This is a genomic window from Pseudomonas sp. L13 (assembly GCF_009935965.1).
Taxonomy (GTDB): Bacteria; Pseudomonadota; Gammaproteobacteria; order Pseudomonadales; family Pseudomonadaceae; genus Aquipseudomonas; species Aquipseudomonas lactis.
Window position 1 is genome coordinate 1 of sequence record NZ_QODJ01000031.1, and the last position, 57,671, is coordinate 57,671.

A 57,671-nucleotide genomic window follows, 5' to 3' on the forward strand; every position below is an offset into this window, starting at 1 on the left:
AGTAGGTCATCGTCAAGATTAAATTCCGAAACCCCAATTGCGAAAGCAGTTGGGGTTTTGTTTTGGGCGCTCGAAAATTCCAGCGCTTCTGGCAACATTAAATAAGCTGCCGTTGAGGGAATTCGATACAAAGTGTTTCTGCATTTTTGCTATGGTGCAGCACATTTTCACAAGGATTGATCTTTATCCGCAGGATGCGGCGTCGACCTTTTCCAACGAGATGCTGTAGAAATGCCTGAACCGATACCTATCAAAGATCACGAAAAAGAAAACCGCCTGGTCAACAAGCGCTTGCTCGCCTGCGCGTTGCTGGTGATTGGGATCACATGTGCGCTGGTAGGGCGCATGTATTTCCTGCAGGTGGTGCAGTACGACTACCACTCCACAATTTCGGAAAACAACCGGGTCCACGTACTACCCATCACACCGACTCGCGGCTTGATCTATGACCGTAATGGAGTAGTCCTGGCCGACAACCGCCCTAGTTATAACCTGACCATCACCCGTGAGCGCACCGCCGACCTCAAGGCTGAGCTGGACGAGATCGTCAATCTATTGCACCTGCCTGCCGAAGACCGGGCGGTGTTTGATAAGGCGCTCAAGCAGGCCCGTCACCCGTTTGTTCCCGTCACGTTGTTTTATGAGTTGACCGAAGAGCAGATCGCCGTTTTGGCCGTCAACGAGTTCCGCCTACCTGGGGTGGATGTCGAGCCACAATTCGTTCGCCATTACCCCCTGGGCGCGCACTTTGCCCACTCCATTGGCTACGTCGGTCGTATCAACGAAAAAGAATCCAAGACCCTTGATTCGGTGGAGTACCGCGGTACCCAATCCATCGGCAAAACCGGAATCGAGCGCTTTTACGAGTCAGAACTGCATGGCCATGTCGGTTATGAAGAGGTGGAGACCAACGCACAGGGCCGTGTGCTGCGCGTGCTCAAGCACACCGATCCGGTCCCTGGCAAAAACATCGTCCTGAGCCTCGACGTCAAGCTACAGGAAGCCGCCGAAGAGGCCTTGGGTGACCGCCGTGGTTCGGTAGTCGCCCTGGACCCGCAAACCGGTGAAGTACTGGCCATGGTCAGTAAACCGAGTTTCGATCCGAACCTGTTCGTCACCGGCATCAGCTTCAAGGAGTACGCCGCGCTGCACGACTCCATTGACCGGCCGCTGTTCAACCGCGTGCTACGCGGGCTCTATGCGCCAGGTTCAACCATCAAGCCGGAAGTGGCCATTGCCGGTCTCGACAGTGGTGTCGTTACCCCACAAACCCGAGTGTTCGACCCGGGTTACTATCAGTTGCCAGACTTTGACCACAAATACCGCAACTGGAACCACAGCGGTGACGGCTGGGTGGACATGGACGCGGCCATCATGCGTTCCAACGACACTTACTTCTACGACCTGGCCCATAAGCTCGGGATCGACCGCCTGCACGACTATCTGGCCGAGTTCGGCCTGGGCCAGAAAGTGTCCCTGGATATGTTCGAAGAATCTGCCGGCCTGATGCCATCCCAAGCCTGGAAGCGTGCGACCCGTCGCCAGCCGTGGTTCCCAGGCGAAACCGTGATCCTCGGCATTGGCCAGGGCTATATGCAGGTGACGCCACTGCAATTGGCCCAGGCCACTGCATTGATCGCCAACAAAGGTGTATGGAACCGGCCGCACCTGGCCAAGACCATCAACGGTGTGGCGCCTGTAGATGAACACCCAATGCCCAACGTGGTGCTCAAGGACCCGCGTGACTGGGAGCAGGTCAACCACGGCATGCAATTGGTGATGCACGATCCCCGCGGTATCGCCCGAGCGGCAGCACAAGGCGCCCAATACCGTATCGCCGGCAAGAGTGGTACCGCCCAGGTGGTGGCGATCAAGCAGGGTGAGCGCTACAACCGCAACAAGACGTTGGAGCGGCATCGCGATAACGCCTTGTTCGTCGGCTTTGCGCCGGCCGAACATCCGAAAATCGTGATTTCAGTCATGATCGAAAACGGTGAGGCCGGCGGCCGTGTAGCCGGGCCTGTGGTGCGACAAATCATGGATGCCTGGCTGCTCGACCAGGAAGGCCACCTCAAGCCGCAATATGCAGCGCCGGCCAAGGCTCCGGGCGATCCACGGGTTTGACTCAAACCTTCCACTCGTCCCAGCGCGCTACGCCGTCATAGGCCAGCCAGGGCACTTCATGGGCCGTCCAGATATGCGAGGTGGGCCTGACGCCCGGATCATCATCCAGCGTCGCTACCCGCACAATCACATGGGGCTGATGCCCACGTTCAGCGATCAGATGCGCGCCGCAGCGCGAGCAGAAATGCCTGAATTTGCCCGGCGAAGATTCAAAGGACGACAGCAGTTCCTCACCCTGCGTCCAGCGAAAATGCTCGCGCATCACCCCGACCGTGGCAACAAACGCGGCCGCGTGCGCCTTGCGGCAGCTTTCGCAGTGGCAGTGGCTGATGGGCATGTCCAGGCTGTCCACTTGGTAGCGCACACCTTTGCACAAGCAACTTCCATTCAGTGGGTCAGTCATAACCTATGGCCAGGCAAGGAGGGGGTCATCATCATCGCGCACAACGCAAGGTTGCGCATTGGTTGATGTCGCCTACTGTTCAATGAAGGAGGTGACTTATGCACGTATTAGATTGCATCGAACGCAAAGTCCTGCTCAACGCATCACGTAAACAGGTCTGGGAGGCACTCACGCAGGCGGAGCAATTTGGTCAGTGGTTCGGTATCGCGCTTAAAGGTAAAACCTTTGTGGCCGGAGAAACCATTGAAGCGCCAATTACCTACAAAGGTTACGAACATGTCGTGTGGAAGGCCAGGATCGAACGCATCCTGCCCCAAACGCTGTTTTCTTTCTGGTGGCATCCTTTCGCAGTGGAAGAGGGCGTCGACTACGACAAGGAAATACCGACGCTGGTGGAGTTCACGATTGAAGATCGCGCTCCAGGCATCCTCTTGCAGGTGGTCGAGTCCGGTTTTGACCAGGTTCCCGAAGCGCGGCGTCAGAAAGCTTTCAAAATGAACTCCCGTGGCTGGGACGAACAAATGGGCAATATCGAAAACTACCTGAGCCGAGCCTGACCCGAACGGGCATCATGGTGGATGCCCGGCTTCACGCCAGCGTGCATTCGATTGCTTTAGAAACTCATCTGCCACTGGCCGACCACCGCATGATTGCGGCTATTGCTACCCAGCTCGCCGTTGTAACCGACACTCAGGTTCTGCTGCGCAGACAAACCCACCGCCAACCCCACTTCAACCATCAAGCTGTCGCGGTCCAGTGCGTTGCCTTCAATATTGAAGGCATCGCCGCCAATCAAAAAAGCCTGCCGAGTCTTGCTGTCGACATTGCCATAGAGGTGCCGCCAGCCGAAGCTGGCCTGCGGGGTCAGGCTGATGCCATTGTCCAGTTGGCTCAGATGAGCCAGGCGTACCCCGAAGGCACTGCTGACATTGTCCTGGATTTGTGCATCCACCTTGAGTGAAGCATCACCGCCTTTCTCGCGGTAGTTGTCGCGGTGATAGCGCTGATAGCCGAGGTTGGCGAAGGGCTCGATATTCAATCGGCCGTTACCCAGCATGTAACCCAGTTCGGCAAAAGCTTGCTGGCTATCGGCGTCGTAATCACCCTTGGGTCGCTCGCTGAAACCTGCAAACTCTACTGTGCGCTTGTTGTTACCCCTGTGTTGGCTGTACGCAGCCCCCAGGCGCAACGCCAATGGGCCATCCTGGCGTACGGCATATGCCCCCGCGTGCCAGCTGCGTAATGAATTATCGACGTTGTGGCTGTCCATATCGGTCTTCGAATAGCCGCCCAGTACACCCAGGCGCCAGAGCGGCGACAAGGACCAGTCAACCCCCAGCAGGCTGCCTTGTGTGCGCTGCTGTGAAGACTCATTACCGTGCTGGCCATCAAGCTTGCCGTAGCTGCCGAGACCTTGCAGCCACAGACGGCCTCGTGCGTTTGGATCATTCAAGTTGCGCGCACTGCTGGGGATGCCAGTTACGGCCAGCTCAGGTGTTTGCGCCGACTCAAGCCCGACCAGCAAGCTTGAACTGCTGCTCATCTGGCGCATGGCCGACAGCATGGACGTGCCTACTTGGCTGCTGGCCGCCAGTGTGGCACTGGCGAGGTTGGCGTTGCTGCTGCCTGCCAGGGCCTCGAGCGCGGCGCTGGCCGTGGTTTCCGAGGTGGCCAGCAGCGCGTCATAGAGCGGGTTGGGGTTTGGCATCATGGAGGGCGGGGGGAAACTGCCATCCCAGTTGCTCCAGTGGCTCCACGTGATGGACTCGATGCTGTTGACTGCGCGGGCGGCGTTACGGGTACGGGCGTAATCGATGAACTCGACATCGTTGCGTGTGTAGCGCGAAATCCTTTTCTTGAATCGCGCTATCTTCCTATATAGCCATTTGATATTGCCAGCGCATTCTTATCCTAAAAAGCGATGACATCCTTTTTAGGATATTGCGCGCTAGGTGTGCGTTTACCCGCCGCCTTGGCCCGGATGCCGAGTAGAATCACGCCCTGAATGCGATTCTTGAGGTGCGGTACGGTGGATTTACAGCAGGGTTTTGTCCTGACCCGGCATTGGCGCGATACCCCGGCGGGCACGGAGGTCAGCTTCTGGCTGGCCACCGACCAAGGGCCACGGTGCATTCGCCTACCCGTGCAAACCTCGGTGGTGTTCATCCCGGAGGCTCATCGCAAGCCGCTCGATTGGTTGCTCAAGGGCGAGCGCGATCTCGAGTTGCGCCCGTTGCAGCTGTGCGACTTTCATCACCGCCCGGTCCTGGGCCTCTATGCGCGCCAGCACCGACAGTTGATGGACATCGAAAAGCGCCTGCGCGCTGCCGGGGTCGATGTCTACGAAGGTGACGTGCGCCCGCCCGAGCGCTACATGATGGAGCGTTTTATCACCGCCCCGGTGTGGTTCGGCGGCACTGCGGATGCAAGCGGCACCTTGCTCGACGCGCAGATGAAGCCCGCCCCCGACTACCGCCCGCCCTTGAAGCTGGTGTCCCTGGACATCGAGACCACCGCCCAGGGCGATCTCTACTCCATCGCCCTCGAAGGCTGCGGCGAACGCCAGGTGTACATGCTCGGCCCGCCGAACAAAACCGACGCGGTGGATTTCAAGCTCGACTATTGCGACACCCGCGCGCAACTGCTCGAACGCCTCAACCAATGGCTGGCCACGTTTGATCCCGACGCGATCATCGGCTGGAATGTGGTGCAGTTCGACCTGCGCGTCCTCCACGAACACGCCCAACGCCTGAACGTGCCGCTGTTGCTGGGACGTGGCGGTGAAGCCATGGCCTGGCGTGAGCACGGCAGCCGCAATCACTACTTCGCTGCGGCGGCGGGGCGGTTGATCATCGACGGTATCGAAGCGCTGCGTTCGGCCACCTGGAGTTTTGAATCCTTCAGCCTGGAAAACGTCGCGCAAACCCTGCTTGGCGAAGGCAAGGACATCTCCACACCGTACCAGCGCATGGACGAAATCAACCGCATGTTCGCCGAGGACAAGCCAGCCCTGGCGCGCTACAACCTCAAGGACTGCGAACTGGTCACACGGATTTTCGAGAAGACCGAGCTGCTCAAGTTCCTGCTCGAACGCGCCAGCGTCACCGGGTTGCCGGCCGACCGCAACGGCGGCTCCGTGGCTGCCTTCACCCACCTGTACATGCCGTTGATGCACCGCCAGGGGTTTGTTGCGCCGAACCTGGGCGACAAACCGCCCCAAGCCAGCCCCGGCGGATTTGTCATGGACTCGCGCCCGGGGCTTTATGAATCGGTGCTGGTGCTGGACTACAAAAGTCTTTACCCGTCGATCATCCGCAGTTTCCTCATCGACCCGGTGGGCTTGATCGAAGGCCTCAAGCATCCCGACGACAGCGACTCGGTGGAAGGCTTTCGCGGGGCGCGCTTCTCCCGCACCCGGCACTGCCTGCCTTCCATCGTCACCCGCGTGTCCGAAGGCCGCGAAGAGGCCAAGCGCGAGCGCAATGCGCCGCTCTCCCAGGCACTGAAGATCATCATGAACGCCTTTTACGGTGTGCTCGGCTCCAGCGGCTGTCGGTTCTTCGACACGCGGCTGGCGTCCTCAATCACCCTGCGGGGGCACCAGATCATGCGCCAGACCCGCGCGCTGGTAGAGGCCCAAGGGTACGAGGTGATTTACGGCGACACCGATTCCACCTTCGTCTGGCTGGGCAGCGCGCAGTCTGCGCAGGATGCCAATCGCATCGGCCTGGCGCTGGTGAAGCACGTCAACGACTGGTGGTGCGCGCACCTGAGCAACGAGTTCGGCCTGCAAAGCGCTCTGGAGCTGCAATACGAAACCCACTTCAGTCGCTTCCTGATGCCGACCATTCGTGGCGCCGAGGAGGGCAGCAAAAAGCGCTATGCCGGCCTGGTCGTGCGCGAAGATGGCAGTGAAGACATGGTCTACAAGGGCCTGGAAACCGTGCGCAGCGACTGGTCACCCCTGGCCCGGCAATTCCAGCAGGAACTCTACCAACGCATCTTCCATCGCCAACCCCATCAGGACTACATACGCGACTACGTGCGGCGTACCTTGAGCGGCGAATTCGATGAGTTGCTGATCTACCGCAAACGCCTGCGCCGGCCCTTGCACGACTACGAACGCAACGTCCCGCCCCACGTACGCGCCGCGCGCCTGGCAGACGAGTACAACGACCGCCTGGGCCGCCCGCGCCAGTACCAGCGCGGTGGCTGGATCAGCTACGTGATCAGCGTCAACGGCCCGGAACCGCTGGAAGTGCGGCAGGCGCCCATCGACTACGACCACTACGTCACGCGCCAATTGCAGCCCGTGGCCGATGCGATCCTGCCGTTCGTGAATGATGATTTCGGTACGTTGGTGGGCGGGCAAATGGGGCTATTCTAGCTAATCGACCACAGGCTCACCCTTGGCTCAGGAGGAAACGCCCATGTACACCCTTTATGGCACCGACGAATCCGGCTCCTGCATGATCGAAATTGCCCTGCAACGCTGCACAGTGCCGTGGCATCGCGTGGAGGCCAGTTCCTGGCAGGACGGCGAGGGCAGTGACGCCCTTGCACGTATCAATCCACTCAAGCAGATCCCCACCCTGGTCACTCCAAGTGGCCAAGTACTGTCCGAAAGCGCCGCGATCCTGATCCACCTGGGCCTGGAGTATCCCAAGGCCCAGTTGCTGGCCGGCGATCGTACACAGATCCTGCGCGGCTTGCTGTACATTGCCGCCAACTGCTATTCGGCGATCGGTATCATCGACTACCCGCAACGCTGGTTGGGCAATGCCGATGAGGCGCAGCAAGCGCAACTGGTCAGTGGCACACGACGCTACCTGCACCAGGCCTGGGTCGTGTTTGCCGATCAGTTTGCCGGCCAGCTGTTTACCCCAAGCAACGCGCCGAATGCACTGGGCATCATGGCGGCGGCGGTGTCGCGTTGGGACGACGCGCGCGAGGTGCTCGGCAATCTGGCGCCGGGCTTTGCGCAGAGCCTGGAGCGGGTAGACGCCGACCCGGTCGTGGCCCCCGTTTTTGCCCGGCATTGGCCGCAGTGGAAGGCCTCGTAACCGGAAGAAACAATGACCAGGCCAGTGTCCAAGCCCTTGCGTAGCGGGCTTCCTGACCTACGCTTCTCAAGGTGGTGTAGGAATCATCCTTGAATTTGGCTGTCGCAGACATGAAACTCAAGAACCCTGCATGAAATTCAAAGGAGGTGCGCATGCTCATCCGGTCGCTGACCCTGGCTACCTTGATGGCTTTTACGGGGCCGTTGTTGGCCGCTGATGATAATCCGCTCAAGCAGGAATTGGGCAAGACGCGCCCCCTGGTGGTCGTGGAACTTGATGCTGGAAACCCGACACTGGCAACGCTGAAGAAACAATTGGAAGAGGCTGCCACCAAGCAGTCCTTCGAAGAGCGCAGCATGGTGTTCTACACCGTCAAGTTCGGCAGTATCGGCGCCGAAGGGGAGAAGTTCGCCAAGGACCCCAAGGACAGTAAAAAGCTCACGCCGCCAGAAACCAACGCGCTGATCCGCGCCCTCAAACTCGGCGTCGGCAGCGGCACCAAGGTGATCCTGATCGGCAAGGACGGCGAGAAGAAACTCGAAAAAACCGTACCCCCGGACAGCCTCGACCTGAAGGAATTCTTCAGCGCCATCGACCAAATGCCTCAGGCGGAAAAGGAGCTGGCCGCGCCCGCGGAGCCGGAGCCTGTTCCAGCCGCGCCAGCGGCTGCGGCCAAGGGCAGCAAACCCGCCAAGCCCGGCAGCAAAGCCCCCAAGCCACTGGAGGATTGAACGGGTCCCCCTCCCACCGTTCTGGTGGGAACCGGCCTCAGGCTTTCCACGGCTTGAGCCAAAGCCCCAACCCCAGCAACATCAGCGCGCCGGCCAGGCTACTCAACCCCAACTGCCACCCATCGTTGTGCAAGGGGTGCAGGGCCAGCGCCGCCACGCCCAACAGCACCCCGCTCAAGCCCCACTGCAACGGCCAGCCCAGTTGGCCGAGCAGTTGCTGGCGGTGCATCAGCAACAGGTTGGTCACCACCACGCCACCCAACGCCGCCAAGGCGATCCCCGGCAGGCCGAAACAATAGGGCAGCACCACCAGCAAAGCGGCGTTGACCAGGCTGCCCAACAGTTCGCAATTGAGCGGCAGGCGCGTGTCGCCACTGGCATAGGCATAGCGGGCGAGCATCGCGTTCCAGGCGCCAAACACCAGTGGCGTGGCGAACCAGGCCAGCAGCGCCGGCAGTGGGCCGTCGATGCTCTGGGCGGGCATCAGCAGATGGATCAGCGTGGGGCTGGCGCCAATCAGGCCGAAGGCCGCAGGCAGGCTCAGCAGGGTCGCTGCATCCAGGCCGCGGCGCAGCAGGGCCAGGCGCTGTTGGCCTTGCTCGCCGCTCATCATGCCCAGCAGCACTTGGTTAAGGCTCATCAAGGCAATCAGTGGCAGGTTGATCAGCTTGCGCGCGAGGTTAACCCACGTCACAGCGCCGTCCCCCAGGAAGCTGGCGATCAACCGTTCCAGTAGCGCCAGGCCTTGGCTGGCCACGTTGCTGGCCAACAATGGGCCGATACGCCCCAGCAATTCGCGGCCTGCCAGCGGGTCGCCGCTGACCTGCCACGGCCGCCAGCCGAAGGACCAGACCGGCGCCAGCAACGGCAGGCACATCAACACGCTGCCCGCAAAAAAGCTCATGGCCAGCTCGGCGCTGTCGCTGGAGCTGCCACGGACAAACAGGTACAGCACCGGTGGCAGATTGAACAGTAAAGAGCCCAGGCCCGGCAGGACAAAACGTTGGCGTGCCTGCAAGGGAATGCTGAACAACCCGTGCATCACCAAGCCTGGCGCACAGGCGGCCAGCCAGCGCAGGTTGGCGGCGGCTTGGGCATGGGCCGCGGCGTCCAGGCCGGGGCCGATCAGGCGCACCCACAGCGGCGCGCCCAGCGCCAGTAGGGCAAACAGGGCCAGGCCCACGCCGAGCAGGCGAGGTGACAGGCTGGCCAGCCAGGCTTGCTGGCGCTGTGGGTCGCGTTGCTGATAGAGGGGCAGGGCAGCCGCTGCGAGCAAGCCGGCGGCCAGGGTCATGCGCAATGCTTCGGGCAAAAACACCGCCACCAGAAATCCGTCGCTGCGACTGCCCGCGCCCCAGGCCGCCACCAGCAGCCATTCGCGGGCAAAACCGGCCACCAGCCCGGCGAGCGTCGCCAGGGTCAGCCAGAGCGTGCTGCCGAACATCAGTGGAACAGGGTGAACAGGCCTTTGCCACCCACCTTGTAGTTCAGATCATGGCAACGTTCGCCCATGATTTTGGCGCCGCTGCCGCCAATGATTTTGTAGGGCGCCACGGCTTTGGCCACCACGGTATTGGCGCTGATCACCGAACCATGGCCCAGGTGCGTGCCGTAGCCGATCAACGCTCGGCTGCCGATCCACACGTAGTCGTCGATGTAGATCGGCCCGGAAATCGACCAGAACTCCGGCGCCTGCAAATCATGGCTGCCGGCGATGATCAGCACGTGGGAGGCAATCGCCACATGGTTGCCGATCACCAGTCCGGCGCGGGCGTCTACCTGGCAATGCCAACCGATGACCGAGTCGTCGCCGACCACCAGATTGTGCATGCCCAGCACTTCGGTGTTACGCCACACGCTGGAGCCCTTGCCGATCTTCGCGCCACCCAGGCGCAGCCAGGCAATGCGTACATGGTGGCTGGGGATCTTGTTGATCAAGATGTTGTAGGCCATGTCCCAGACACTGCGCCACCGGTCTTTGACGGTTGCCCAGTTTTTGCCGTAACGCGGCAGTAGCTGGGCCGCAAGGTCCTGTTTCATCCGGTGGAACAGGCGGCGCGCCACCGGGTGCTCAATCGCGGTTTCCAGGTCGATGGAGCTGATCCAGAAGCGCTTGTTGTCGCCTTCGCCTTCTTCGAATACCACGTCGTGGGCCAGGCACCAGTCCAGCGCCTCTTCCAGGTCTGGCAGGCTTACGCCCAGTTCACTGGCCAGCGTGGGGAGGCGCTCGCGCAAGTCGGTGGAGTGAATCATCCGGTGCTTCATGGTTGGTTATCCTTTGGCGCAGTAGCAGGAACAGTGGCGGTCACGGTGGGGTGCAGGCGCACCTGTTGCAGGCTCATGCCCATCAACAGCCAGAACAGCGCGATCAGTACAAAGGTGAAGCTGAAATAGTGGTCGAAAATCCCCGTCAGCAGCGCCGCCAGCACGCCGCAGATGCACCCCAGCCACAGCGCATTGTCGGCGGTGACCTTGCGCACCTGGCCCAGGGGCCGCACTTCGCGCCACCACAACAGGGTGACGGTGATAAACAGCAGCATCCCGGGTAGGCCCACCTTGTAGATAAAGTTCAGCCACAGGTTGGAGATCCCCAACAGATTGGAACCGGGCACGGGCGGGTCGATCTTGAAGCCGATCCCCAGGGGGTAGGTCGCCATGGCGGCGGGGAACCTGGCGTACTCGTCAAAGCGGATTTCGGTACTGGCGTTGGTGGTCGAGAAGATGGTCATCAAGCGGTCCTGCAACGGCGGGTAGAACATCACCAGCGCAACCGCGAACGCCGCCCCGATACCGATGATGCGCCCGCTGTTCGGCACGCGCTTGTAGGCCAGCCAGATCAACACCAGCGCCAGGGCCACGATGGCGCCACGGGAAATACTCAGCAGCAGGCCGGCACACCCCAGCACCGCCACGGCCAGGCCCAGCGCCCGACGCCAGCCGCTGCGGGTCCAGCCATAAAACAGTGCCAGCGGAATAAACAGCACCAGCACGCCACCGGTCAGGTTTGGGTGCACCCAGGGCGAGGCCATGCGCGTGTAGTTGGCGGAGAAAATATCCTTCACCGCTTCCGGGTGGGCGTATTTGAGGTCGGTGAGAATATCGATCATCGACATCGCATTGCGCGTCTTCAGGAACATGAAGATCGACAGCAACAGCATCGCCAGGTTACCCAGCAACAGGGCGACCACCACCTTGTCGCGGTCGGCGTCGGTGCGCAGCAGCAGCGGCACGATAAACAACATCGACAGGTTCATCAGCCAGCGCACCCAGTTCACCGGCCCGTTGCCTTCGGCATGGATGATCAGCATGCCCCAGATAAACGGAATGGTGCTGAACAGCATCAGCCACATCAGCGCCCGCTCGGTCGGCCGCCACAGCATGAAGCCACGCGTCTTGCCGATGAACGATTGCCAGAACACCCCGACCCAGGTCAGCCCCAGCACCGCCTCGCTGACGGTGGTGCGGATGCCCAGTTGCAAGGTGGTGTAGGGAATACTGGTGGCCAGTACCGCGAAAATCAGCAAGCCCCACAGGGGAAAGCGGATCAGGGTCAAGGCCACGGCCACACCGGCCACCACCAGCATGACCTTGATCGGCGACAGGGCCAACAGCAACCCGCCGAACACCAGGCCCAGCAGCAGACTGACGAATTTTCCTGGCAGCATTAGCGGTCCAATTCCTTGAGCAAAGTGTCCAGGCGCGCGCGATAAGCCGGTTCGGCAAATTGCCGGGCCCAGGCGCGGTGTGTTTCGCCGTCTGGCGTGGCCTCGGCGCCGGCCAGTTGTTGCATGACCTTGTGCAGTTGCTCGGCATCATGGGGGGCGAAGCGCGGGGCGTTGGGCGGCGCGATTTCATCCAGGGCGCTGCCGCGTGCCACCGCTACCGGCGTGCCGACACTCAAGGCTTCCACCACCGGCAAGCCAAAGCCCTCAGCATAGGATGGCTGCCACAGGCACGCGGCATGCCGGTAGAGCGCTTGCAGTTGGCCGTCCGATAAACCACTGCACCAATGCAGGCCCGGCAGGTCGCCGAGTGATGCCGGTACATCACTGGCGTGGCCCACCAGTACCATGTCCGGCACATCAGGGTTCAGCGCACGGCAGGCCTGCCATTGGCGCAAGAAGAACGCCATGTTCTTGCGCGGCTCCCGCGTGCCCACCACCAGCCAGTAACGCGCCGGCAGGTTGGCGGGCAGCGGCTCTGGCGCTGCATTCAGTTCGGGCACAAGATTGTTCAGTACGCGGAACTTGGCCCGTGCCCAGGGGAACAGGCGCGCGGCTTCATTGCAGGAAAACTGCGAAGGGCACCACACCCGATCAGCCTGCCATACCGACCAGGCAATCGAAGCCCCGTCGATCAGACGATAGGCCAGGGCCTTGAGCTTGGAGCGATGAAAGTTGCGGTGGGTGAGCTGAAACAGGTCATGCAGCACCAGCACATAGCGGGTGCCGGCGGGTTTGCGACACAGCGGCAAGCCCATATTGGCCGTGGCGATGTACAGGTCGATCTGCTGCTCGTGCAGCGCCTTGGGCAAGAACCCGCGTTCGAACCGCAGGCGCACCTGTGGGCGTTGCAGACCGTCCAGCGGGCTGGCCCAGGCCGGGCAAACGGCAGTCTGGCGTTGCGGGTGGTCCAGCGGCGCTTCGGTGAACAGCACCACCTCGGTGTTGGCCCGCGCGCGCAGCGCATCTTCCAGGGCCACGACCTGACGGGCGATGCCCGAAGACGGCGCAACCGTGGCGGGGCGATAGTCCAGGGCTACGCGCATGGCTGAGACTCCTTGGCGGTGAGCAAGCTGTGGTAGAGGTGTTCCAGTTCATTACCCGCCACTGCCCAGTCGTGGTATTGCCGCGCATAGTCGCGTGCGGCATCGGCCAGTCGCCCGGCCAGCGCCGGTTCATCCAGCAGGCGCACAACGGCGTCGGCCAGGGCCTCGGCGTTTTCGCCGGCCAGGTAATGCACCTGCGGCTGTACCGCCAACCCGGACACGCCCTGGGCCGTGCTCACCAGCGGCAAGCCGGCGGCCATCGCCTCCAACACCTTGAGCTTGGAGCCGCCGCCATGGCGCAACGGGGCGACAAAACCGGCGCAGCGGCGTTGCAAGGCGCACAGGTCGGGAACAAACCCTAGCCACTCGATACGTTCATCGGGCCAACGCTCGCGCCAGTGTTCGGGTAAGCCATAGCCGACCACCGCCAGGCGAGCGTTCGGGCACTGCAACCAGACCCTGGGGAAGATCTCCTCGAGCAGCCACTGCACAGCGTCCAGGTTCGGTGCGTACTCGTAGTTGCCGACAAACAACAGGCGCTGGCTCTGCGCATCGGCGTTGACCTCGGCGAAGGCGCGGCTGTCGACCCCATTGACTACCACGCTCACTGGCGTCGACGACAGCGGCCGCATGGCCTGGGCGTCCGCCTCGGTCACGGCGACCACATGAGCGGCGGCATCGAACGCCTTGCGTTCCCATTGCCGGCAGCGCCACTGGTCGTACTGCACAAACGGTGCGGCCCACTTGGGGAAGCGGTCATAAGTGGCGCCGCCAAGGCTCGATTCCAGGTTGTGCTCGGTCAGCACAAACTCGCGCTGTTGCTGCTGCAAGGTGCGCAGAAACGGCTGCAGGCTGTAGCTGTGTTCTACCTGAATCACGTCCCAGCGCTCATTCAACAGTTGCGCAAACTGGGCCTGCAACGGTGCCGACAGGCCGTTGACCGTGGTCAATAGCGGCCAGGGCGCGAACAGGCCGCCGAGCAGGGTCAGTGGATGTTTCAGAGGCCGGCGTGGTACCACGATCAGGCGCTCGAGCAACGGCTCCAAGGCCGCATGCGCCGCTTCATCGGCCGGCGTTTTCGATTGCGCCAGCAGCGTGATGCGATGCCCGCGCTCACTCAAGGTGCGCAGCAAATGGTACTGCCGCGTCTTGCCGCCGCTGGTGGTCGGCCACGGCAGGTAGGGCACAATCCAGAGGATTCTCATGTACAGCTCTCCATGCCCAGGGCTACCACACCAGTATCTGCAAACTTGGCTTCACCACGGGGCGAATACCGTTGGCGTCGCTCAGGGTTTGCCGGGCGCCGGTCAGCGGGTCCAGCAGTTCTGCGTTGTTGATGCCGGGCAGGCTGATGCTGCTGCCTTTGGCGCTCCAATACATCAGCAGGTTTTTTCCGTCAGGGCGGGTCCAGGCCACGCTGTAGAAGCTGTCCGGTACATCCTGCAACTGCGGCGTGTTGCCGGGTTTAAGCGTGGGGCCGGTGATCTCCAGGAAGCGGGCGAGGGCGGTGTACACCGGCTTGGGTTCGCCATCGAGGTTCAACAGGCCGTAATGCTGGTCGCGTGGCGAGGCGCGTTGGTCGAGGTCGGACAGCGCGAACAGGAAGATCTTCTGGTAGTCCTGGGACGCCATCAACGCCAGGCGGCGCAAGGTGTAATCGGCCTGCCCGTCGACACCGATCAGGTCCTGCATTTCCTTGGGGCCGGCATAGCTGGACCAGCCCCACTCAGTGGCCCAGACCTGCTTGATCCCGGCACCGTGCAGCATTGAATTGAGTTGATCGCCGCGCAGCAGCACTTCGTTCTTGCCCGGTTCATCGGTTTCCGGGGTCATCGAATAGGGATGATAGGCCGCGACCATGCCCAGGCTTTGCACGCCCAGCGCGCCGAGCGCTTCAAACATCAGGGTTTTGCCGCGGGGCGGCATCTGGCTGTAATACGCCATGCCGCCCATGACCTGCAGTTTGTCCGGCGCTGCAATGTTCAAGGCCTTGTGACTGGCCAACAACAACTGCGCGTATTCCTTGGCGTTGACTTTGGGGCGCCAGTTGTTCGGCAGGTTCTGTTCATTCCACACCTGCCAGGCATCGATATTCGGGTAGCGCTTGGCCAGGACGGCCAGGCGCATCGCATAGATGTTGGCGTCCCGCGGTTGATACTGGTCCTGGAACGGCGCGCCCTTGGGAGCAGTGGTGATAAAGGGCGCCGAGCCCACCAGGTAAAACACCGAACGCAGTTTTTCGGCGGTCAGGGTGCGGTCCAGCTCATCGAAGGTGCCGAGCTGATAATCCTCTTCTTTGGGTTCCAGGCGATCCCAGTGCAGGTCGACCCGCACCCATTGCAATCCAAGCTTTTTATACTGCTTGATCTGCTTGCGGTACTGCTCGGGCGTGAACCACAAAAAGTGCGCGTTCACGCCAAGAAAATCCTTCCAGACCACGGTGCGCTCCGGGGCCAGGTTCACTGGTTGTGCATCGACTTTTTCACTCAACAGCAGGGCGCTACCGACGGCGATTGACAGCGCCAGCGGCAAGTAGCGCCACAGTGGGCGAACGGATGACAGGTTCATCGCAACGGCTCCTCACAAGCATCCCGAAATAATTCAGCAAACCGCTGGGCCGTGTTGGCCCACTGGCGTTGGTGGCCGATTGCTGCGGCCTGAGCGGCCCATTGCTGCGCCTGTTGCGGGTCGAGGATCAAGCGGCTCAAGGCGTTGCTCAAGGACGCTGTATCGCCCTGCTGATAGGTGATGCCATTGCCGCCGGCCACCTCTTCGGCAAAGGCACGGGCGTTGGAGGTGATCACCCCGCGCCCGCACGCATTGGCCCACGACAGCGCCCCACTGGTGCCGCGCATCTGCCCCAGGAAACTGAGTTTTTTCGATTCGCGATAGGGCAGCACCATCACATGGTGCGCCTGGATCGTAGAAGGGATCTGCGCCGAGGGCAGGTCCAGTTGCCAGTCCACCACATCTTCAAGATGCAGCGCGCTGATCTGCTCGCGCAGGCCATCGAGGTAGTTGCCGGCGGGGTCAAAGGTCATTTCCGGCGCGGTGCCACCGGCCAGGGTCAGGCGTACCTGGCCTCGGCATTGCGGGTGGGCGGCCAGTGATTGGGCCAGGGCCAGCAGCAAGTCCTCAATGCCCTTGCCACGGTAGATAAAGCCGAAATACAGCAGACGCAGTGGCGCCAGTGGCGGCAAGGCCTGGGGCGCGATAGGCAGGTTGCCATGGGCAATCACCGCCACCTGTTGCGGGCGCAGGCCCATGCGCTGGCGCAGGCAGTCGCCGCCCAGGCGAGTGAGGGTGATCAGGCGGCGCATGCCCTTGGCCAGGCGCCGTTCTTCGTGCAAGGTCAACGGGTCGGCCAGCAGCGCCGCCGCCTGGGGCAGCGGGTGAGGCAGGCGTTCAAGCAGCGTCAAAGGGAAAAACAGCTTGGCCCGGCGCCAGATCAGGCGCTCCGGGTCATGCACCGTGGCGGTCAACGGCAGGTGCGGTTGCGCCCGGCGCAGGTACTCCAGCGCCTGGAACTCACCGAAGCGTCCACCTCCCAGTTCAGCATGCACCAGGTCCACGCTGCGCCAGTCAAAGGCCTGCAGGCGCTTCAACTGTTCAGGCAGCTCCAGGCAGCCGGCGAGCGGGGTCACCACCTCCAGGCCTTGTTCGATCAACGCGTTGCGCAAATGCGCGGCGTAATCGGCGATCCCGGTCTGCTCCGGTGGCAGCGGCGCCAGCAATGCGATACGCATCAGGCCGCCCCACGCCAGCTATTGAGCCGCGCCAGCACCTTGGCCGGCACTTCGAAGCGACGGCGGTTGAGGATCATGCCGTCGACTTTGCCGAACGCGGTGGTCAGCAACGACACGGCATTTTCGATCGTCGGTACGGTGCTGGTGCGGGCTTCGATCACCAGTACGATCTGGTCAGCGCGGCGCAGCGTCAGGAACGCCTGCGGGTTGGAGGACAGCGCCGAGGCGTCCAGCAGCAACACTTCACCCGGCGTTGGCGCGTTCGCCCCATCGACCGAGACGCGGTGACCACGTTCCTCCAGCGTGCGCTTGAGTTGTTCGACGATAAAGGTCACACCCTCGCCATGGCGCGCCGAGGTCAGGCCCAGGGCAAAACCTTGGGTGGCGATGCGATCCAGAGGCAGCAGGCTGTACAAGCGATAAAGGCTGGCGGTGACGGCTGCCGGCGTTGCGTCTTGCACATCGGGAATGCTGCTCCACAGTGGCACATGGAACATGTCCTGCAAGCGTGTGCCATCGTGAATGCGCTGGTCCAGCAAGTACAGCACATAGATGGTCAGCAAGCCCACGGCCACGCCAGCGGGAATAGCGAACAACAACATCAGCAGGCTCTTGGGAAACACGCGTGCCGGGTTGAGAGTGGCGTGTTCGATCAGGGCGATGTTGCTGATCTGGCTGGTGTCCAGTTCGTGGTCGATTCGCGCCTGTTCAAGATTGTCCGAGTACAAGGCATAGCTCTTTTCGGCCGTGCGCAGTTGTTGGCTCAGGGTGTTGAGTTGCGGCTCATCGGTCATCGCCTGGTCACGCTGGGTGCGCAGTTCGGCAAGGGTCTTGTCGTAGTTCTCGATTTCCCCGGCCAGTTTGCGCTCTTGCAACTGGGCGTCGATCATTTGCTGTTTGACGTTGATCACCAAGCTGTTGGGCGCGGTGTTCTGCGAGCGTTCCAGGCGGGTGGCTTCCTGGGCGCTGAGGGCTTCCATGTCGCGGATGTTCTGCTCGATCTGATTGACCTGCGGCGTGCCCGGCAGGTAAGTGCGCAACAGCCGAGCCCGCTCCACTTGCAGCGCATTAAGCTGGCGCTTGAGGTCAAGTTGCGTGGGGTTGAGGCTGGTTTCGCGCATCGTGACCACGTCTGCCGGCTGGCTCTTGATCTGCTGGCTGGCGTTGGCCAGCAGGCTGCGAATCCCCGAGATCTGGTTCTGTGCGCTGACCTTGGCGTCGGTGACGCGATCAATCTGGTTGGTCAGGTTCTTCAGGCGTGCATCGACACTGATCGAGTCGATCTGCTTCAAGCGGCCTTGCAACTGGTCCTTCAGGCTCTGGATATTCTCCGCCACCTTGGCGCGTTCGGTTTCATAGAAGGTGTGCAGGCTCTTGCGCCCGAGAATTCGCGCGCGTTCTTCGAGGTAGGCGTTGACCCATGTCTCGACGATTTTTTGCGCCACCGCCGGGTCGTCCCAGGTGAAGGAAATCTCGATCACCGAAGAGCCCGGCTCGTGACCGGCGGTGAAGTTCTTCTCCAGTGAGGTCGCCAGGCGTTCCAGTGGGCTTTGTTTCTCGGCAAGGCCGACGAACTGCAGCACACTTCGAATGCCATTGATGACTTCGCCCACGCCCTTCTTGATGTAGAACTTGGTGACCTTCCAGAAGCCTTGCGGCGGCTCGGCGGTCATCGCCATATAGCGTTCGGCAACGATATGCACGATGGGCCGGCCCGTGAGCATTTTTTCTTCGTCGACAATCGGGTCGTGCTGGGTGCTTGGGGCAATCAGCGTCTGGCGGTTGGCGGCCTCGATCGGCAAGGTGGTGTTGTCCCGCCCCGGCTTGACCAGCAAGCGCGCATCCGACTCGTAGCGAGCCGGCAGCAGGAAGGCACCGAGCACGGCGATGACGATCGTGGTGAGTACGGCCAGTTTGAATTCGCGGCGGTAGATGAAAAACAGCCGCAGCAGGTCGCGAAGAGAGCGGATTTCGATCACAGGATCACTCCATTGCATATGGGGTTTACGAAAGACGGGACCGCTTGGTTCGAGTGATACGAAGCCCGCTTCATAATCCTTGGCCTGCGTTGATGGTTGGGTTGTTGTAGATGGTGTTGCCGCTGTTTTTCACGTCGCTCTTGTTCAGGTCGTAATTCAAGCCAATACCAATCCCTTTGTTGATCGGAAACAGCTTGGTGAAGTACATATCCACAGCCTCCACCGTCGCGCCGATGCCCGACTGCGGCACAAAGATCAAGTCGCCGCGCTGCAACGCTACCCGCGGGTGATTGGGGTTGGTCAGCATGCTCTCCAGGCTGATGAAGTACGTCCTGTACTTGCCATCGGGACCGGTGCGCAGCAAGGCTACGTTGGAGGCATCCGCCGAGGGCAATACACCACCGGAGCTGAGCAGCGCTTGCTCGACGCTGACGTTGCCGGCCAGGTCGAAAAAGGCCGGGTTGGACACCGCACCGCCGATAAACACCTTGTTGCTCGGTGCGCTGGCGATGTTCACCGTCACCGCAGGTTCGCGGTAGATGCGCTTGTACTTCTCGGTGATTTCCTTGCCCAGGTCTTCGGGCGTGCGCAAGGCCGCCTTGACCCGGCCTATGTTGGGCACCGAGATCACGCCGTCGGGGCGCACCACGAACACCGTCATGTCATCGGCCGCCGCCGGCTCCTGGGCATCACGCACGATACGCAGCGAGTCACCGCTCTGGATCAGCACCTGCGGGGGCGGCAGGTCGGCCAGGGTCAGCGCCGCTTGATGGCCGGCCTTGAGCGTGTCGTTATCAGGAAGCGGCACCCGCGCGGGGGTCGAACAACCAGCCAGCCAGATTGAGGCACTCAAGAGGCCGAGCAGGGTAAGACGGAAACGTCGGTTGATAGTCTTCATGACGGCTCAAGTCCAGTAGGTGGAAAACATGCCCAGGCGCCGTTTAAGCGCGTTGGGCAGGTGGCGTTCAAGGTGGCCGAGGCGATAACCCAGCAATTTAAAGGCACTGCGCACCACCACTTCGGGGGCGCGGTACAGCGCGTTGGCCTCGCGCAATGCGTGCAGTTCGGCCAGCACATAACGTTTGCCTTCGCCGCCGGCGTCGCCAAACGCCTGGCGAATCCACGGCTCGCGGCCGTAGAACACACCGATATCGAAGTAGCGGCGAAACTCTTCCAGCAAGCGGTAATCATGGGAGTGATAAACCTGCGCACTCGCGGCATAGCGCACCTGGTAACCGGCCAGCAGCATGCGCGCGGCCACATAGGCGTCTTCACTGCCAATCACATCCTGGGGGAAACCGCCCACCGCGCTCAGGGCGCTGCGCCGGTACACCGAAAACGAGTCGGAGCTGAAGCAGGTCTTGATGCCCAGTTGCGCTGCATCGTCCAGGCGCTTGGTGCGGCTGGCCGCCGGGTAATTGAAGTGCCGCGACTGCGCGCCGAGCACGCCGGCGCCGGGGTGCGGCAGCTGCCGTCCGTAGGCAACGCCGTTGAGCGGGTCCAGTTGCAGCTCGTTGATCAGGTTGGCGAAGGTCTCGGCGGTGGCGGGGATCGCGTCCTGGGTCATCACGATCAAAGCGTCGCCGCCCACCTGCTCGCTGGCCCAGCGCCGAGTACCGCCGTGGTTGAAATCACGGGCGTCAATCACCTCCACGCGCGCGCCGAATTCACGAAAGCGCGCCACGGTGTCATCGCTCGATGCGCTGTCGACCACCAGCATTTCGTCCGGTTGCAAGGTCTGCATGCGCAGGGCTGGCAACAGGCGGTCCAGGTGGCTGGCCGCGTTGCGGGTGGGGATGATCAATGACGTACGCATCAGGGCTTCACTTCAACCGGCGCGCGGCCGTAGATGTCGTCATAGCGCACGATGTCGTCTTCACCCAGGTATTCACCGCTCTGCACCTCGATCATCACCAGGTCGATGATGCCGGGGTTGGTCAGGCGGTGCTTGTGCCCGGCGGGAATGTAGGTGGACTCGTTCATGTTGAGCAGGATTTCGCGCTCACCATTGGTGATCATCGCCGCGCCGCTGACCACCACCCAATGCTCGCTGCGGTGATGGTGCATTTGCAGGGACAGCGAACCTTTGGGCTTGACCACGATGCGCTTGATCTTGAACCGCGTGCTTTCCTCCAGCACCGTGTAGGTGCCCCAGGGCCGAGTGACGGTGCGATGCAGGCTGAACGCCGGGTGATTCTGGCGCTTGAGTTCGGCAACGATATGCCGCACGTCCTGGCTGCGATGGGCGTCGGCGATCAGCAGGGCGTCGGGGGTGTCGACGATGATCAGGTCACGCACGCCCACCGCACCGAGTACCCGCTTGGGCGAGTCGATGTAGCAGTTATGCACGTCGTGCAGGATCGCCTCGCCGTTGATCTGGTTGCCATTGTCGTCACTGGGCGTGAGTTGGCGCAGGGCTTCCCAGGAGCCGATATCGCTCCAGCCAATGTCGCAGGGCACGACCGCGACTTGGGCGGATTTTTCCATCAGCGCCACATCGATGGAGATATCCGGCGCGGTGCCGAAACCTTCCGGGCTTAGTTCGCGCTGGCGGCTGCTACTGTTTTGCAGGCTCTGGCTGTGCTCCAGCGCCGCCTTGGCCGCCTCCAGAACCGCCGGGGCGTGGCTGGCCAATTCTTCCAGCAGGGTTGCCGCCTTGAAGCAGAACATGCCGGCATTCCACAGATGCTTGCCGCCGTCCAGGTAGCCTTGGGCGGTGGCCTGGTCGGGCTTTTCGACAAAGCGCTGCACCCGAAAACCTGCGCCCAGTGCCGGCCCTTGTTCGATATAGCCAAAGCCGGTTTCTGCTCGGTCAGGCTGGATGCCAAAGGTCACCAGGTAACCGGCCTCGGCCAAGGCGCGGGCTTTTTCCACCGCCTGGGCAAAGGCGCTTTCATCCAGCACCAGATGATCGGCGGGCATCACCAGCAACTGCGCGTCTGCGCCAAAATGCTCCTGCACATGCAACGCAGCCACTGCGATGGCGGCGGCGGTGTTGCGGCCAAACGGCTCCAGCAGCAGGTCGAGGCCCAGGCGCTGGGTGTTCACCGCGCGGTAGTCGTCCAGGGTGCGAAACAGCAGGTCGCGGTTGGTCACGGTCAGGATGCTGTCGACGCCCGGCAAGTGACTGGCCCGCAGGAAGGTCTTCTGCAACAGGCTCTGGTCGTCGCGCATGCGCATGAAGGGCTTGGGCATGTTCTGCCGCGAAACCGGCCATAGCCGCGTACCCGAACCACCGGAGATGATGCAGGGAATCAATCCGTTAAGTGGGTTCATCAATAGACTTCCTTGGTGGAAAGAACGGCCGGGACCGTCATGAAAACGATGTAGAGGTCCAGCCATACGGACCATTTGGCGATGTATTCCAGGTCGTATTCGACCCGCTTCTGAATCTTGAACAGCGTATCGGTCTCGCCGCGGTAACCATTTATCTGCGCCCAACCGGTAATGCCCGGCTTGACCCGATGGCGCGAGCTGTATTCGCTGACCGCTTCCTCGAAAGGAATCCCGGCGGCCTTGGTGGCCGTGGCGTGGGGGCGCGGGCCGACCATCGACATATTGCCCAGCAGCACGTTAAACAGTTGGGGCAGCTCATCAATGCTGGTCTTGCGGATGATCCTGCCGACCCGAGTGATGCGCGGGTCCTGGCGCGTGGTCTGGTTCTCGGCGTTGAGGTCGGTCTGCTCGACGTACATCGAGCGGAACTTGAACACGCGGATCAGGTTGTCGTTGTAGCCATAGCGCTTCTGGCGAAACAGCACCGGGCCCTTGGAATCGAGTTTGATCGCGAGGGCGGTCACCAGCATCACCGGCGACAGCAGCAACAGGCCGATGCTGGCCAGCAGCAGGTCTTCACAACGCTTGATAAAGGGCGACCAGCCTCGCAGCGGCAACTGTGAGGTGTTGAACATCAGGATGCCGCCTACATCGGTGATGCGGTTATGGCCGTAGCGCAGGGCGGCCATGTCCGGCACCAGCATGACGTTCACCGACATCTGCCGCAGGCGCTTGACCAACCCATTGATGCGCTGCTCGGCGGCCCAGGGCAGGGTGATCATCACCTGGTTCACCTGTTCGGAGCGGATCAGCTTTTCCAGGTCGCGGGTATTGCCCAGCAACGGCAGGCGGCTCAACTCCTTGGGAATGCGCTCGGTACGGTCATCGATAAAACCGATCAGGCCGGAGCGGATATCACTGTTGCGCGACAGGTGTTCAGCCACATGCACGGCCGTGTCGGTAAAGCCCAGGATCACGGTGCGCTGGAGGAATTTGCCGTTGTCCATCAAATGGCGATACAGGCGCAGCATGAGTATGCGCTCCACGCCAAACAGCACCAGGCTCGCGGAAAACCAGAACACCAGGTTGCGAGGGCTCAACTGCGGGAACAGGAGCAGGATCTGGTACATGAACAACAGGATGCAAAACGCCGAGACCCAGGCCACCAGCATCACGCGAAAACGCAGGCGATTGCTGAACAGGTCATCGGAGTAAACCCCCAGGGCCTGGAACAAAATAATGGTCAGGATCGCAAAGAACGCCAGCAGGCCCAGATAGTGAGTGCGCATGTGTTCCGCGACCGGGTCCGGGTAGAACAACAGGATGATCGCCGGCGAGATTGCGGTCAGCCCGTGAAGCAGTTTTACGAAAACGACAAAAAACTCAACGAAACCGGTGCGAGTCAAAAACAGGCTATCAACGGACGATTTACCGCGCATACATCAGATCCTCAATACACCACCAGAACGTTCCTATTCGTTTGCTCATCCATAAGGCAGGTATGCATTACAAGTGGTGCAAATCGAACGACTTCTGTTGCTGGGTAATCCGTAATGACTGTCTAGGCGCAGGCATTTACTGAGTGATGGCTAAATAGTGGCTCTTTTGAGAATTGGTGTCAATGATTTGGCTTTTCGTCCGTCTTCTTCAAGTATCCTCTCAAGGTCTCCATGATATGACGGTTTGTTGACGTGAATGGCGGGTATTTCAGAATAATCGAGAATCGATGATGGCTTTTTGGAGTGTAGGAACAAACCTAGGGATTTGCCTGCAAGCGACGAAAAGCTTTTGGACGATGGCGGAAGGCCTTTTTGTAGGAGCGAGCTTGCTCGCGAAAAACCTTAACGATAACGCGTGCTTCCTGGGTACACGCGGCGTCTGTGAGTTTTTCGCGAGCAAGCTCGCTCCTACAGGAGGGGGTGCGGTGCTTGCCTTTGAGGCTCAGCGTCAGGTTACGCGGCTCCCCGTTGAGCGCTACCGTCCAGCTGGTAGTCGCCCCACACCCTGAGCATATGTCGGGGCAAGTGGGTGTCGGAGACTGCGTCTTCAGCAATCACTGGGTTCGCTGCGTGAGCAATGTATTCAGCACAATTTTTTGTAGGGCCTGCCAGCGCCGATTAATCTGGGGTTTTCTCAGCGGACGGTTCAACCATGATCAGCCTGGTCACACTCGGTGTTTTTTCCGGCGCGGTGTTGCTGTTGTTGCTGTCACCGGGGCCGAACATGGCGTTTGTCATCAGCCAGGGTGTCACCCATGGCTGGCGCGGCGGTGTTGCTTCGGCCCTGGGCATTGGCGTGGCCGACCTGTTGCTGACGGCATTGACCGCCATGGGAGTGACGGCGTTGGTCGCCAGTTGGCCGCCAGCATTCGACCTGATCCGCTGTGCGGGTGTGATCTACCTGCTGTGGCTGGTCTTCAAAACCTTGCAAAAACGCCCCAGCCTGGGCGCCGCTCACGTCGGCCGCGTGGCGTTGGGCCGGGTGTTTTTGCAGGCCATGTTCAACAGTTTGCTCAACCCCAAGGCGTTGTTGTTTTTCATGGTGTTCCTGCCGCAGTTTGTGCGGCCCGAGGCGGGGCCTATCGCCTTGCAACTGCTGGTGCTGGGCGGCGTGCTGACGTTGATCGCGAGCGTGTTTCACGTACTGTTGGGCATGTTTGGCGGGGCGTTAAGCCGCTTCTTCGCCAGACGCACAAAAAGCGTCTGGTTGCAGAAGTGGGGCTTGGCGGCGGTGCTGATGGCGTTGGCCGTGCGTTTGGCGGTGATGTCGCGTCCTGCCTGAAGTCACGCGGGAAACCAAGCAGGTTTCTTTGTGGCGGGGGCCCGACAGCCGATGCTCATCTACCGGACACCCCACGATCCAATTGTGGGAGCTGGCTTGCCTGCGATGGCGGCCTGACAGGCGATGCTTCTCTACCTGACACCCCGCGATCCAAATGTGGGAGCGGGCTTGCTCGCGAAAGCGGCCTGGCGGTCAACACAGTTGGATTGTGTGCATATCCATTCCTGCGGTAACGGCTAATTAGGGTTCCGCCTGACGGCGGGTCACTTTGGAAAAGAGCCCCAAAGTAACCAAAGGGCTCTTGCCCCACCACTCGGCACCTCGCTTAGGCTCGGTGTGCCCGTAATCCGCCAGTGATTTGGGGGGCCGCCGCCACGCGCCATCCATGGCGCGGGGCGGCTAAACCGGCATCCCTGCCGGTTTACCCCCCAAATCCCTGTCGAATTCCGGCCAGCGTGGTTTAACGGGGCGCCTGAGATCAAAAGCAGATCAAGAGCAAGAGCGACTCGCTTCGCATCGTGGTTACCCCCCGGCTTCAACCGGACAGCCGTTTAGCACCGAAAGAATCAAAAGAAGGTTCGTACAGCAGCCTAGGACTCACCTTGCGTCTAGGCGCTGAAGCCGGTTTTTTCCCACAACCCTTTAAGGTTGCAGCTAGGAATGGTCATCACTAGTCTTGCCCAGTCGCTGCCAATTCAGCGACCGGACGTGAGAAATCCGAATTACTCCAGTAGTCCATTACACTCAGGAACTACGCCATGATCAAAGACAGCCCCAATCCTCCTTCAGATTCAAACCTGCTCTTCACCCTCCATCCCAACCTCGACACCGAAACCCTGCTGGTCAATGCCTCCCAGGATCTGGACTCCATCAATGCTATTGCGGCGCACCTGGCCTTTGAGGTTGAAGGTTCGCAGCGCAGTGTAGTGCTGGGGATTTGCCGAATGGTGGAGGGCGTTCGGTTGCTGGTTGATCGGGTAGTAGAGGGAGGCGGCGAGACGCGAGCGCAGTAACGGCGATGCCCGTCAGTTAAGAAGCATCGCCACGGATGAACATTCACCCCAACCGCGCAGCCGCCCGCGCAACAATCTCCCCTCGCACTCTGCGTGACTCCACCGTGCGCTTGTTGGCTTCCTCCAGCACATGCCTGGGCGCCGTTTCCGGGCGGCCGGAGTCAAACGGTGGGGCTGGCGCGTATTCGATTTGCAGTTGCACCAGTTGCGCTGCCGCTTCGCTGTACAACTCTGCGGCCAACGTCAGGGCAAAGTCGATGCCGGCGGTGATCCCGCCGCCGGTAAACAAGTTGCCGTCACGCACTACACGCTCGTGCACGGGGATGGCACCGAGCGGGGCGAGCAGGTCGTGGTAGGCCCAGTGGGTGGTGGCCTTGCGACCGCGCAGTAACCCTGCCGCGCCCAGTACCAGTGAGCCGGTGCACACCGAGGTCATGTAGCGCACTGTCTGGGCCTGGGCCTTGAGAAAGTCCAGGGTTTGCGGGTCTTCCATCAACGGGCCCACACCGGCGCCGCCGGGTACGCAAAGCACATCCAGGTTCGGGCAGTCGGCATAAGTGATGGTCGGCGTGAACATCAGGCCAGTGCTGGAGGTGATCGGCGCGAGGTCTTTCCACACCAGGTGCAGTTTCACGTCTGGCAGCGAACCGAGGACATCATAGGGGCCGGTAAGGTCCAGTTGCTGGATGCCGGGGAACAATAGAAAGCCGATCTGCAAGGTCATGATTCAAGCTCCGAAAGGAATGGACGTCCTTACTGTAGAAGCCTAGGCTTTGGCGAATACGCCATTGAGCCCACTAATCTCGCCATTCATGCCAAAAATTATTCATGTACTCGCGTTTGAGAATGCCCAAGTGCTCGATGTCACCGGGCCTCTACAAGTGTTCGCATCGGCTAACGATCTGGCGCGCCAACGTGGTTTGCCATTGCCCTACGCGGTCAACGTCGTTGCTACTCAGGTTGGGCCGGTAATGACGTCGGCCGGCCTGGCGCTGCTGGCTGAGCCGCTGCCCGCCATTGGCCAGCCCTGCGACACGCTGGTGATCGCCGGTGGCTGGGGCGTATACGGTGTTGCCGAGGACCCGACGCTGGTGCAATGGGTGCGTGATAAATCCCGGCACACTCGGCGCATGGCTTCGGTGTGCACCGGGGCTTTTCTGCTGGCCGCCAGTGGTTTGCTCGATGGTTGCCGCGTGGCCACGCACTGGACGCGCTGTGAAGAGCTGGCGCGCAAGTTCCCTGCGCTCACGGTGGAGGCCAATCCGATTTTCATCCAGCAGGGCGCGGTGTGGACGTCTGCCGGCGTGACCGCCGGGATCGACCTGTGCCTGGCCCTGGTAGAGGATGACCTGGGGCGTGCGATTGCCTTGGAGGTCGCGCGCCACTTGGTGGTGTTCCTCAAGCGCCCTGGCGGCCAGTCGCAATTCAGCGTGACGTTATCCCTGCAAAAGAGCGACAGCCGTTTTGCCGAGCTGCATGCCTGGATCGCCGATAACCTGACGCTGGATCTGAGCATCGCCACCCTGGCAGCCCAGGCCGGCATGAGCGAGCGCAGCTTTGTACGCCACTACCGCACCGAGACCGGCCAGACCCCGGCGCGGGCCGTGGAACTGATTCGCGTCGAAAACGCACGCCGGCAACTGGCAGACAGCACAACCTCCATCAAACGTATCGCCATGCAATGCGGTTTTGGCTGTGAAGAGACTTTGCGCCGCAGCTTTCTGCGGGCCTTGTCGGTGACGCCCCAGGCTTATCGGGAGCGTTTTTCACCGCTCCAATAGTTCCAGCAGTGCTTCAAGCGTGACCTGGGGCGCTTCCTGGAAAACATTATGCCCAACCCCGGGCAACACCTGCCGGCGATAAAAGCCGCTGAAGTGCTCCACATCGTCATCCACAAGCGGCGGCGGGCCCACACCGTCGTCGGCCCCGCACAACGAAATACTCGGTACTGATATCGGCGGTTGTGGCACCAGCGCCTGCTCGATGTATTCCAGCGCGGGATCACCTGGGGCATACATGAAGCGATGGCGATAGGAGTGAATCACCACCTCGACAAAATCCGGGTTATCAAACGACGGCGCAGTCAGCGCGTAGCGGCTTGGCCCTTCGGCCCAGGACGGTGACCACAGTGTCCAGAGCAATTGGCAGAGTTCACGCCGGTTGGCCGTCAAGCCGTCGACCCCGCGCTGGGTGTGAAAGTAATACTGATACCAGAGCCGGTGCTCTGTCTCAGGTGGCCTGGGCTTGAGCGACTGGCTGATGGCCTGGATGTTGTAGCCATCGCCGGTCAGCAGGCCGCGTACCCGCTGGGGCCATAGCGCCGCCACAATACAGGCAGCGCGCCCACCCCAGTCAAAGCCTGCGAGGGTGGCTTGCGGGATCGACAAGGCCTCCATGAAATCCAGCAAGTCCTTGGCCAGTGCCGCCTGTTGGCCGGAGCGCATCACCTGCGTGTTGATAAAGCGCGTCGGGCCATAGCCGCGTAAATACGGGACCAATACCCGATAACCACGTTCAGCCAGCACCGGTGCGATGTCGTCGTAGCCCCGTGGGTCGTAAGGGAAGCCATGCAACAGGATCACCGGTTCGCCATCGACGGGGCCGTGGGTTTCGTAAGCCACGTCAAGCAGGGTGGTGCGCACATACAGCAGTGCGGGTGGGGTGGTCACGGTTGCCATACGGTCTTCTCCCCGCTGAGCTTGCGGTCCAGGAATGTTGCCGCGCTGATCAACGCCAAATGGCTCAACGCCTGGGGCGTGTTGCCCAGGTGCCGGGCCTGGCTGTCGAACTCTTCGGCGTACAACCCCAGCGGGTTGGCGTAACGCAGCAACTGTTCGAATTCCAGGTGGGCTTTTTCCACTTGCCCGGCGCGCGCCAGGCATTCGACGTACCAGAACGAGCAGGCGGCAAACGCGCCTTCGACGCCTTGCAGCCCATCGATCTGGCTGTCGTCATTGCGGTAGCGGTAGACCATGCCGTCGCGCACCAGGCTTTTCTGGATCGCTTGCAGTGTCGACAGCCAGCGCGGGTCCGTGGCGGCGACGAAGCGCACCAGTGGCATCAACAGCATGGAACCGTCGAGCGCGGTGCTGCCGATATGCTGCACAAAATGCCCACGGTCTTCGTTCCAGAAGTTCGTCCAGATGTCGGCGTAAATCGCCTGGCGCGTTTGGTCCCAGCGCGCGAACGGGGCGGGCAGCGAGCGTTTGGACGCGAGGCGAATAGCACGGTCCAAGGCCACCCAACACATCAGGCGCGAGTGCAGAAAGTGGTGCTGCTCGCCGCGCATTTCCCAGATGCCCACGTCTTTGCGGTTCCAGATCTCACACACTTGGTCGACCACTTCCACCGTGTGTTTCCAGCCTTGGTGGGAGATGGCTTCGCCGTATTTGTTGACCAGGTAGACCGCGTCCATCAGTTCGCCATAGATATCCAGCTGGATCTGGTCGAACGCTTCGTTGCCCACCCGCACCGGTTGGGCGCCGCCGTGGCCGCTCAAGTGGTCGAGGGTGGTTTCCGGCAGTTCCTGGCGGCCGTCGATGCCGTACAGGATGTTGATCTTGGTCGGCTGGCCGCAGCAGTCGCTGACCCGGCCCCTGAGCCAGCGCATATAGGCGTTGGCTTCCTCGACGAAACCCAGGCGCATGAACGCATAGACGGTGAACGAGGCATCGCGGATCCAAGTGTAGCGGTAGTCCCAGTTGCGTTCGCCGCCGGGTGTTTCCGGCAGCCCGAATGTGGCCGCGGCGATGATGGCGCCGTGTTTGCGCGAGGTCAAAAGTTTCAGCGCCAGGGCCGAGCGGTTGACCATCTCGCGCCAGCGCCCGCGGTAGTTGGACTGGCTGATCCAACCGCGCCAGAACTTCAAGGTGCGTTCCAGGTAGAGGTCGGTACAATCGTTGGTGACGCGCACATCCTCCTGGCCGCCGAGGACAAATTCAGCGCCTTCATCCTGGGCGAGGGTAAAGGTGGCGATGGCGGTGTTGTCTTGAAGTGTCAGCGGCTGGCTGCCCATCAGGCGCATGCCGGGCTGGCCGCTGGCGGTGAACACCACACCGCCAGCCTCGGCCTGCGCCTGGGTGGCGGCCCGGGCATAGTCGTGGCGCACGGCGCAGCTCAGGTGGATAGTCGCCTTGCCACTGACCACCCGTACCCGCCTGATCAGCAAGGGCAGTTCATCGACGTTTTCGCTGACGTTCAGCAGATCGGTGATCTCCACCACCGCTTCATCACTCAGCCAGCGGGTCTGCAGCACGTTGGTGTCGGGCAAGTAGATCTGCTCGCGACGGGCGTTAGGCAGGTCCGGAGTGAGCTGGAACGTGCCGGCCTCGGGCGTGTCGAGCAATGCGCAAAACACCGAAGGGCTGTCGAATTCCGGCCAGCAGAAGAAGTCGATGCTGCCGCGGTCGTTCACCAGTGCCGCGCTGCGCATGTCGCCAATGACCCCGTGGGCATCAATGGCGCTTTGGGGCTCGTTCTTGAAATCAACCATTGCCACGGAACTCCGGGTAGAGGCTCATACCGCCATCGATGAACAAGGTGCTGCCAACCACATAATCAGAGGCATCGCTGGCCAGCCACACCACGGCATTGGCCACGTCCTCTACATCACCGACGCGGCCATAAGGAATCAGTTTAAGCAGCTCTTGTTCGGCCGCGCCTTCGGTGGCAGCACGGTTGATCGCTGTGCGAATGGCCCCCGGTGCGATGCCATTGATACGGATACGTTGCTCGCTGACTTCCTGGGCGAGGGTGCGCATCAGCATCTCCACGCCGCCCTTGGACGCCGCGTAATTCACATGCCCGGCCCAGGGGATGATTTGATGCACCGAACTCATATGGATGATTTTGCCGGCGGCCCGTGACACGCCTTCGCGAACGCCCTGGCGATTGAAGATACGCACCGCCGCCCGTGCGCACAGGAATTGCCCGGTGAGGTTGACGCCAATCACCGTGTTCCAATCCTCAAGGCTCATATCCACCAGGTTGGCGTCTTTTTGCAGGCCGGAGTTGGCCACCAGAATATCCAGATGGCCGAAGGCGTCCAGGGTTTGCGCGAACAGGCGTTCGACATCGGCCTCCTTGGACACATCGCCGCCAATCGCCAGCGCCCGGCCGCCGTTGGCATTGATCTGCGCGGCGAGGGCCTCAGCCGGTGCCGCCTGGGAGTTGTAGTTGAGCACCACCGCCGCGCCTGCTGCGGCCAGGGCTTTGGCTGCACCCGCGCCAATGCCGGAACTGGCCCCGGTGACCAGGGCCACTTGTTGCTGCAAGGAAATCTGCATCGCCCACCCACCGTTTTATGAGAGTCCTTCCTGCTGACTGGCGGCGGGGAGCGGAAGTTCATCGCTTGGCACTTATGCCCAACTCGGGTGAACGCGCGACTTTATCGTATGATGCTGAAAACAAAGGGCAATACAGGAAGCGATGGAATGCGCGTGCGGGCCGATAACAGATGGACGAAACTATTGCTCAGCAGCGTATTGGCCGTTTTATCACTGACTCAGACAGCCTTGTGCGTCGCCGACAACAGCAATGGTAAAGCGCGGTATCTACAGCGCTGTGCCGTCATTTCAAACAAATAGTGGGGGGCGATGAGCAGCAATTGCTCTGCTTAATAGGAAGCATTACTATTCACGCCCCGCCTCCCCAGTGCTCCCGCGATGACTCCTCAGCCGCCCCGCAGAACAGGCTTTTTCGAGCACTACGAAGAGTTGATCGGCACCTGGACACGCCGCCTGAGAAACCGTCAGCAGGCCGAAGACCTGGCCCACGATACCTTCGTGAGGGTGCTTGAGTCTGCTGCCTGCGAGGTGGCGCAGCCGCGCGCTTACTTGCACCAAACCGCGCGCAATATTGCAGTGGACGCCTACCGCCGCGAAGACCGTCGCGAGGCGTTGGCGCTGCAGGCGCTTGATCACAGCACGCCCCACAGCGGCGACCCGGAGCATTACATGCACGCGATCCAGTTGGCCGACGCCATCGAGCGGGCGCTGGCCGAGTTGCCGCTCAACTGTCGCAGGGTTTTTATCTGGCAGAAGATAGAAGGGCTCACCCAGCAGGAAATCGCCACACGCCTGGGGCTGTCTAAAAACATGGTGGAAAAGTATATGATCCGCACCCTGCGGCATCTGCGTGATCGTCTGGATGCGAGCGCGCCATGACCGGCTTTGAAACAGGATCTTCCACAATGGATAACCGTGTCCGTGATGAGGCCGCGCAGTGGTTTGTACGCCTGCAGGACGGCCCATTGAGTGCCCAGGAACGTCAACGTTTCGATGCCTGGCGTAGGGCGCAGCCCGCGCATCAGTACGAAATCGATGTGCTGCAAGGGTTATGGAGCGCTACGGATTTGCTGTCCGAGGCCCGCTTGCAGGCGCTGGGCGACGCGCCGGTCGAGCGCCCCGGGCGGCGTGCGCTGCTGCGTTATGCCGTGGCGGCCAGTGTGGTCGCTGTTGCAGTGGGTTTGAGTGTATTCAGTGTGTTTGAGCCAAAAGCCTACAATGCCGAATTCAGTACGCAGGTGGGCGAGCATCGCCAGGTGACCTTGCCCGACGGTTCGGTGATGGACCTCAACAGCCGCAGCGTGGTCGCGGTTCACTACGCAAAGGGCCGGCGAGGCGTGGAGCTAAAACAGGGCGAGGCGATGTTCAGCGTGCAACATGACACCGGCCGCCCGTTTGTCGTCTCTGCCGGGGCAGGGCAGGTGACCGTTACCGGTACGCGTTTTGATGTACGCCGGGATGCGGACCAGACCCGCGTGGCGGTCGAAGCCGGCACGGTCAAGGTGCAGGGCCAGGCATCCGATCACGTCGTTACGCTCACCGCTGGCTGTGGCACCCATGTCGATCCCCAAGGCCAAGTGGCAGCGGCCTACGCGGTGAACCCTGAAGAACTCACCGCGTGGCGCACCGGTAAACTGGTGTTCAACAACGCCACCCTGGGCGAGGTGGCGCGGGAAGTGTCGCGCTACCGCGAGCAGCCGCTGCGTGTCAGTACGGAAGCGGTGGGCAACCTGCGCCTGACCAGCGTTTTCAAATCCAGCGACACCGACGCCTTGCTAAAGGCCTTGCCCCACATCCTGCCGGTCGCCTTGCGCACCTTGCCGGACGGTAGCCAGGAAATTATTTCACGCTGACATTCAGGTTTTTTTCGAGTTCTTCGTCTTCTCCTGCAACTGCAACTGGTTTGCATTAACAGCCGCGCACGCTTGCGATCACAGGACTAGGTTCGACGTGAAAAAACTTGCCCTCCACAACAATAAAATCTCCCGCTGGGCGCCCTTGGCCCTGGCCGTTGCCCTCAGCACCGCACAGGCTGCCGAAGGCATTCACATTCGCACCCAATCCCTGGGCGCAGCTTTGAGCCAGTTGGGCCAGCAGACCTCGCTGCAGGTGTTCTTCAGTCCCGATATGGTGGCCGGCAAGCAAGCCCCCGCGGTGGATGGCAATCTCTCGCCCGAACAAGCCCTGCGCCAATTGCTGCAAGGCAGTGGCCTGGATTACCAGATTGACGCCGGTTCCGTGACCTTGCGCCCGGTGAGCAACGGCACCGGTGAAGCGGGCTCGCCGCTGGTGCTGGGTGTGACCGACATCAAGGTGGTGGGCGACTGGCTTGCTGACGCCGATGCCGAAGTGGTGCAGAACCATCCCGGCGCGCGTACGGTTATCCGCCGCGAAGCCATGGTGGAGCAGGGCGCGATGAACGTGGGTGACGTACTGCGCCGCGTGCCTGGCGTGCAAGTGCAGGAATCCAACGGCACCGGTGGCAGTGATATTTCCCTCAACGTTGGTGTACGCGGCCTGACGTCGCGCTTGTCGCCTCGATCCACCGTGCTGATTGACGGCGTACCGGCGGCGTTTGCTCCCTACGGCCAGCCGCAACTGTCGATGGCGCCGATTTCTGCCGGTAACCTGGAAAGTATCGACGTGGTTCGCGGCGCGGGTTCGGTGCGTTATGGGCCACAGAACGTCGGCGGCGTGATCAACTTCGTAACCCGCGCGATTCCGCAAGACTTTTCCGGTGAAGTTGGCACTACCCTGCAAACGTCTGCCCACGGTGGCTGGAAGCACGTGGAGAACGCCTTTATCGGCGGCACTGCCGACAACGGTATCGGCGCCGCGCTGCTGTACTCCGGGGTCAACGGCAACGGTTACCGCAACAGCAACAACGGCAACGACATCGATGACGTGATCTTCAAGACCCACTGGGCGCCGACCGATCAAGACGATTTTTCGCTGAACTTCCACTATTACGATGCCAGCGCCGATATGCCCGGCGGCCTGACCCAGCAGCAGTTCGATGCCAACCCGTATCAGTCAGTGCGTGACTGGGACAACTTCAGCGGGCGCCGCAAGGACGTGTCGTTCAAGTACATCCGCCAGATCGACGACCGTACCCAGGCCGAAGTGCTGACGTACTATTCCGACAGTTTCCGTGGCAGCAACATTGCCAACCGCGACCTCAAGACCCTCAGCTCCTATCCGCGTACCTACTACACCTTCGGCATCGAGCCGCGTGTGTCCCATGTGTTTGACCTTGGGCCCAGTACCCAGGAAGTCAGCGTGGGTTATCGCTACCTCAAAGAAGGGATGCACGAGGAGGCCAGCAGCCTGAACCTGGTCAACAACGTGCCGACGCCGGGCGGGCAGAGCGACGGCCACGTATACCAGGACCGTACTGGGGGCACCGAAGCCAACGCCTTCTATATCGATAACAAAATCGATATCGGAAAATGGACCATCACCCCCGGTATTCGCTTCGAAGACATCCGCACCGAATGGCATGATCGTCCGGTCGTGGCCCTGAATGGCAAGCGTACCGAGGAAAAACGCCGCGAAGTCCACAACAACGAACCGCTGCCGGCCCTGAGCGTGATGTACCACGTGTCTGACGCATGGAAGCTGTTCGCCAACTACGAAACCTCCTTCGGCAGCCTGCAGTATTTTCAACTGGGCCAGGGCGGTACCGGCGACCAGACGGCCAACGGCCTGAATCCCGAAAAAGCCAAGACCTACGAGGTCGGTACGCGCTACAACGACAGCGTCTGGGGCGGCGAAGTGACGCTGTTCTACATCGACTTCTCGGATGAACTGCAATACGTCAGCAATGACGTGGGCTGGACCAACCTCGGCGCCACCAAGCACAGCGGCGTCGAAGCATCGGCCCATTACGACCTGGCCAACCTCGACCCGCGCCTCGACGGTCTGACCGCCAACGCGGGCTTTACTTACACCAAGGCCACCTCCGAAGGTGATGTGCCGTTCAAGGGCCGCGACCTGCCACTGTATTCCCGCCAAGTGGCGACCCTGGGCCTGCGTTACGACGTCAACCACTGGACCCACAGCCTGGACGTCTACGCCCAGTCCGGCCAACGTGCGCCGGGCACCGGTACCACCTACATCACCCAAGGCACCGCGGACGGTCAATACGGTGATATCCCAGGGTATGTCTCGGTCAACGTGCGCAGTGGCTATGACTTTGGCGCGCAACTATCGAACCTGAAGTTGGGGGTAGGCGTGAAAAACGTCTTCGACCAGCAGCATTACACGCGCTCCAGCGATAACAATGCCGGGTTATACCTGGGTGAGCCTCGCACGTTTTTCGTACAGGCGAGCGTGGGGTTCTGATCTGTTGTCGGTAGGAAAGATCGCAACCCTAGGGTTGCGATTTTTTTGCCTGGGTCAGGCGCTCTGCTCACTCATAACCGGCAGGCCACCCTCTGTTTCCTACATCGCCCCCGCACATATTATTGCTGGATCAGGAACTGATTCCGACGCAAAACCACACATGGGAAAGCTGATGGGCTTCGACATAGCGTTGGAGCGACAAGCTGAAAATCGCCCACTGTCATGGAGAAACTTATGTCGGTATCGTTGTTGGATACACCTGTCTCGGCCTCATCAACGCCTGACCTCACACAGGCCAATGCCAAGGCCGAGGTCAAAAACACTCGTGAGGCTCCGGCTGCGCCTTCCTTCAATGGTCAGAGTGCTGCCCATGTGAATTTTCAATCCGGGGACAACAAATCCGGGCCTGTGTTCGGTAATCGCCCGGCATCCCCCCCTGCGGCTGACGTGCTTGGTCATCACCACAACCCGCCGCCAATACAGAACTTTCTGAGCCAACTCAAACACCTGCTCAGCCACTGGTTCTCTGGGCATCGGCCACCCATGCATCCCGGTTGTGGGCATCCGCCGCCAAGGCCGAACCCAGGTTGCAGCAACCCGCCACCCAGGCCGAACCCGATTGGAAGCAACCCGCCGCCACGCCCGGACCCCACTGCAGGACGGCCGTATCCGCCCGCGCCCGGCAGGCCAGACGCGCAGTACTCTCTGAAGAACAGAGAAGAGTTGGCGCAGCAATTGCGCGACAGCTTCAACGCCTTCAGAGACCCGAAGAACCCAGGTTCCATCAGCGTTGACAGCATTCTGGCAATGGCGAAAAGAGGATGGTCGCCCAACCCGGTGATGAACGAGAACATTCGCCTGGCCAATGAGCTGTTACGACGTCCGGAACTGATGGACGCGTTGGATCGGAACGGTTCCACAGGCGCTTTGGATGGCATGATCGACCGGCACAGCCTGAACGCGGTGATCAAAGGAGAAAACTACTTCAAGTACAAGACCGACAAGGAGTTGGCCGGTGAGCTGCTCGAGCATTTCGACGAGTTGAAGAAAGGGAGCGGGGGCTCAAGCCTTAAAATCCGCGACCTGAAAAAGTGGGCGCGCGAGCCGCTTACCGGCGACGCGGCCAATGACCACCTGATTCAGCTGGCCCAGGAAATGCTAAAGCGCAGTGATCTGCTTGAGGAAATGGATAACCGCGCCAGTAAAGATGACGATGGGAAGATCAGCCGTACAGGCCTGTACCTGTTGTCCCGCTGAGCCTTTTTCAGGCGTCGCCTCTCGGAGGCGGCGCCAGTCCTATATGTTTCAAGGAACGAATCACGCCCATTTGCCACATAAGTGGCACCTGCGGTTGCGACTCGCACCGTCGCTTTTCAGATTCTGAATGAGGGAAAAATATGCCTTCAACCTCGTTTAATTCTCGCCCAACCGGGCCCATCGAACTCCTGCGCAATACCCAACGTGAAAGTCTGCCAGTCTCCCAGGACCGCGCACCCTCGTGCAGCTTCCCTTTTGCGTCGACGGAATATGAGGCACAGGCGCGGCGCATGAAAGCTTATGCCGGCCAGCTTAAATTCCAGGCGCCCGTGTCAGACGACTTTTCCCGAGGCATGCTGTTAGACCCACAGGTTAAGGGGAAAGGTATTGATTCGTTGAACGACACAGGGTTGATCAACTGCCTGACCAGTTGGTGGCGTAGACGCAAACTGGGTTAACCGTGGCTGAGCACGGTTTTACATATTGTCATGTGTATTTGTCCTTCACCCGGAACTGTCGAGTTCGCCCAACCACACATGAGGTGCCTGCCTGAGTGGAGTCCAATCGTTGATTTTGCCCATCAAGGTAAAGTCAACCCAGCGGATATGCATCTGAACAGAGTTGGAGAAAACCCATGACAATCGAGGGTGTACTACCTCCCCGGCCTCTTCCCCCCGACAGGCCGGCCGTACAATCAACCAAGCCACCACCGGCCACCGCTGAAACCTGGCATGAAAGCTCTTCCTCGTTTCCGGTGGAAGGCCCGCGCAAGCCCCGTCTTTTTCGTGCACCCTTGTCTGCTCTGCGTCATCGAGACTTGCAGAACTTATCCATTGAGCGGTCCAGTGGCGTCCTGCCCAGTGCAACGTCAACGGATAGCCAGTTGGCTAAAGCGCTGGAGAAATCCTTCGCCTTGCTGCACTCGTTCCTGAGTGATGGGCGATTGACCTGGATGTCTTTGCAGCGGATCGCCGCTCATCCTATGGGTGAAAGCGAGGCGTTGGATGACGTGATTCAGGTCGTGAGGGAAATGCTCAAGCGCCCGCGCTTGAGTGATGCGGTTTTCAGCCGGGACGGCGATATTACGCGCGATAGCCTCAGTGCGGCTGCCCAGGCTTTGCAGGGGAACAGCTCGGCGAATGTGTTCAGTCAAGACCCGTTTCATGCGCAAGGCAATGCGCAGGTGGTGGAGGCACTGCAAAGCCAGTTTCCGCTGTTGAGAGACGAGACCATGGATCGAACCTACCTGTTTGAACAGCATCAGTACGTTGAAATCGCCAGGCTCAGGGAGGTCATGCAGGACCCGTACGAGGTTGATCAACAGGGCGTGCCCGTGCTGGATACATCCACGGGCATGCCCCAATCCAAATACAGCGAGTTCTGCGTCTACACCGCCAAGAACATTATTGAACGCCCAGGCTTGTTGCCCTCATTGGAGCGTGCCAATGGCACACGACTATTTGGCCCGCCTCACAAAGAGGGGTGGCTGAACAACAAAAGCCTTGAACGGTGGCATGAGCAGGACGCCGCTCGCAAAGCACGCTGAAAAGCGAGCTACACCTTGAGGACTTTGCCACTGATGGCCACCGCTGCCAGCAATACCGCGATCAGGATGAAGGCAGTACTCAAGCTGCTGCCATGGGCGATAAAGCCAATCATGGCGGGGCCGGCGAGAATGCCGGCATAACCCAGTGTGGTGATGGCGGGCACCGCAATATGCTCCGGCATCACTGTTTGCTTGCCCACGGCGGTATACAGCACCGGCACGATATTCGAACACCCGGCACCCACCAGCGCATACCCGAGCAGCGCCGTTTCCCACGCTGGCAATAGGGTTGCGAGGAGCAAGCCGGCACAGGCCAGCGCGCCACCGATCACAATCACCCGTGTGGGCCCCAGGCGTCGAACAATGGCATCACCGGTGAGTCGCCCTGCGGTCATGGTCAAGGCAAATGCCGCGTAGCCCAGGCCGGCGTAAGCCTCATCCAGGCCGCGCTCGGCGCTCAAAAACACAGCACTCCAATCCAGTACGGCGCCTTCAGCCAGAAAGACGATGAAACACAGGCAACCGATAAACAACACCACCCCATGGGGCACTGCAAATGCCGGCCCCGAGCTTTCACTGCCATAAGGCAACAAGTGCGGTGCAGCCTTGAACAGCGCTGCCAGCGTGATAACCACTACCACCAGGGTCGCCTGCAATGGCGACAGGCCCAGGCCCAGCAACCCCGCAACCCCCGCAGCGCCGACAATGCCCCCCAGGCTGAACAAGCCGTGAAAGCCCGACATCATGGTTTTGCCACTGGCGCGCTCAACGATCACCGCTTGCAGGTTGACGGTGGAGTCCACGGTGCCCAGGCCTGCGCCAAACAGGAATAACCCGGCAATCAACAACGGGATCGAACTGACGGTGGCCAGCATCGGCAGGGCCAGGCAGATCATCAGCGTTCCTGCGGTCAGCACGCGTCGGCAACCGTAACGCGAGGCCAGCGCGCCCGCTGCCGGCATTGCGATGATCGACCCCACCCCCAGGCACAACAACAGCAAGCCAAGGGTGCCTTCATTCAGGTTCGCGCGCGCCTTGGCATAGGGCACCAACGGCGCCCAGGCGGCGATACCAAAACCTGCGATGAAAAAAGCGATGCGGGTCGACATCTGTTCCAGTCGCCCGGGAACCACGGGGGCAGGGGTGGGAATGGCAGTCATGAAAAATCCTTGGTTTGGCGTTCAACGAACGATGTCCGGCGCGACATCCTTGCACATCAGGCCCTCTCGAGCGAGCCGGGTTCCCTTGGTGTTACGGGGTGCGAGGCAATTTTTTTACAAACACGGAACGCTTTGCCCACCGGTGACCACGTAGAAATGATCGAGCCTGTAGGAGGTGGGCTGGAAGGTGTGTAATCCCTGCGGAAGTGGCTGAACCCCAGGTTTCTTGCGGCGGATTACCACCTTCCAGATCACTTCCCACAGACTTGGCGTTCTGTAATAGGCCGCAGTCTCGCTAGGTAGAGACGCGAGGCAATATTAGTGGGCAATTGCCACGTCCGCGCGCTAAGAGGGGCATTGCTGTAAGGGAGGCCTGACGCCCCGCGATGTGGGAGCTGGCTTGCCTGCGAAGACGGCCTGCCAGCCGATGCATATCTACCTGACACCCCACTCACAAGCTGTGGGAGCGGGCTTGCTCGCGAAGGTGGCCTGACAGTCAACACAGTTGGACCGGGTACATCTCCATTCCTGGGACAGTGCGACTAAAAAGCAGAATTGCGGAAACGACTGTCGCATTAAGTGTCAGCCGTTTCCTTAAAATTTAGTTATACAGAGACAAGCTGTAGTCAGAATTTTCTTCATGCCGTTAGAAGGTTTTTTTGCCTGTATATATTCTGTAAAAGACTCTTCCATCTTCGCTGTACGAAACTTCTGTTTTATTCAAAAAGGACCGAAAAGTGCCTGGGGTCGCTAAGCTTGAGCGTGTTCAGGTGCTTTTTTTCGCAATCCGAATGGGTGTTGGGGCGAGAGAGAGTCGTTCAAGAGAAAGTTGATGGCGGGTAACAAAGGATGGTTAACGAAGTTGTTTCGTCGCGTTTCAAGTTAGTCCTTTCAAGCATAAATACAGAAATTCAGGTAGTGGCGTTCAAAGGCAGCGAAGCCCTCGATCAGCCTTACTTCATAGAGGTGCAGTTAGTCAGCGAAGATCCTTCCCTAGACCTGGAGGCGTTGCTTCATCAACCCGTCTATCTGGCTTTCGGCGAAGCAGACCAGGGCTTGCATGGGCAAATCTACGCCATCGGCCGGGATGATCCCGGTACGCGGCTCACCGTTTATCACCTGACGCTGGCCCCACGCCTGGCATCCCTTGCCCATCGTTGCGATCAGCGGGTTTTTCAGCAGCGCAGCGTACCGCAGATCATTGCCGCGGTCCTCGAACACCACGGTATCTTTGCTGACGCCTACGCGTTTGAGTTGGGGCCGGTGGTGTATCCACCGCGCACATTTTGCGTGCAGTACAGGGAGTCCGACCTGCATTTCATCCAGCGGCTGTGTGAGGAGGAGGGCATTCACTACCACTTTCGCCACAGCGCGGAGAATCATCTGCTGGTGTTCGGTGATGACCAGACAGTATTTCGACGGTTGCCGGTGCAGCGTTATTGTTCCTCGGCTGATCCATCGCTAGGGGCCCCGGTTGTCCAACGTTTCGACCGGCGCATGGTAACGCGCAGCCGGCGCACCGTACGTCGTGACTATGACTTTGAGCACCCTTCGTTTCGCCTGCATGACCAAGCCGGTGCCGGGCCGGTCGATCCTTTGGAAGACTATGGCTACCCTGCCGGCTTTACGGGCCATGCACGCGGTGTGCAGCTGGTACGGCGCGGCCTGGAGCGCCACCAGCGTGATCGCCATCGGGTACTGGGCAAGAGCGATCAACCGGCGTTGTGCAGTGGTCACTTTCTTGAGCTGTGTGATCACCCGGACCCAGCCTGCAACGACTTATGGCTGCTGACTTCGGTGCGTCATGAGGGTTACCAGCCGCAGGTGTTGGAGGAGTCGATCGTTGATGCCAATGGATTCCAAGGCTATCGCAACCGGTTCACCGCAACCCCCTGGCGCGCAGTGCATCGACCTGCTCTCAAGCATCCCAAGCCAACGATCAGTGGCAGCCAGACCGCGACGGTAACCGGGCCTGCCGGCGAGGACGTGCACTGCGATGCCTATGGTCGTGTGAAGGTGCGCTTTCACTGGGATCGCGCGGAAAAGGGCGACGAGACCAGCAGTTGTTGGCTGCGTGTGGCGTCCGGTTGGGCGGGTGATGGGTTTGGCGCCATGGTCATTCCACGGGTGGGCATGGAAGTGTTGGTGAGCTTCCTGGAGGGAGACCCGGACCAACCCCTTGTCACCGGTTGCCTGCCCAATGCATCGCATCTGCCGGCGTACCCTTTGCCGCAGCACAAGACACGCAGCGTTCTGCGTAGCCGCAGTTCGCCGGGCGGCGGGGGCGCCAATGAGTTGTACCTTGAAGACCGACGCGGCGAAGAGCTCATTTACCTGCGCGCTCAGCGTGACCTGGAGCAACGGGTGGGGCATGACAGTCGCCAGGAAGTAGAGGGCGATAGCCTGACCCGCGTTGGCCAGAGCCTGGTGATCGAAGCCGGGCAGCAGGTTCACCTCAAGGCCGGTGCCAGCCTGGTGATAGAGGCGGGTGCACAACTGAGCTTGAAGGCGGGCGGGGAACACCTGGTGATGCAAGCCGGCAGTATTTGCAGCAGCCGGTCCATCACCCTGGGCGGTTTGCCGTCTGCAGGCCGTTCGGTGACCTCGTCATTGGTTGCCAGCGCGCAAATCTCTGCAGCGCAAGGCGTCATCATGGATTTGGCCAAGCAACTGGGCGCGGACTTTTTCCCCCTGTGCGAACGCTGCCGCGAAGGCCTGTGCGATATCGCGGGGAGGGCGGCCTGATGGACCACTCGCCCCATCGCTGGATGGCCCAACAACAGCAGAGCGGGCATCAACTGTGCCTGATGCTTGATGGCAATCACGAGGCTCGCCAACCTCTGCTGACAGATCGTGCCCCATCGCACTATTGCAACCTCTACAGCGAGACCGCTGCGGCGGAGTTGGCGAATTCAGGTCCGGTCGTACTGCTACTGGAGCATATGAATGAGCCTGCACTGGCCGACCTGCTGCTACACCCCGAGTCGAACTGGGGTTGGCTCGCCAGCCTGCCTGCCAGCGATCTGGCGGGTGTGGCGCGCCATTGGCGCGAGCGACTGCTGCTGGGGCCAGAAGGCCAGCAGGCGCTTTATCGCTTTCACGACAACCGCACCCTGGCTCGTGCCCTGGCCCATCTGGCCGAGGAACATTGGCCGGTTTACCTCGGGCCGCTGATCAGCGTGTGCTATTGGCATGAAGGCCGTTGGTGCCATCACGAAAACCCCGCACCGGGTAACTACCCGGCGCCTGAACACCCGCCGTGGCTCGACACACCCAACCCCCAGGCCGAGGCCATCCTGCACGCCAATATCCTGCGTTACCTGCTGGCGGAGCACAGTGAAGACCTGGCGGCATTGGTCGAATTCCAAGACCCCAGGATTTGGCTGGCTCAGGTACTGGAACAAGCGCGCACCTGGCAATGGCGGGAGCCGGAGCAGCTCGAATTTTTGGTGGTTCGTCGGTTGGCCGAGGCGACTGGTAGCAGTGTTACTCATTGGCAACCGAGGGCAGGCGAGGCGCCTGGGGAGCATTTTGAACGAGTGGCGGCGCAGTGGGACAGGGAGGTAGGGAGTGGTGAATAGATGGATGGGGTGGGTGTTGCTGGTTGTGGCGGGTGCAGGGCTTTCGGGATGTACGGGAAAGGCGGTGGAGCGTTTCACGTTGGAGGTGGATTTACCGGCGCATTTCGGCCTTGTGGGCGATGCTTCCTACACCCCCGCGCCGGGTGAAACGTGCAAGTTGCCTCGAAGACATGGCAAGCGACCGGATCTCAAAATATTCAAGGCTGCCAGCAAGCCCGTAGCGACTAGAGTGAGTTTCGAGGTGCCACTGACAGAGCGGGTGGAAGGCTGTTCGCTGGTGTTACGTAAACTTGTGTTTGCGATTAACGCAAAGTGGGGGGAGCGTTGGTCGGACGTCGGACGGGATTACGCCGCTGTTTATATCCGAGATAGTTGGGAGGACGGAATGACTTTGATGTCAGAAAGTTATGTCCAACAGCTCCCTGGGCAATGTCAATGGTTGTTTCGTACTGTTGGCCCCCAGCATGCCCTTATTAAGGGGCTTAAATGCAATTCGCTGAACACCAGCGGACAGCTTACGAAAGCTCGTGCTGGCGGTTATGTGTCCCGTGCTGGATTGCGTGGGAAGACGCTGAGAATGGTGCTGGCGTTAACGGAAGAAGAACAACCAGCAGTGCGAGACAACTGGGTAAAGGTTGTCGGTGGCTGGAAGCGTTGCAGGGGAGAAAGCCAGGAAGACATATTTGCGTTTTGTCGCGGCAATGTCTCTGACTTCAAGGCGTTCAAAATGCCAGATGGGCGTTTATGCAATATTTATCCGACCTGTGACTAATCAGGAGAAACCTCATGGAACAAGCTGCATGGAAGCAACAGTTTTTCAACGACAGGATGCCTGCTTGCTCATTGAGTGGGGATTGGTTGACCTTCTGCTTAGTCGATGAAACGGGAAATGGAAAAAGTTATGGGGGACTGCCTTATACCCTGCGTGACGTTGCTGGTCAGCAATACAACGGTCGGTTGAACGGGGAGGGTTTTGTCCGAGTGGAGGGCTTTTTCTGTGGTCCCGTAATTCTGATGATGGAGGAGCGCTATTCAGGTCGGGAAACGCTCTATCAGTCGCTCATGACACGTTCATTCTATGCATTGCCTATCACTGAGTTGCAAGTGCGTGCCGAGCAAACCCATTTTCTTGATAACCACGATCAGATGGTCGAAAAAAATCTCGCACGCCCAAATGCAGATCATTTTTATCAGGTTGAAGTGAGTGACCTGGTTCGACATAGCGCTCACTTGCCGCCCCTGTCATCACAGGCTCACCGTCCAATGCGGCATGCACTCAAGATGATGGCAGACCTTGGTTTTGGACCTCCCGAGTCATCCTTTAAGGGACTGGTGCTCTTTCCGAAAAAATTCACGATGCTGCAGGTGCGACCTCTACGAGCATTACGGCCAATCCTTTCTACACAGGACCAACTTTGTGCATTGAACCTCTACCAACTGGCGTTAATGGCAACATTAAGCTATTGCGAGTTTGGCCAGGATCCTCCTATAGAACCTAAGGATAAAGTCAGCTTTCCTTGGCATCCAACTGTCGGGAATTTGTTTGCCGAACGTTTGTCGTGTTACCGGGAGGCGTGGAGGTTTGACTCAGAGCAAGTGCAACGATTTTATCCATTGTATGAAGACGTAGCTTATTCCCGTCGTTTTGAGATATTGCCTTTTGATCCAGAGTTATATGAGCAGAATGCCACCGTGCATGATCTCGAGCATCCGGAGCGGATACACTTTTTTAACGATGTAGAGTTTGGAACAGATACTCAAGCATTCATTTGTCATCACGATGAAGTGGTGCTTATTGCTGTACGCGGCACCGCTAGTGGTGCCGATGTTCTACGCGATGCAAACGCCCATCAAGTCCCATTCATCGAGGGCGTTGGAAAAGCCCACCAAGGTTTTTATCAGGCATTTCAGGCCATGCATAATTTTGTATCGGGTTACCTTTTTCGATATCACAGCAGCCAACGAATTATCATTTGTGGCCATAGTCTTGGGGGGGCTATAGCACTCTTATTGGCAGAGGCCCTACGCCGTACACCAGATCGAGATTACGACCCACTCCTCTACACCTACGGCGCCCCCCGCGCCGCCGACGCCGAATTCACCGCCGGCGCCTCAACCCTGGTCCACCACCGCATCGTCAACCACAATGACCCCGTCCCCAGTGTTCCGGCGCCCTGGATGAACACCACCGCCAAGCTCTGGATTCCCGGGGCCATCACGCTATTCAGCAACCCCGCACCCGGTGGCCTGCTGTTCGCCGCTGGGCTGGTGCGCGTAGGCGGCAACCCCTATCGGCATCACGGTGAGCAATATCACTTCATGCCGATCACGCTCCCGGATGGCAGCCATTCCTCGGTGCTATGGAAGCCTGGCTGTGAATCGCTCCAAGAAGCAGGGTGCAACCGCGCATTGCAACTGCAGGGCGATATGCCCGACCGCGATAATTTGCTGAGGCAGCTGTTCCAGGCCAATCAGCACTTCATGACCACCAGCTATATCCCCGCAGCCTGGGCAACATTGCGCCGCTGGCAACAAACTCTGGAGAGTGAGGGCCCGCTGGTAACTCAGCGGGAGTTCGAGCTGCTCGACCGGGCTTTCGAAGACATGCGCGAGCAACTGCGGGCCAAGCGGCGTGAACTGGCTCTGCGGCGCCCAGCCAATGATCGTAGCCATGAACCCACCGATGCCTTGAACGCAGAGATCGACCGTTTGCACACCAGCCGCGAGCGCTTGGCAAGCCTGCGCTGGCATCGCCTGGAAGCCCGCGATGTCTATGGCAGCCATGCCCGTTCTGCACATCTGCAATCGAGCCTCAAACGTTGGTTTAGCCACCGCGAGAATCGTGAGCCAGCCCAATTCGCCAGCATCCCGCCGCCGTCCCACGACGAACAGGCACGGGTGCAAACGCTGGACATCGACTCAGTCGTCTAACCCATGCGGTTACATAAACTCCACCTGGGCCGGTTGCCGTTTCATCAATATCTTGCCGTTGCGAATCGAGTACAACGGCAGGCCCTGGCTACGTATGACTTCGTAGTCGCTGTCGGCCGACAGGATCAGCAGGTTGGCCGGGCGGCCTGCTTGCAATCCGTATCGGTCGCCCAGGGCCATGGCCTTGGCACTATTGTCGGTGACCAGGTCCAGGGCGTTTTGCAAATTGCGGTAGCCGAGCATATGGCAGATGTGCAGGCCGGCCTCCAGCACTCGCAGGATATTGCCGTTACCCAGCGGGTACCAGGGATCGACGATGGAGTCCTGGCCGAAACACACGTTCATGCCGGCCTCAAGCAGCTCGTTGACGCGGGTGACGCCGCGGCGTTTCGGGAAGTTGTCGAAGCGGCCTTGCAGGTGGATGCTTTCGGTGGGGCACGAGACAAAGCTGATGCCGGAATGCCCCAGCAGGCGAAACAGCTTGGCGCAGTAGGCGTTGTCGTAGGAACCCATGGCCGTGGTGTGGCTGGCCGTCACGCGGGCACCCATGTCGCGGCTGCGGGCTTCTTCGGCGAGGACTTCGAGAAAGCGTGAGTGGGGGTCGTCGGTTTCGTCACAGTGCACGTCCACCAGGCAGCCGGTGCGTTCGGCCAGGTCCATGAGGAACTTCACCGAACTCACGCCTTGGTCGCGGGTGTATTCGAAGTGGGGGATGCCACCGATCACGTCGGCACCCAGGCGAATGGCTTCCTCCATCAGCTCGCGACCATTGCGGAACGACTCGATGCCCTCCTGGGGGAAGGCGACGATTTGCAGGTCGATCAGGTGGGTGCTCTCTTCACGTACCTCCAGCATGGCCTTGAGTGCGGTGAGGTCTGGGTCGGTGACGTCGACATGGGTGCGCACATGCTGGATGCCATGGGCGGCGAGGGCCTGAATGGTTTTTTTGGCCCGCGCCTTGGTGTCTTCCTGGGTAATGGTGGCCTTGCGTTCGCCCCAGCATTCGATGCCTTCAAACAGCGTACCGCTCATGTTCCAGCGCGGTTCGCCGGCGGTAAGCGTGGCGTCAAGATGGATGTGGGGTTCGACGAAGGGCGGTATCACCAGGTTGCCGGCGGCGTCCAAGTCGCCGGCCATCAGCGCCGGCACCCTGGTTTGCGCAGTGATGCTGGCGATCCGGCCGTGTTCCAGGTGCAGATCATGCATGCCTTCACGGTTGCGCAGGCGGGCATTGATGATGTGCATGGTCAAGTTCCTCTTGGCTAAAAACAATCAGGCAGACAGCCGCCAGATCCTCAGGGCGATACCGATGTCCAGGCGGTCATGGCGCGTAGTATGGCGCTGAGCAGCACATAGGTCAGCGCCGCGGCGACAATTCCCACCAACGGCGCGACCCACGGCGAGTTGAACGCCAGCACGGTGCCGACTCCATACGCAATCAGGCCGGGCCAATTGAACGCCGGTAGGCGAGCCTGCGCCAAGCGTGGGTATTGGCCGCGATAGCGATAGAAGAAGTCCGCCATGATCACGCCCCCAATCGGCGGGATGACCGTGCCCAGCAGGATCAGGTACGGCACCAGCAGGTCGTACATGCCGAACAAGGCGAGCAGGGTGCCGATCACCGCGCCGGCCAGGGTCACGCTCTTGCGCCGTTGGGTGCGCAACAGGTTGCAACCGGCGACGGCGAAGTTGTAGATGGTGTTGTCCTGGGTACTCCAGATATTGAGCAGCAGCATGGCCATCGCCGCCGTGGCGAAACCTTGCAGCAGCAAGACTTCCACCACATCCGGTTGCTGATAGACGATGGCGCCATAGGCCCCGATCAGCACCATCAAGCCGTTGCCGACAAAAAAGCCGATCAGGCTGGCCAGCACCGCAACCTTGGCCGAGCGCGAAAACCGTGTCCAGTTGGTGGCTTGGGTTGCACCGCTGACAAAGGTCCCGAACACCAGGGTGATGGCGGTGGACAAGTCCAGCTCAGCGCTGGGCACCACTGCCAGCAGCCCCTCCAGCCCGCCGACCTTCATGGTGGCGACCCACATCGACAGCAGCAACAGGATGCCCATGGCCGGCACCGCGATGTAAGACAGGATTTCCAACCCGCGATAACCTACGTAGGCGGTGGCGCAGAACAATAAGCCAAACACCAGCATCAGCCCCAGCACACTGCCCGGGCTCAACTGGAAATATTTGCCCAATACCACGGCGGCCGTAGCCGTGCCCCAGGCATACCAGCCAATCTGGGTAAAACCGAGGATCAAGTCACTGAGCTTGCTGCCCACTTCGCCAAAGCAGAAGCGCCCCATCAGCACCGAGTTCAAGCCGCTCTTGAACGCGATGTAACCCAAGCCTGCGGCGTAGATACCCAACAACAGGTTACCCAGGGCCACGACGCCAAGCATGTCGATGAAGCTGAACGCCACCCCCAGCTTGCCGCCGGCGAACATGGTCGCGGTAAAAAAGGTGAACCCCAGCAACACCATGGCCGTAGAGGCCAGACCCTTGCGCGCGTGCAAGGGGACTTCGCTGAGAGGGTAGTCGTTGCCGGGTTCTTGCTGCGTCATGGGGGCTGCTCCCTGAGTGGTGACCCAGGTCGCGTGCATCCTGCGTGCCAACGCAGATGCAGGCAGGTATGCGCTGACGGGAGCAAGCCCGTTATGAGGTCTCCTCGCCCAATCCAGCGCAAAAGCAGTGCAGCGGTGAGCCAAACTGGCTCAGTCGAACAGCGTTGGCATGAAGCGCACAGTTGGCCTCAATGCCCCTTGCAGTCACGCGTCCCCATCAATCCATCGGTGCTTCAAAGATGGCCTCGATGGGCTGTTCGAACACCTTGGCGATCTTGAACGCCAGGGGCAAGCTTGGATCGTAGCGGCCGGTCTCGATGGCATTGACGGTCTGGCGCGACACACCCAGGCGCTCTGCAAGGTCAGCCTGGGACCAGCCCAGCTCGGAGCGCAGATAGCGCAATTGGTTGTTCACTGATAGCGCCTTGTGCCGATGATCGTGGCCACGCACCAGACACCGCCCATGATCGGCCATACCATGAAGGCCGACATCCGCGGGAAGCCAGCGGTCTCCAGAAAGCCGTAGCTGAAGGTCGTCAGCGCCGTGCAGACAAACGCCACGGCAAGCGCTTCCAGCTGGATCTTGCGGCCCATTTCATCCATGGCGTTCAGGCGCCGAATGATCGACACCGCCATCGCGATCATCGGGGTAACGGGCAGCAGCGCCAGGGCGATTTTGGCGACACCGTCGGGCATCGACGACATGTAGACGCTGGAAACCACCACGCACAGTACGTACACCAATAAAATGACGGCGAACTTCATCGGGAAGCGTTTGGGTGACATGATCATCTCCATAAGTAAAGGGTGCTTTACATTAGGTGGTGGTCCATTCGGTGTCAAGCTTGCTTTACATCGTGGCAGACAGGCATAAAAAAACCACCCGAAGGTGGTAATGCCAGTTAGTTAAGCGGTCATCGCCTTCTCTGTAGGAGCGAGCCTGCTCGCGAAAAACGTCAACGATAACGCGTGTTTGCTGAACGAACGTGGCGCCCGTAAGTTTTTCGCGAGCAAGCTCGCTCCTACAAAAAAGCCTTAACTGACTGGCGTTACCACCTGCGGAGTGGTTCTTTTCAACACTCGATCGCTTACTCGCCGCGATAGATGCAGCCACTGGTGCACGTCTCGTGGATACGGATCGCACTGAGTTCTGGCAGCAGGGGTTTCAACTCCGTCCAGATCCACTTGGCCAGCACTTCGCTGGTGGGGTTTTCCAGGCCGGGAATGTCGTTGAGGTAGTTGTGGTCGAGGCGTTCATAGAGCGGCTTGAAAATCGCCTTGATCTCCGAGAAGTCGCGAATCCAGCCAGTATGGGGATCCAGGTCGCCGCTCAGGTGGATGGCCACCTTGAACGAATGCCCATGCAGGCGCCCGCATTTATGGCCTTCCGGTACGTGGGGCAGGCGGTGGGCGGATTCGAAGGTAAACTCTTTGAAGATTTCCACAGTGTTTTCAGCTCGGTCAGGTGTCTGGCAGGCGGCGAGTTTAACAGCTTGATCAACCTCTGCGCATACCGCCCATGCGGTCAAAGGGCTAGCAAACGTTCGCCGAGCTTGCCGTTGTCCGCCAATGCCAAAAACTCATCCCCCAGCCGCTGGCTCTCGCTCATGGCGGTTTGCCAATATTTGTTGCGGGCAGGATCATCGCCCATAAAGCGCTTGAAGTCGCTGCGGTCTGGCAGCTTGCCGTGGGGCAGGCGGGCCAGGTAGTCCCTGGACGGCGCCAGCAGTAACACATCCTGCAAGCCTTGCTGGTTGCTGCGTCGCCATGGCAGGCCCTTGTCGAACCAGCCGGGGATGACTCGGTCGGTAAAGTGCGGGTACAGCACGATGTCATCGCCCTGGTAGGGCAGGTCGAGGTGGTAGTCCAGCAGGCCGCCGTCGCGGTAGGTGCCGGCTCCGGCCCCGGGCAGGTCGCGCACGCCTTGCATGACCATGGGGATCGAGCCGGACGCGAGCAACGCCTGGCGCAGGTTACCCACGTCCAGGGTGAGGAAGCGCGAGGGGAAATCCGTCAGGGGGTGTACCGGGGGTGCCTGGCGCGGGTCGTGGATGATCAGCCGCTCGAAATGCCGCGACAGCCGTGCGCGGCCCCGCAGGTTATCGGCAATCACCGACGACAGGCCCAGCCCCAGCCGCCCACGGTGGTCATCGGCGAGCAAGCCGTGGCTCTTGACCACCATGATGTTCAGCCGATAGTCGGGGTTGTCCAGCACCCGCGCATCGCGCCCGGCCAGCAGGTCGTCGAGCATGCGCTGGCAGCTCTGGCTGACTTGGGCCATGGTCACGCCTTTGGCAAAGCGCTGCTCGTTGTACAGGCGGCCCAGATCGAGCAAGCCTTGCACCGGGTCGGGCAGGCAGGCGCTGGCAAACCGCCAGGAGCCGATGGACGCGCCGATCAGCGCACGCTCGCGCGGGGCACGGCGTAACCAGTCACCGAATAGCGCCAGGTCGAGCCCTTGGATACCCAGGGCCTTGGGGCCGCCCGCCGCACCGGGAAGGATGCCGACGTCGGCAGGCGCAAGGCCCTGCTCGCGGATGCGGGTGAAGGCGCGTTTGCCGGCCTTGAGAGTCAAGGCCGGGAACTTGATATGGATGGCGGTCATACCGGTCTCTGTTGAGGCGAGCGGGGCAGTATAGGAAATCTCGCAGGCCGTGGGAAAAATGGCTTAACCGGAATTGCCATGGTGGCAATTCAGTTTCAGTTAAGTTGCAACGCGTACCGTGGCCGACGTAGGAAAACATCATGTAACGGAGACTTATCATGAAGCGCCTCACTGCCCTGGGCGCCGCCGCTATCATCCTCGTTACGGCGACCCCGGCCGCCGCCGTGGACCCCGACAAGCCACTGATCGTGCCGGCCACTGTTACTATTGTCGCTTTCGATCAATTGGATGCCACGGCCCTGGCCCTTCACCCTGGTTCGACGCTGCTGGGCACCGACCTGGATGAGGAATACGGCAAGTACATCTATGAAGTCGAGCTACAAGATGCAGACGGCATTGAATGGGATGTTGAATTGAACGCGCTCACCGGGCAGGTTCTCAAGAATCATCAGGATACGTAATGAAGGTAAATTTACGCGTCGGCAGTCGCGTGGCGCTGGTGCTCATGGTGTTTTGTTCTAGCCTGGCGGCCCGCGACCTCAATCAGGACGAAGCCCTGGCCCTGCGCCAGCAAGGCGTAATCCTGCCATTGGAACAGCTGTTGCAGCAGGCCATGGCGCGATACCCCGGCTCGCGGCTGCTGGAGGCCGAACTGGAAAAGAAGCACGGGCAATATGCCTATGAAGTGGAACTGGTGACCACCGAAGGCGTGGTGCGCGAGATCAAGCTGGACGCCACCAACGGTAACCTGATCAAAGATGAGGAAGATTGATGCGCCTGCTCCTGGTGGAAGACAACGTACCCCTGGCTGACGAGCTGATGGCCGGCCTGCAGCGCCAGGGCTATGCGGTCGACTGGCTGGCCGATGGCCGCGACGCCGTGTATCAGGGGCACAGCGAGCCCTATGACCTGATCATTCTTGACCTTGGCCTGCCCGGTTTGCCCGGGCTTGACGTACTGGCCCAATGGCGCGCCGCCGCGTTGGCCATCCCGGTGCTGATTCTGACCGCCCGCGATTCCTGGGCCGAGCGTATCGAAGGGCTCAAGGCCGGCGCCGATGATTACCTGAGCAAACCTTTTCACCCCGAAGAGCTGTACCTGCGCATCCAGTCGCTGCTGCGTCGCTCCCACGGCCAGACGAACCAGCCCACCCTGCAAGCCGCCGGCCTGCATTTGGATGAAGGGCGCCAGTGTGTGCTGCGCGACGGCGCCGAGATCCAACTGACGGCTGCCGAATTTCGGTTGTTGCGCTATTTCATGCTGCATCCCGAACAGATCCTGTCCAAAAGCCACCTGGCCGAACACTTGTATGACGGCGAGACCGAGCGCGACTCCAATGTGCTGGAGGTGCACGTCAACCACCTGCGGCGCAAATTGGGTCGCAGCGTGATCGAGACGCGGCGTGGCCAGGGCTACCGTTTCGGCGTCACCCCGGCATGAGGTCAATCCAGCGGCGCCTGAGCCTGGGGTTGATCAGCGTGATGGTGATTGTCGGCGTGGTGCTGGCGCAAACCAGCCTGTGGTTGTTCGAGGCAGGTTTGCAGCGCTACCTTGAAGCGGGCTTGCGCAACGACAGCGAAAACCTGCTGGTGGCGCTGGTGCGTGGGCCCAACGGCGTGCAGTTGGATGAGCAGCGCCTGTCGCCGGCGTACCAACGGCCATTTTCCGGGCATTACTTTCGTATCGACTTTGCCGATGTGCATTGGCGCTCCCGCTCACTGTGGGACCAGGAACTGCCCCGGCTCCCGGTGGCGGGGCTCAAGGGCAACCTGCAACTGGGGCCGGAAGGCCAGCAACTGCTGGTGTTGCGCTCGGACTACAAGCGCTTTGGCCAGTCGATTTCCATCAGCGTGGCCCAGGACTACACGCCCGTGCGCGAAAGCTTTCGCCTGATGCGCCAGGTCGGCCTGGTGATGGGGCTGGCGGCGCTGATGCTGGTGCTGATCCTGCAACGGGTCACCGTACGCCGTGCCCTGCGCCCCCTGGAGACCGCACGTAACCAGATCGCCCAACTGCAACAAGGCCAGCGCTCGCAACTCGACACCCAGGTGCCGCTTGAACTGGAGCCACTGGTGGCGCAGATCAACCACCTGCTGGCGCATACCGAAGACAGCCTCAAGCGCTCGCGCAACGCCCTCGGCAACCTGGGGCATGCGCTGAAAACTCCCCTGGCGGTGTTGTTGAGTGCCGCTTCCAGTGAGGCGCTCAAGGATCATCCGCAGCTTAGCCAGTTGCTGCGCGAACAACTGGAGCAAGTGCAGCAACGCCTTAACCGTGAACTCAACCGTGCGCGCCTGGCGGGTGATGCCTTGCCGGGCGCGTTGTTTGACTGTGAACAAGAGCTGCCCGGTTTACTGGCCACCCTGCGCATGATCCATGGCGAACACCTGGACCTCAGCTACCAGGTGGCGCCGGGCCTGCAACTGCCCTGGGACCGTGAAGACCTGTTGGAACTGCTGGGCAACTTGCTGGACAACGCCTGTAAATGGGCGGACGCCGAGGTACGTCTTAGCGTCAGCGAGATGCCCCACGGTTACCAACTGGCGGTGGAAGACGACGGCCCCGGCATACCCGAGGCCCAGCGCGACCAGGTGTTCAGCCGTGGCGCACGCCTGGATGAACAGAGGGTTGGCCATGGTCTGGGTTTGGGGATCGTGCGCGACATCGTCGAGGTGTGGGGCGGGGTGTTGCAACTGCAGGAGAGTGAGCTGGGTGGGCTCAAGGTATTGATCGAGTTGCCACGCCGCTGACACTGAAACCCCACCGCTCAAGATGTGGGAGCTGGCTTGCCTGCGATAGCATCGACTCGGTTTGCCTGAAGTACCGAGGTGTCTGCATCGCCTACTGTAGGAGCGAGCTTGCTCGCGAAAAACGTCAACGATAACGCGTGCTTGCTGAATGAACGCGGCGCCTGTGAGTTTTTCGCGAGCAAGCTCGCTCCTACAAAAAAACCTTAACTGACTGGCATTGGGGCAAGCCCGCCCCCCACAGAAAAGCCTTGCTACATTCAGACCCTGAACTGATCCATCAACCCCTGCTGCTGATTCGCCAGGCTGTTCAACGCCTGGCTGACCCGCGCCGATTCATTGGCCTGCTCCGACAACGACTCGGTCACATCGCGAATGGTCGCCACGTTGCTGTTGATCTCTTCGGCCACCGCGCTTTGCTCTTCGGCGGCGCTGGCGATTTGCAGGTTCATGTCGCTGATCACCGTGACCGCATCGCCAATCTGGCGCAAGGCGGTGACGGCCTGGCCGACCTGTTCGACGCTGCCCTGGGCCTGGCGATAGCTGTTGCCCATGGAACCGACCACGTCGCTGGTACCGGTTTGCAATTGTTCGATCACCAGGCGGGTTTCCTCCACCGATTCCTGGGTGCGCCGCGCCAGGTTACGCACTTCGTCGGCGACCACGGCAAAACCGCGGCCGGCTTCACCGGCGCGAGCGGCTTCGATGGCGGCGTTGAGCGCCAACAGGTTGGTCTGCTCGGCGATGCCGCGAATCACTTCGAGCACCGAGCCGATCTGTTCGCTGTTGGCGGCCAAACCTTCTACTTGGGCCATGGCAGTGCTCATGTCGGCGGCGAGCTCGCCAATGTTGACGGTGGTGCGGTCGATAACGGTCAAGCCTTGACGAGTCGCCTGGTCGGCATCCCGTGCGGCTTGGGCCGCTTGGGCGGCGCTGCGGGCCACGTCCTGGGCGGTGGCGCTCATTTCGTGGGACGCGGTGGCCACCTGGTCCACCTGGCGGTACTGCTGCTCCATGCCGGCGCTGGTTTGCGTGGCAATGGCTGCGGACTGGTCGGCGGTGCCACGGGCGTCCTGCACCGAGCGTTTGACCTCGGCAATGATCGGCTGCAGTTTGTCGAGGAAACGGTTGAACCAGCCGGCCAATTGGCCCAGTTCATCCTGTTTGGCGTAGGCCAGGCGCCGGGTCAGGTCGCCTTCGCCGCTGGCGATATCTTCAAGCATGTGCGCCACGCCAAGGATTGGCCGGGTCACGCTGCGCGCCATCAGCCACACCAGGATCAAACCAACCACCGCGGCCAGCAGGCCCAAGCCCAGTTCCAACAAAGTGCCTTTGGCGTTGTCGGCGTCCAGCTGGTTTTTCAGCGCTTCGGCGGGGGCGACCAGGACTTGTTCCGGTACATCCAGCAATACGCCCCACGCCTTACCGCCGGGAATCGGTGCAAAAGGCGCCAGCACCTTGAGTTGATGGTCGGTGCGCAGACAGTGGGTCTGGGTACTGCTGGCCAGGGCACTGATCAACTGCGCGCCGCTGGCCGGGTCGACCTGCTCCAGGCGTTGGCTGAGTTTGCTCGCATCCGGGCTGTAGCCGGCCAATAAGCCAGTGGCGCTGAGGATGCTGACCTGGGTCTGGCCGTCGTACAGTTTCCCGCTGGCCTGCTGGCTCACCGCCTGCAAGCTGTTGAGGTTGATGTCCACCGACAGCGAAGCGATGACTTTGCCGTTGACCATCAGCGGGAACACGATGCTGGTCATCAGCACGTTCTGGCCGTCGATCACATAAAAGTAAGGTTCGATCACACAGGGTTTGAGGGTCGTGCGCGGGCAAGTGAACCAGGCGTTGGCCTTTTCGCCGCTGGGGCCGATGGAGGTGTCGGCCATGTCGCTCTCGGGCAGCGCCATCGAGGTGATTTTCCCCGGCGTCGGTTGCGACCAGTACAGCGCGAAACGGCCTTTGTCATTGCTCCCCAGTTCCGCCTGGTTCGCGAACAACTCGTCCTTGCCGTCCAGCGCATTGGCTTCGAACACCAGGGACAGGCCGAGCAGGTCTGGGTTGGCCTGCAGGGCGGCCTTTACCTGGTGGGTCAAGTCTTCACGGGTGTCGAAGGCATCGAGAAAGCGCTTCTCGGCCTGCTCGCGCAAAAACAGCACCTGGCGGGAAAAACCGTGGCCGTATTGGTAGGCATCCATGAACTGCTGGCGAATGCCCAGCGCCTGCACTTCGCCTTGGGCCTCGATGCGCGACTGGGCGGCTTCGTCGAGCATCTGCATGCTGGACGCCTTGACCTGCTGCGAGCTCTGCGCCATGCGGTACAGCGACAGACCCACCAGCAGGGTCACGATCCCCAGCAGGCACAGGCCCGCCAGCAGGGTGATTTTCCATTGAATGGAGAGCTGCCTGAGCGACATCGGGACATCCTTACCTGAAAGCACATAGAGACAGCTTATCGGCGGGCGCCTGCGATTCTTTATCTGTTGAGAGAGCGTTCCCTCACCACAGTTTTGACATGACAGCCCAGCTCCTGCAAAGTGCGCGCCCTCTAATAAGACCTCTTTCAAGCCTGCACGCCGGCAGCTGTTCCCATGGGCCGCGCGCGGGCATGCCTGTCTTTTTTGTTTCTGCTTGAGGTAACCATGATTAACGCAGTCATCGCCGCGGTCGGCACCATGCTGGTACTCAGCCTGTCCCGCGTGCACGTGGTCATCGCCATTATCGTCGGCGCTCTGGTGGGCGGCTTGACCGGTGGCCTGGGTATCGAGGCCACGCTCAAGGCCTTCAACGGCGGGCTGGGCGGCGGCGCAACCGTGGCCTTGTCCTACGCATTGCTCGGGGCTTTCGCCGTGGCGATTGCCAAGTCCGGCCTGGCCCATGCCTTGGCGGACAAAGCCTTGCTGCTGGTGGACCGCCAGGACGCCAGCGGTGGCAACCATGTCAAATGGCTGCTGATCGGCCTGTTGTGGGTGGTGGCGATTGCCTCGCAGAACATCTTGCCGATCCACATTGCGTTTATTCCGCTGCTGGTACCGCCGCTGCTGTATGTGCTGACCAAGCTGCAACTGGATCGTCGCCTGATCGCCTGCGTGATGACCTTCGGCCTGATCACCCCGTACATGTTTCTGCCGGTGGGCTTTGGCAATATCTTCCTCAATCAGATCCTGCTGGCCAACGTCGCCAAGAGCGGGGTGGATATCAGCGGGGTCAATGTCACTCACGCCATGGGCTTGCCGGCGCTGGGCATGGTGGTCGGCCTGCTGGTGGCGGTGTTGATCAGCTACCGCAAAAAGCGTGTGTACGACCTGAAGAAAATCGAGCGTGTCGAGCAAGTGGCGGTGCAGTACAACCCGCTGACCCTGCTGGTGGCCGGCCTGGCGATCGCCTCGGCGTTCATCATCCAATTGTGGCTGGACTCGATGATCATCGGCGCCCTGGCCGGGTTCCTGATCTTCTCGGTGTCGGGCATCGTGCGCTGGCGCGACACCGATGACCTGTTCACCGAAGGCATGAAAATGATGGCGATGATCGGCTTCATCATGATCGCGTCCTCAGGTTTTGCCGAAGTGCTCAAGGCCACCGGTGACGTGAACTCGCTGGTGCAGGCCTCGGCGGCGTTCATCGGTCATAGCCGGGGCGTTGGCGCGTTGTTGATGCTGCTGGTGGGGTTGTTGGTGACCATGGGCATCGGCTCGTCGTTTTCCACGGTGCCGATCCTGGCGGCGATTTTCGTGCCGCTGTGTGTGCAACTGGGCTTCAGCCCGGTGGCCATCGTG

Annotated in this window: 47 protein-coding genes and 2 pseudogenes (1 of these 49 running past the window's edge); 22 read left to right on the plus strand and 27 right to left on the minus strand. The window is 60.7% G+C overall.

Features of this window, described 5'->3' with window-relative positions:
- Positions 1 to 231: 231 nt before the first annotated feature.
- Positions 232 to 2,124: a penicillin-binding protein 2 gene (gene mrdA, locus DK871_RS16460; protein ID WP_161905797.1), complete on the plus strand. Its 1,893-nt coding sequence runs from the start codon at positions 232 to 234 to the stop codon at positions 2,122 to 2,124.
- A gap of 1 nt (position 2,125) precedes the next feature.
- Here the strand turns inward: mrdA and DK871_RS16465 are convergent, their stop codons facing one another.
- The gene (locus DK871_RS16465; protein ID WP_161905798.1) at positions 2,126 to 2,527 is read right to left on the minus strand and encodes a GFA family protein; all 402 of its coding nucleotides are present in this window, start codon (positions 2,525 to 2,527) and stop codon (positions 2,126 to 2,128) included.
- A 98-nt stretch (positions 2,528 to 2,625) separates the two neighbouring features.
- Here DK871_RS16465 and DK871_RS16470 point away from each other — a divergent pair, with 98 nt between their 5' ends.
- Entirely contained in the window at positions 2,626 to 3,084 is a 459-nt protein-coding gene (locus DK871_RS16470) for an SRPBCC family protein (protein ID WP_161905799.1), read from the plus strand.
- A 56-nt stretch (positions 3,085 to 3,140) separates the two neighbouring features.
- Here DK871_RS16470 and DK871_RS16475 read toward each other — a convergent pair.
- A pseudogene (locus tag DK871_RS16475) lies at positions 3,141 to 4,367 on the minus strand (autotransporter domain-containing protein); the annotation flags it as partial.
- A 189-nt stretch (positions 4,368 to 4,556) separates the two neighbouring features.
- Between DK871_RS16475 and DK871_RS16480 the strand changes: the two are divergent.
- From DK871_RS16480 to DK871_RS16490, 3 genes are all read left to right on the plus strand, one after another.
- The gene (locus tag DK871_RS16480; protein WP_161905800.1) at positions 4,557 to 6,914 is read left to right on the plus strand and encodes a DNA polymerase II; all 2,358 of its coding nucleotides are present in this window, start codon (positions 4,557 to 4,559) and stop codon (positions 6,912 to 6,914) included.
- 43 nt (positions 6,915 to 6,957) lie between these two features.
- Entirely contained in the window at positions 6,958 to 7,590 is a 633-nt protein-coding gene (locus DK871_RS16485) for a glutathione S-transferase family protein (RefSeq protein ID WP_161905801.1), read from the plus strand.
- Between the two features lie 152 nt (positions 7,591 to 7,742).
- Positions 7,743 to 8,321 (plus strand): DUF4174 domain-containing protein, encoded by a 579-nt coding sequence (locus tag DK871_RS16490; protein WP_161905802.1) that lies wholly within the window; start codon positions 7,743 to 7,745, stop codon positions 8,319 to 8,321.
- A gap of 37 nt (positions 8,322 to 8,358) precedes the next feature.
- Here the strand turns inward: DK871_RS16490 and DK871_RS16495 are convergent, their stop codons facing one another.
- The 12 genes from DK871_RS16495 to DK871_RS16550 all read right to left on the minus strand — a co-directional run bounded on the left by DK871_RS16495 (position 8,359) and on the right by DK871_RS16550 (position 23,529).
- Positions 8,359 to 9,765: a lipid II flippase MurJ gene (locus tag DK871_RS16495; protein WP_161905803.1), complete on the minus strand. Its 1,407-nt coding sequence runs from the start codon at positions 9,763 to 9,765 to the stop codon at positions 8,359 to 8,361.
- Positions 9,765 to 10,586, minus strand: coding sequence for a DapH/DapD/GlmU-related protein (locus tag DK871_RS16500; protein ID WP_161905804.1), 822 nt, complete (start codon positions 10,584 to 10,586; stop codon positions 9,765 to 9,767). The genes DK871_RS16495 and DK871_RS16500 overlap by 1 nt, the downstream gene beginning before the upstream one ends.
- Positions 10,583 to 11,986 (minus strand): O-antigen ligase, encoded by a 1,404-nt coding sequence (locus DK871_RS16505; RefSeq protein WP_161905805.1) that lies wholly within the window; start codon positions 11,984 to 11,986, stop codon positions 10,583 to 10,585. Before DK871_RS16505 ends, DK871_RS16500 begins: the two co-directional genes overlap by 4 nt.
- Positions 11,986 to 13,089: a glycosyltransferase family 1 protein gene (locus DK871_RS16510; protein ID WP_161905806.1), complete on the minus strand. Its 1,104-nt coding sequence runs from the start codon at positions 13,087 to 13,089 to the stop codon at positions 11,986 to 11,988. The genes DK871_RS16505 and DK871_RS16510 overlap by 1 nt, the downstream gene beginning before the upstream one ends.
- Complete coding sequence (locus DK871_RS16515; RefSeq protein WP_161905807.1) at positions 13,080 to 14,294, minus strand: glycosyltransferase family 4 protein; 1,215 nt, start codon at positions 14,292 to 14,294, stop codon at positions 13,080 to 13,082. The genes DK871_RS16510 and DK871_RS16515 overlap by 10 nt, the downstream gene beginning before the upstream one ends.
- Before the next feature lie 22 nt (positions 14,295 to 14,316).
- Complete coding sequence (locus DK871_RS16520; RefSeq protein WP_161905808.1) at positions 14,317 to 15,657, minus strand: beta-xylosidase; 1,341 nt, start codon at positions 15,655 to 15,657, stop codon at positions 14,317 to 14,319.
- Positions 15,654 to 16,835, minus strand: a complete 1,182-nt coding sequence (locus tag DK871_RS16525) for a glycosyltransferase (protein WP_161905809.1) — start codon at positions 16,833 to 16,835, stop codon at positions 15,654 to 15,656. Before DK871_RS16525 ends, DK871_RS16520 begins: the two co-directional genes overlap by 4 nt.
- Positions 16,835 to 18,814 carry an exopolysaccharide transport family protein gene (locus DK871_RS16530; RefSeq protein WP_161905810.1) on the minus strand — a complete coding sequence of 660 codons (1,980 nt, stop codon included), beginning with the start codon at positions 18,812 to 18,814 and terminating at the stop codon, positions 16,835 to 16,837. Before DK871_RS16530 ends, DK871_RS16525 begins: the two co-directional genes overlap by 1 nt.
- A gap of 70 nt (positions 18,815 to 18,884) precedes the next feature.
- Positions 18,885 to 19,712: a polysaccharide biosynthesis/export family protein gene (locus tag DK871_RS16535; protein WP_161905811.1), complete on the minus strand. Its 828-nt coding sequence runs from the start codon at positions 19,710 to 19,712 to the stop codon at positions 18,885 to 18,887.
- A 6-nt stretch (positions 19,713 to 19,718) separates the two neighbouring features.
- Positions 19,719 to 20,630, minus strand: coding sequence for a glycosyltransferase family 2 protein (locus DK871_RS16540; RefSeq protein WP_003190212.1), 912 nt, complete (start codon positions 20,628 to 20,630; stop codon positions 19,719 to 19,721).
- Positions 20,630 to 22,090 (minus strand): mannose-1-phosphate guanylyltransferase/mannose-6-phosphate isomerase, encoded by a 1,461-nt coding sequence (locus tag DK871_RS16545; RefSeq protein ID WP_044273578.1) that lies wholly within the window; start codon positions 22,088 to 22,090, stop codon positions 20,630 to 20,632. Before DK871_RS16545 ends, DK871_RS16540 begins: the two co-directional genes overlap by 1 nt.
- Positions 22,090 to 23,529, minus strand: coding sequence for an undecaprenyl-phosphate glucose phosphotransferase (locus DK871_RS16550; protein WP_161905812.1), 1,440 nt, complete (start codon positions 23,527 to 23,529; stop codon positions 22,090 to 22,092). The genes DK871_RS16545 and DK871_RS16550 overlap by 1 nt, the downstream gene beginning before the upstream one ends.
- Positions 23,530 to 24,241: 712 nt before the next feature.
- Between DK871_RS16550 and DK871_RS16555 the strand changes: the two genes are divergently transcribed.
- Positions 24,242 to 24,871, plus strand: coding sequence for a LysE family translocator (locus DK871_RS16555; protein ID WP_161905813.1), 630 nt, complete (start codon positions 24,242 to 24,244; stop codon positions 24,869 to 24,871).
- A gap of 758 nt (positions 24,872 to 25,629) precedes the next feature.
- A complete protein-coding gene (locus tag DK871_RS16560; protein WP_161905814.1) occupies positions 25,630 to 25,884 on the plus strand; it encodes a DUF6124 family protein in 255 nt (84 codons plus the stop codon).
- A gap of 43 nt (positions 25,885 to 25,927) precedes the next feature.
- Here DK871_RS16560 and inhA read toward each other — a convergent pair whose 3' ends face one another.
- Complete coding sequence (inhA, locus tag DK871_RS16565; protein WP_161905815.1) at positions 25,928 to 26,608, minus strand: isonitrile hydratase; 681 nt, start codon at positions 26,606 to 26,608, stop codon at positions 25,928 to 25,930.
- An 88-nt stretch (positions 26,609 to 26,696) separates the two neighbouring features.
- On the opposite strand from inhA, the gene DK871_RS16570 reads away from it, so the two are divergent.
- Complete coding sequence (locus DK871_RS16570) at positions 26,697 to 27,665, plus strand: GlxA family transcriptional regulator (RefSeq protein ID WP_161905816.1); 969 nt, start codon at positions 26,697 to 26,699, stop codon at positions 27,663 to 27,665.
- Here DK871_RS16570 and DK871_RS16575 read toward each other — a convergent pair.
- The 3 genes from DK871_RS16575 to DK871_RS16585 are packed head-to-tail and all read right to left on the minus strand — an operon-like array spanning position 27,651 to position 31,169.
- Positions 27,651 to 28,562, minus strand: a complete 912-nt coding sequence (locus DK871_RS16575; protein ID WP_161905817.1) for an alpha/beta fold hydrolase — start codon at positions 28,560 to 28,562, stop codon at positions 27,651 to 27,653. The two genes, DK871_RS16570 and DK871_RS16575, sit on opposite strands and share 15 nt — an antisense overlap.
- A complete protein-coding gene (locus DK871_RS16580) occupies positions 28,550 to 30,376 on the minus strand; it encodes a glycoside hydrolase family 15 protein (RefSeq protein ID WP_161905818.1) in 1,827 nt (608 codons plus the stop codon). The genes DK871_RS16575 and DK871_RS16580 overlap by 13 nt, the downstream gene beginning before the upstream one ends.
- A complete protein-coding gene (locus DK871_RS16585; protein WP_161905819.1) occupies positions 30,369 to 31,169 on the minus strand; it encodes a glucose 1-dehydrogenase in 801 nt (266 codons plus the stop codon). Before DK871_RS16585 ends, DK871_RS16580 begins: the two co-directional genes overlap by 8 nt.
- A 378-nt stretch (positions 31,170 to 31,547) precedes the next feature.
- Here DK871_RS16585 and DK871_RS16590 point away from each other — a divergent pair, with 378 nt between their 5' ends.
- The 5 genes from DK871_RS16590 (at position 31,548) to DK871_RS16610 (ending at position 38,316) form a co-directional block, all read left to right on the plus strand.
- On the plus strand, positions 31,548 to 32,048 hold the full coding sequence (locus tag DK871_RS16590) for a sigma-70 family RNA polymerase sigma factor (protein ID WP_161905820.1): 501 nt from the start codon (positions 31,548 to 31,550) through the stop codon (positions 32,046 to 32,048).
- 26 nt (positions 32,049 to 32,074) lie between these two features.
- A complete protein-coding gene (locus DK871_RS16595) occupies positions 32,075 to 33,022 on the plus strand; it encodes a FecR family protein (protein ID WP_161905821.1) in 948 nt (315 codons plus the stop codon).
- Between the two features lie 97 nt (positions 33,023 to 33,119).
- A complete protein-coding gene (locus DK871_RS16600; RefSeq protein ID WP_161905822.1) occupies positions 33,120 to 35,513 on the plus strand; it encodes a TonB-dependent receptor in 2,394 nt (797 codons plus the stop codon).
- Positions 35,514 to 35,747: 234 nt separating this feature from the next.
- Positions 35,748 to 36,770, plus strand: coding sequence for a type III secretion effector protein (locus DK871_RS28640; protein ID WP_178116059.1), 1,023 nt, complete (start codon positions 35,748 to 35,750; stop codon positions 36,768 to 36,770).
- Positions 36,771 to 37,653: 883 nt separating this feature from the next.
- On the plus strand, positions 37,654 to 38,316 hold the full coding sequence (locus tag DK871_RS16610; protein ID WP_256677484.1) for a type III secretion effector protein: 663 nt from the start codon (positions 37,654 to 37,656) through the stop codon (positions 38,314 to 38,316).
- A gap of 8 nt (positions 38,317 to 38,324) precedes the next feature.
- Here DK871_RS16610 and DK871_RS16615 read toward each other — a convergent pair whose 3' ends face one another.
- A complete protein-coding gene (locus tag DK871_RS16615) occupies positions 38,325 to 39,476 on the minus strand; it encodes an MFS transporter (RefSeq protein WP_161905823.1) in 1,152 nt (383 codons plus the stop codon).
- Positions 39,477 to 40,325: 849 nt separating this feature from the next.
- Here DK871_RS16615 and tssI point away from each other — a divergent pair.
- Genes tssI through DK871_RS16635 form a run of 4 tightly spaced genes read left to right on the plus strand, consistent with a single transcriptional unit; the run spans position 40,326 to position 45,988 of the window.
- Positions 40,326 to 42,221, plus strand: a complete 1,896-nt coding sequence (gene tssI / locus DK871_RS16620; protein ID WP_161905824.1) for a type VI secretion system tip protein TssI/VgrG — start codon at positions 40,326 to 40,328, stop codon at positions 42,219 to 42,221.
- A complete protein-coding gene (locus tag DK871_RS16625; RefSeq protein ID WP_161905825.1) occupies positions 42,221 to 43,057 on the plus strand; it encodes a DUF4123 domain-containing protein in 837 nt (278 codons plus the stop codon). The genes tssI and DK871_RS16625 overlap by 1 nt, the downstream gene beginning before the upstream one ends.
- Positions 43,050 to 43,829: a hypothetical protein gene (locus DK871_RS16630; protein ID WP_161905826.1), complete on the plus strand. Its 780-nt coding sequence runs from the start codon at positions 43,050 to 43,052 to the stop codon at positions 43,827 to 43,829. The genes DK871_RS16625 and DK871_RS16630 overlap by 8 nt, the downstream gene beginning before the upstream one ends.
- A gap of 14 nt (positions 43,830 to 43,843) precedes the next feature.
- The gene (locus DK871_RS16635) at positions 43,844 to 45,988 is read left to right on the plus strand and encodes a lipase family protein (protein ID WP_161905827.1); all 2,145 of its coding nucleotides are present in this window, start codon (positions 43,844 to 43,846) and stop codon (positions 45,986 to 45,988) included.
- 9 nt (positions 45,989 to 45,997) lie between these two features.
- On the opposite strand, the gene codA is transcribed toward DK871_RS16635, so the two are convergent.
- The 6 genes from codA to DK871_RS16665 form a co-directional block, all read right to left on the minus strand.
- A complete protein-coding gene (gene codA / locus DK871_RS16640; protein WP_161905828.1) occupies positions 45,998 to 47,233 on the minus strand; it encodes a cytosine deaminase in 1,236 nt (411 codons plus the stop codon).
- Between the two features lie 50 nt (positions 47,234 to 47,283).
- The gene (gene codB / locus DK871_RS16645; RefSeq protein ID WP_161905829.1) at positions 47,284 to 48,552 is read right to left on the minus strand and encodes a cytosine permease; all 1,269 of its coding nucleotides are present in this window, start codon (positions 48,550 to 48,552) and stop codon (positions 47,284 to 47,286) included.
- Between the two features lie 217 nt (positions 48,553 to 48,769).
- A complete protein-coding gene (locus tag DK871_RS16650) occupies positions 48,770 to 48,967 on the minus strand; it encodes a helix-turn-helix transcriptional regulator (RefSeq protein WP_161905830.1) in 198 nt (65 codons plus the stop codon).
- Positions 48,964 to 49,338, minus strand: a complete 375-nt coding sequence (locus DK871_RS16655; protein ID WP_161905831.1) for a hypothetical protein — start codon at positions 49,336 to 49,338, stop codon at positions 48,964 to 48,966. Before DK871_RS16655 ends, DK871_RS16650 begins: the two co-directional genes overlap by 4 nt.
- 302 nt (positions 49,339 to 49,640) lie before the next feature.
- Positions 49,641 to 49,997, minus strand: coding sequence for a 6-carboxytetrahydropterin synthase QueD (gene queD, locus DK871_RS16660; RefSeq protein ID WP_003237990.1), 357 nt, complete (start codon positions 49,995 to 49,997; stop codon positions 49,641 to 49,643).
- Between the two features lie 80 nt (positions 49,998 to 50,077).
- Complete coding sequence (locus tag DK871_RS16665; RefSeq protein ID WP_161905832.1) at positions 50,078 to 51,157, minus strand: patatin-like phospholipase family protein; 1,080 nt, start codon at positions 51,155 to 51,157, stop codon at positions 50,078 to 50,080.
- Positions 51,158 to 51,315: 158 nt separating this feature from the next.
- Here DK871_RS16665 and DK871_RS16670 point away from each other — a divergent pair, with 158 nt between their 5' ends.
- From DK871_RS16670 to DK871_RS16685, 4 genes are read left to right on the plus strand one after another with little or no spacing between them, the layout of a single operon-like run.
- Positions 51,316 to 51,618, plus strand: coding sequence for a PepSY domain-containing protein (locus DK871_RS16670; protein WP_161905833.1), 303 nt, complete (start codon positions 51,316 to 51,318; stop codon positions 51,616 to 51,618).
- Positions 51,618 to 51,929 carry a PepSY domain-containing protein gene (locus tag DK871_RS16675; RefSeq protein WP_044273608.1) on the plus strand — a complete coding sequence of 104 codons (312 nt, stop codon included), beginning with the start codon at positions 51,618 to 51,620 and terminating at the stop codon, positions 51,927 to 51,929. Before DK871_RS16670 ends, DK871_RS16675 begins: the two co-directional genes overlap by 1 nt.
- Positions 51,929 to 52,597 carry a response regulator transcription factor gene (locus tag DK871_RS16680; RefSeq protein WP_161905834.1) on the plus strand — a complete coding sequence of 223 codons (669 nt, stop codon included), beginning with the start codon at positions 51,929 to 51,931 and terminating at the stop codon, positions 52,595 to 52,597. Before DK871_RS16675 ends, DK871_RS16680 begins: the two co-directional genes overlap by 1 nt.
- Complete coding sequence (locus DK871_RS16685; protein WP_161905835.1) at positions 52,594 to 53,907, plus strand: ATP-binding protein; 1,314 nt, start codon at positions 52,594 to 52,596, stop codon at positions 53,905 to 53,907. Before DK871_RS16680 ends, DK871_RS16685 begins: the two co-directional genes overlap by 4 nt.
- Before the next feature lie 257 nt (positions 53,908 to 54,164).
- On the opposite strand, the gene DK871_RS29700 is transcribed toward DK871_RS16685, so the two are convergent.
- Both DK871_RS29700 and DK871_RS29705 read right to left on the minus strand, forming a co-directional pair.
- Positions 54,165 to 54,920: a methyl-accepting chemotaxis protein gene (locus tag DK871_RS29700; RefSeq protein ID WP_371914724.1), complete on the minus strand. Its 756-nt coding sequence runs from the start codon at positions 54,918 to 54,920 to the stop codon at positions 54,165 to 54,167.
- 102 nt (positions 54,921 to 55,022) lie between these two features.
- Positions 55,023 to 56,312, minus strand: a pseudogene (locus DK871_RS29705) (HAMP domain-containing protein); the annotation flags it as partial.
- A 228-nt stretch (positions 56,313 to 56,540) separates the two neighbouring features.
- Here DK871_RS29705 and DK871_RS16695 point away from each other — a divergent pair.
- Positions 56,541 to 57,671, plus strand: partial view of a Na+/H+ antiporter family protein gene (locus tag DK871_RS16695; protein WP_161793214.1) — the 5' portion only. Its footprint extends 189 nt past the window's final position; 1,131 of the gene's 1,320 nt are visible here — the first part of the coding sequence; the start codon lies at positions 56,541 to 56,543; the stop codon falls past the right edge of the window.

What these genes read in the sequence shown, in the direction of transcription:
- mrdA (WP_161905797.1), top strand. Translation starts at nt 232, where the DNA reads ATGCCTGAACCGATACCTATCAAAGATCACGAAAAAGAAAACCGCCTG.
- DK871_RS16465 (WP_161905798.1), bottom strand. Translation starts at nt 2,527, where the DNA reads ATGACTGACCCACTGAATGGAAGTTGCTTGTGCAAAGGTGTGCGCTAC.
- DK871_RS16470 (WP_161905799.1), top strand. Translation starts at nt 2,626, where the DNA reads ATGCACGTATTAGATTGCATCGAACGCAAAGTCCTGCTCAACGCATCA.
- DK871_RS16485 (WP_161905801.1), top strand. Translation starts at nt 6,958, where the DNA reads ATGTACACCCTTTATGGCACCGACGAATCCGGCTCCTGCATGATCGAA.
- DK871_RS16490 (WP_161905802.1), top strand. Translation starts at nt 7,743, where the DNA reads ATGCTCATCCGGTCGCTGACCCTGGCTACCTTGATGGCTTTTACGGGG.
- DK871_RS16495 (WP_161905803.1), bottom strand. Translation starts at nt 9,765, where the DNA reads ATGTTCGGCAGCACGCTCTGGCTGACCCTGGCGACGCTCGCCGGGCTG.
- DK871_RS16500 (WP_161905804.1), bottom strand. Translation starts at nt 10,586, where the DNA reads ATGAAGCACCGGATGATTCACTCCACCGACTTGCGCGAGCGCCTCCCC.
- DK871_RS16505 (WP_161905805.1), bottom strand. Translation starts at nt 11,986, where the DNA reads ATGCTGCCAGGAAAATTCGTCAGTCTGCTGCTGGGCCTGGTGTTCGGC.
- DK871_RS16510 (WP_161905806.1), bottom strand. Translation starts at nt 13,089, where the DNA reads ATGCGCGTAGCCCTGGACTATCGCCCCGCCACGGTTGCGCCGTCTTCG.
- DK871_RS16515 (WP_161905807.1), bottom strand. Translation starts at nt 14,294, where the DNA reads ATGAGAATCCTCTGGATTGTGCCCTACCTGCCGTGGCCGACCACCAGC.
- DK871_RS16520 (WP_161905808.1), bottom strand. Translation starts at nt 15,657, where the DNA reads ATGAACCTGTCATCCGTTCGCCCACTGTGGCGCTACTTGCCGCTGGCG.
- DK871_RS16525 (WP_161905809.1), bottom strand. Translation starts at nt 16,835, where the DNA reads ATGCGTATCGCATTGCTGGCGCCGCTGCCACCGGAGCAGACCGGGATC.
- DK871_RS16535 (WP_161905811.1), bottom strand. Translation starts at nt 19,712, where the DNA reads ATGAAGACTATCAACCGACGTTTCCGTCTTACCCTGCTCGGCCTCTTG.
- DK871_RS16540 (WP_003190212.1), bottom strand. Translation starts at nt 20,630, where the DNA reads ATGCGTACGTCATTGATCATCCCCACCCGCAACGCGGCCAGCCACCTG.
- DK871_RS16545 (WP_044273578.1), bottom strand. Translation starts at nt 22,090, where the DNA reads ATGAACCCACTTAACGGATTGATTCCCTGCATCATCTCCGGTGGTTCG.
- DK871_RS16550 (WP_161905812.1), bottom strand. Translation starts at nt 23,529, where the DNA reads ATGCGCGGTAAATCGTCCGTTGATAGCCTGTTTTTGACTCGCACCGGT.
- DK871_RS16555 (WP_161905813.1), top strand. Translation starts at nt 24,242, where the DNA reads ATGATCAGCCTGGTCACACTCGGTGTTTTTTCCGGCGCGGTGTTGCTG.
- DK871_RS16560 (WP_161905814.1), top strand. Translation starts at nt 25,630, where the DNA reads ATGATCAAAGACAGCCCCAATCCTCCTTCAGATTCAAACCTGCTCTTC.
- inhA (WP_161905815.1), bottom strand. Translation starts at nt 26,608, where the DNA reads ATGACCTTGCAGATCGGCTTTCTATTGTTCCCCGGCATCCAGCAACTG.
- DK871_RS16570 (WP_161905816.1), top strand. Translation starts at nt 26,697, where the DNA reads ATGCCAAAAATTATTCATGTACTCGCGTTTGAGAATGCCCAAGTGCTC.
- DK871_RS16575 (WP_161905817.1), bottom strand. Translation starts at nt 28,562, where the DNA reads ATGGCAACCGTGACCACCCCACCCGCACTGCTGTATGTGCGCACCACC.
- DK871_RS16580 (WP_161905818.1), bottom strand. Translation starts at nt 30,376, where the DNA reads ATGGTTGATTTCAAGAACGAGCCCCAAAGCGCCATTGATGCCCACGGG.
- DK871_RS16585 (WP_161905819.1), bottom strand. Translation starts at nt 31,169, where the DNA reads ATGCAGATTTCCTTGCAGCAACAAGTGGCCCTGGTCACCGGGGCCAGT.
- DK871_RS16590 (WP_161905820.1), top strand. Translation starts at nt 31,548, where the DNA reads ATGACTCCTCAGCCGCCCCGCAGAACAGGCTTTTTCGAGCACTACGAA.
- DK871_RS16595 (WP_161905821.1), top strand. Translation starts at nt 32,075, where the DNA reads ATGGATAACCGTGTCCGTGATGAGGCCGCGCAGTGGTTTGTACGCCTG.
- DK871_RS28640 (WP_178116059.1), top strand. Translation starts at nt 35,748, where the DNA reads ATGTCGGTATCGTTGTTGGATACACCTGTCTCGGCCTCATCAACGCCT.
- DK871_RS16615 (WP_161905823.1), bottom strand. Translation starts at nt 39,476, where the DNA reads ATGACTGCCATTCCCACCCCTGCCCCCGTGGTTCCCGGGCGACTGGAA.
- tssI (WP_161905824.1), top strand. Translation starts at nt 40,326, where the DNA reads ATGGTTAACGAAGTTGTTTCGTCGCGTTTCAAGTTAGTCCTTTCAAGC.
- DK871_RS16625 (WP_161905825.1), top strand. Translation starts at nt 42,221, where the DNA reads ATGGACCACTCGCCCCATCGCTGGATGGCCCAACAACAGCAGAGCGGG.
- DK871_RS16635 (WP_161905827.1), top strand. Translation starts at nt 43,844, where the DNA reads ATGGAACAAGCTGCATGGAAGCAACAGTTTTTCAACGACAGGATGCCT.
- codA (WP_161905828.1), bottom strand. Translation starts at nt 47,233, where the DNA reads ATGCACATCATCAATGCCCGCCTGCGCAACCGTGAAGGCATGCATGAT.
- codB (WP_161905829.1), bottom strand. Translation starts at nt 48,552, where the DNA reads ATGACGCAGCAAGAACCCGGCAACGACTACCCTCTCAGCGAAGTCCCC.
- DK871_RS16655 (WP_161905831.1), bottom strand. Translation starts at nt 49,338, where the DNA reads ATGTCACCCAAACGCTTCCCGATGAAGTTCGCCGTCATTTTATTGGTG.
- DK871_RS16665 (WP_161905832.1), bottom strand. Translation starts at nt 51,157, where the DNA reads ATGACCGCCATCCATATCAAGTTCCCGGCCTTGACTCTCAAGGCCGGC.
- DK871_RS16670 (WP_161905833.1), top strand. Translation starts at nt 51,316, where the DNA reads ATGAAGCGCCTCACTGCCCTGGGCGCCGCCGCTATCATCCTCGTTACG.
- DK871_RS16675 (WP_044273608.1), top strand. Translation starts at nt 51,618, where the DNA reads ATGAAGGTAAATTTACGCGTCGGCAGTCGCGTGGCGCTGGTGCTCATG.
- DK871_RS16680 (WP_161905834.1), top strand. Translation starts at nt 51,929, where the DNA reads ATGCGCCTGCTCCTGGTGGAAGACAACGTACCCCTGGCTGACGAGCTG.
- DK871_RS16685 (WP_161905835.1), top strand. Translation starts at nt 52,594, where the DNA reads ATGAGGTCAATCCAGCGGCGCCTGAGCCTGGGGTTGATCAGCGTGATG.
- DK871_RS29700 (WP_371914724.1), bottom strand. Translation starts at nt 54,920, where the DNA reads ATGGAGCAGCAGTACCGCCAGGTGGACCAGGTGGCCACCGCGTCCCAC.